This window comes from Micromonospora echinaurantiaca (genome assembly GCF_900090235.1).
GTDB classification, from domain to species: Bacteria; Actinomycetota; Actinomycetes; order Mycobacteriales; family Micromonosporaceae; genus Micromonospora; species Micromonospora echinaurantiaca.
Map to the genome: position 1 here is coordinate 1,538,536 of NZ_LT607750.1, position 55,485 is coordinate 1,594,020.

55 protein-coding genes and 2 pseudogenes (2 of these 57 cut by a window edge) are annotated in these 55,485 nt (G+C 69.7%); 33 read left to right on the forward strand and 24 right to left on the reverse strand.

What is annotated here, in order from left to right:
- Nucleotides 1–683, reverse strand: the 5' portion of a protein-coding gene (locus GA0070609_RS07090) for a TetR/AcrR family transcriptional regulator (RefSeq protein WP_231928561.1). 37 nt of this gene lie to the left of the window's left edge; the window shows 683 of its 720 coding nt (coding positions 1–683); its start codon is at nt 681–683; the stop codon falls past the left edge of the window.
- Between the two features lie 330 nt (nt 684–1,013).
- Nucleotides 1,014–2,075, reverse strand: a complete 1,062-nt coding sequence (locus tag GA0070609_RS07095) for a bifunctional methionine sulfoxide reductase B/A protein (protein ID WP_231928562.1) — start codon at nt 2,073–2,075, stop codon at nt 1,014–1,016.
- A 417-nt stretch (nt 2,076–2,492) separates the two neighbouring features.
- Here GA0070609_RS07095 and GA0070609_RS07100 point away from each other — a divergent pair, with 417 nt between their 5' ends.
- Complete coding sequence (locus tag GA0070609_RS07100; RefSeq protein WP_088993066.1) at nt 2,493–3,410, forward strand: NADP-dependent oxidoreductase; 918 nt, start codon at nt 2,493–2,495, stop codon at nt 3,408–3,410.
- Nucleotides 3,411–4,005: 595 nt separating this feature from the next.
- On the opposite strand, the gene GA0070609_RS07110 is transcribed toward GA0070609_RS07100, so the two are convergent.
- The 5 genes from GA0070609_RS07110 to GA0070609_RS33080 form a co-directional block, all read right to left on the reverse strand.
- Nucleotides 4,006–4,416, reverse strand: a complete 411-nt coding sequence (locus tag GA0070609_RS07110) for a GNAT family N-acetyltransferase (protein WP_088993068.1) — start codon at nt 4,414–4,416, stop codon at nt 4,006–4,008.
- 155 nt (nt 4,417–4,571) lie between these two features.
- Complete coding sequence (locus tag GA0070609_RS07115) at nt 4,572–4,865, reverse strand: DUF6510 family protein (protein WP_088993069.1); 294 nt, start codon at nt 4,863–4,865, stop codon at nt 4,572–4,574.
- A 2-nt stretch (nt 4,866–4,867) separates the two neighbouring features.
- Entirely contained in the window at nt 4,868–5,608 is a 741-nt protein-coding gene (locus GA0070609_RS07120; RefSeq protein WP_088993070.1) for an FAD-binding oxidoreductase, read from the reverse strand.
- The gene (locus GA0070609_RS07125; RefSeq protein WP_088997549.1) at nt 5,578–6,174 is read right to left on the reverse strand and encodes a sulfite oxidase-like oxidoreductase; all 597 of its coding nucleotides are present in this window, start codon (nt 6,172–6,174) and stop codon (nt 5,578–5,580) included. Before GA0070609_RS07125 ends, GA0070609_RS07120 begins: the two co-directional genes overlap by 31 nt.
- 474 nt (nt 6,175–6,648) lie before the next feature.
- Nucleotides 6,649–6,789, reverse strand: a complete 141-nt coding sequence (locus tag GA0070609_RS33080; protein ID WP_157748072.1) for a hypothetical protein — start codon at nt 6,787–6,789, stop codon at nt 6,649–6,651.
- Nucleotides 6,790–7,100: 311 nt separating this feature from the next.
- On the opposite strand from GA0070609_RS33080, the gene GA0070609_RS07130 reads away from it, so the two are divergent.
- Nucleotides 7,101–7,658: a DUF4303 domain-containing protein gene (locus tag GA0070609_RS07130; RefSeq protein ID WP_088993071.1), complete on the forward strand. Its 558-nt coding sequence runs from the start codon at nt 7,101–7,103 to the stop codon at nt 7,656–7,658.
- A 583-nt stretch (nt 7,659–8,241) separates the two neighbouring features.
- On the opposite strand, the gene GA0070609_RS07135 is transcribed toward GA0070609_RS07130, so the two are convergent.
- From GA0070609_RS07135 to GA0070609_RS07155, 5 genes and pseudogenes are all read right to left on the reverse strand, one after another.
- Nucleotides 8,242–8,955 (reverse strand): hypothetical protein, encoded by a 714-nt coding sequence (locus GA0070609_RS07135; protein WP_088993072.1) that lies wholly within the window; start codon nt 8,953–8,955, stop codon nt 8,242–8,244.
- Nucleotides 8,956–8,968: 13 nt separating this feature from the next.
- Nucleotides 8,969–9,754, reverse strand: a complete 786-nt coding sequence (locus GA0070609_RS07140) for an ABC transporter permease (RefSeq protein ID WP_088993073.1) — start codon at nt 9,752–9,754, stop codon at nt 8,969–8,971.
- Nucleotides 9,751–10,419, reverse strand: a complete 669-nt coding sequence (locus GA0070609_RS07145; RefSeq protein WP_088993074.1) for an ABC transporter ATP-binding protein — start codon at nt 10,417–10,419, stop codon at nt 9,751–9,753. Before GA0070609_RS07145 ends, GA0070609_RS07140 begins: the two co-directional genes overlap by 4 nt.
- A 136-nt stretch (nt 10,420–10,555) precedes the next feature.
- A pseudogene (locus GA0070609_RS34140) lies at nt 10,556–10,924 on the reverse strand (histidine kinase); the annotation flags it as partial.
- A gap of 63 nt (nt 10,925–10,987) precedes the next feature.
- Complete coding sequence (locus GA0070609_RS07155; RefSeq protein ID WP_088993076.1) at nt 10,988–11,257, reverse strand: hypothetical protein; 270 nt, start codon at nt 11,255–11,257, stop codon at nt 10,988–10,990.
- 210 nt (nt 11,258–11,467) lie between these two features.
- On the opposite strand from GA0070609_RS07155, the gene GA0070609_RS07160 reads away from it, so the two are divergent.
- The 4 genes from GA0070609_RS07160 to GA0070609_RS07175 all read left to right on the forward strand — a co-directional run bounded on the left by GA0070609_RS07160 (nt 11,468) and on the right by GA0070609_RS07175 (nt 13,312).
- Complete coding sequence (locus tag GA0070609_RS07160) at nt 11,468–11,830, forward strand: metalloregulator ArsR/SmtB family transcription factor (protein WP_088993077.1); 363 nt, start codon at nt 11,468–11,470, stop codon at nt 11,828–11,830.
- Nucleotides 11,827–12,336 carry an SRPBCC family protein gene (locus tag GA0070609_RS07165; protein ID WP_088993078.1) on the forward strand — a complete coding sequence of 170 codons (510 nt, stop codon included), beginning with the start codon at nt 11,827–11,829 and terminating at the stop codon, nt 12,334–12,336. The genes GA0070609_RS07160 and GA0070609_RS07165 overlap by 4 nt, the downstream gene beginning before the upstream one ends.
- 179 nt (nt 12,337–12,515) lie before the next feature.
- The gene (locus GA0070609_RS07170; protein WP_088993079.1) at nt 12,516–12,905 is read left to right on the forward strand and encodes a DoxX family protein; all 390 of its coding nucleotides are present in this window, start codon (nt 12,516–12,518) and stop codon (nt 12,903–12,905) included.
- A complete protein-coding gene (locus GA0070609_RS07175; protein WP_088993080.1) occupies nt 12,902–13,312 on the forward strand; it encodes a DUF1579 family protein in 411 nt (136 codons plus the stop codon). The genes GA0070609_RS07170 and GA0070609_RS07175 overlap by 4 nt, the downstream gene beginning before the upstream one ends.
- Here the strand turns inward: GA0070609_RS07175 and GA0070609_RS07180 are convergent.
- The gene (locus GA0070609_RS07180; RefSeq protein ID WP_088993081.1) at nt 13,302–16,040 is read right to left on the reverse strand and encodes an ATP-binding protein; all 2,739 of its coding nucleotides are present in this window, start codon (nt 16,038–16,040) and stop codon (nt 13,302–13,304) included. The genes GA0070609_RS07175 and GA0070609_RS07180 overlap by 11 nt on opposite strands.
- 170 nt (nt 16,041–16,210) lie before the next feature.
- On the opposite strand from GA0070609_RS07180, the pseudogene GA0070609_RS33560 reads away from it, so the two are divergent.
- The 8 genes and pseudogenes from GA0070609_RS33560 to GA0070609_RS07215 all read left to right on the forward strand — a co-directional run.
- A pseudogene (locus tag GA0070609_RS33560) lies at nt 16,211–16,302 on the forward strand (IS5/IS1182 family transposase); the annotation flags it as partial.
- A 64-nt stretch (nt 16,303–16,366) separates the two neighbouring features.
- Entirely contained in the window at nt 16,367–17,578 is a 1,212-nt protein-coding gene (locus tag GA0070609_RS07185) for a cation:proton antiporter domain-containing protein (RefSeq protein WP_088993082.1), read from the forward strand.
- A gap of 230 nt (nt 17,579–17,808) precedes the next feature.
- Nucleotides 17,809–18,912 (forward strand): DUF2254 domain-containing protein, encoded by a 1,104-nt coding sequence (locus GA0070609_RS07190; protein WP_231928849.1) that lies wholly within the window; start codon nt 17,809–17,811, stop codon nt 18,910–18,912.
- Between the two features lie 302 nt (nt 18,913–19,214).
- Entirely contained in the window at nt 19,215–21,470 is a 2,256-nt protein-coding gene (locus GA0070609_RS07195) for a hypothetical protein (RefSeq protein WP_088993084.1), read from the forward strand.
- 308 nt (nt 21,471–21,778) lie between these two features.
- A complete protein-coding gene (locus GA0070609_RS07200; protein ID WP_088993085.1) occupies nt 21,779–22,714 on the forward strand; it encodes a mechanosensitive ion channel family protein in 936 nt (311 codons plus the stop codon).
- A 226-nt stretch (nt 22,715–22,940) separates the two neighbouring features.
- Nucleotides 22,941–23,774 (forward strand): cytochrome bc1 complex diheme cytochrome c subunit, encoded by an 834-nt coding sequence (gene qcrC, locus GA0070609_RS07205; protein ID WP_408630636.1) that lies wholly within the window; start codon nt 22,941–22,943, stop codon nt 23,772–23,774.
- Entirely contained in the window at nt 23,771–24,859 is a 1,089-nt protein-coding gene (qcrA, locus tag GA0070609_RS07210) for a cytochrome bc1 complex Rieske iron-sulfur subunit (protein WP_088993086.1), read from the forward strand. The genes qcrC and qcrA overlap by 4 nt, the downstream gene beginning before the upstream one ends.
- 455 nt (nt 24,860–25,314) lie before the next feature.
- Nucleotides 25,315–25,812 (forward strand): hemerythrin domain-containing protein, encoded by a 498-nt coding sequence (locus tag GA0070609_RS07215; protein WP_088993087.1) that lies wholly within the window; start codon nt 25,315–25,317, stop codon nt 25,810–25,812.
- 134 nt (nt 25,813–25,946) lie between these two features.
- Here GA0070609_RS07215 and GA0070609_RS07220 read toward each other — a convergent pair whose 3' ends face one another.
- On the reverse strand, nt 25,947–26,621 hold the full coding sequence (locus tag GA0070609_RS07220; protein WP_088993088.1) for a nucleoside/nucleotide kinase family protein: 675 nt from the start codon (nt 26,619–26,621) through the stop codon (nt 25,947–25,949).
- Between the two features lie 513 nt (nt 26,622–27,134).
- Between GA0070609_RS07220 and GA0070609_RS07225 the strand changes: the two genes are divergently transcribed.
- Entirely contained in the window at nt 27,135–27,935 is an 801-nt protein-coding gene (locus GA0070609_RS07225; RefSeq protein ID WP_088993089.1) for an SDR family oxidoreductase, read from the forward strand.
- 133 nt (nt 27,936–28,068) lie between these two features.
- Here GA0070609_RS07225 and GA0070609_RS07230 read toward each other — a convergent pair whose 3' ends face one another.
- Nucleotides 28,069–28,545: a MarR family winged helix-turn-helix transcriptional regulator gene (locus GA0070609_RS07230; protein ID WP_197700223.1), complete on the reverse strand. Its 477-nt coding sequence runs from the start codon at nt 28,543–28,545 to the stop codon at nt 28,069–28,071.
- Between the two features lie 67 nt (nt 28,546–28,612).
- On the opposite strand from GA0070609_RS07230, the gene GA0070609_RS07235 reads away from it, so the two are divergent.
- Both GA0070609_RS07235 and GA0070609_RS07240 read left to right on the forward strand, forming a co-directional pair.
- Complete coding sequence (locus tag GA0070609_RS07235) at nt 28,613–29,149, forward strand: hypothetical protein (protein WP_088993090.1); 537 nt, start codon at nt 28,613–28,615, stop codon at nt 29,147–29,149.
- A 194-nt stretch (nt 29,150–29,343) separates the two neighbouring features.
- Nucleotides 29,344–29,874 (forward strand): hypothetical protein, encoded by a 531-nt coding sequence (locus tag GA0070609_RS07240; RefSeq protein WP_088993091.1) that lies wholly within the window; start codon nt 29,344–29,346, stop codon nt 29,872–29,874.
- 6 nt (nt 29,875–29,880) lie between these two features.
- Here the strand turns inward: GA0070609_RS07240 and GA0070609_RS07245 are convergent, their stop codons facing one another.
- A complete protein-coding gene (locus tag GA0070609_RS07245) occupies nt 29,881–31,200 on the reverse strand; it encodes an MFS transporter (protein ID WP_197700224.1) in 1,320 nt (439 codons plus the stop codon).
- A 3-nt stretch (nt 31,201–31,203) separates the two neighbouring features.
- Here GA0070609_RS07245 and GA0070609_RS07250 point away from each other — a divergent pair, with 3 nt between their 5' ends.
- Together GA0070609_RS07250 and GA0070609_RS07255 are read left to right on the forward strand one after the other, a co-directional pair.
- On the forward strand, nt 31,204–31,947 hold the full coding sequence (locus GA0070609_RS07250) for an AraC family transcriptional regulator (protein ID WP_088993093.1): 744 nt from the start codon (nt 31,204–31,206) through the stop codon (nt 31,945–31,947).
- 133 nt (nt 31,948–32,080) lie between these two features.
- Nucleotides 32,081–32,659, forward strand: a complete 579-nt coding sequence (locus tag GA0070609_RS07255; protein WP_088993094.1) for a dihydrofolate reductase family protein — start codon at nt 32,081–32,083, stop codon at nt 32,657–32,659.
- Here GA0070609_RS07255 and GA0070609_RS07260 read toward each other — a convergent pair.
- Nucleotides 32,641–33,351 (reverse strand): helix-turn-helix domain-containing protein, encoded by a 711-nt coding sequence (locus GA0070609_RS07260; RefSeq protein ID WP_088993095.1) that lies wholly within the window; start codon nt 33,349–33,351, stop codon nt 32,641–32,643. The genes GA0070609_RS07255 and GA0070609_RS07260 overlap by 19 nt on opposite strands.
- 309 nt (nt 33,352–33,660) lie before the next feature.
- Entirely contained in the window at nt 33,661–34,251 is a 591-nt protein-coding gene (locus tag GA0070609_RS07265) for a TIGR03086 family metal-binding protein (RefSeq protein WP_088993096.1), read from the reverse strand.
- A 182-nt stretch (nt 34,252–34,433) separates the two neighbouring features.
- Here GA0070609_RS07265 and GA0070609_RS07270 point away from each other — a divergent pair, with 182 nt between their 5' ends.
- The gene (locus GA0070609_RS07270) at nt 34,434–34,997 is read left to right on the forward strand and encodes a hypothetical protein (protein ID WP_088993097.1); all 564 of its coding nucleotides are present in this window, start codon (nt 34,434–34,436) and stop codon (nt 34,995–34,997) included.
- Between the two features lie 188 nt (nt 34,998–35,185).
- On the opposite strand, the gene GA0070609_RS07275 is transcribed toward GA0070609_RS07270, so the two are convergent.
- The 4 genes from GA0070609_RS07275 to GA0070609_RS07290 all read right to left on the reverse strand — a co-directional run bounded on the left by GA0070609_RS07275 (nt 35,186) and on the right by GA0070609_RS07290 (nt 40,116).
- Complete coding sequence (locus tag GA0070609_RS07275) at nt 35,186–37,282, reverse strand: MMPL family transporter (RefSeq protein WP_197700225.1); 2,097 nt, start codon at nt 37,280–37,282, stop codon at nt 35,186–35,188.
- Nucleotides 37,283–37,362: 80 nt separating this feature from the next.
- A complete protein-coding gene (locus GA0070609_RS07280; protein WP_088993099.1) occupies nt 37,363–37,725 on the reverse strand; it encodes a hypothetical protein in 363 nt (120 codons plus the stop codon).
- Entirely contained in the window at nt 37,715–39,697 is a 1,983-nt protein-coding gene (locus GA0070609_RS07285) for a multicopper oxidase domain-containing protein (RefSeq protein ID WP_088993100.1), read from the reverse strand. The genes GA0070609_RS07280 and GA0070609_RS07285 overlap by 11 nt, the downstream gene beginning before the upstream one ends.
- A complete protein-coding gene (locus GA0070609_RS07290; protein WP_088993101.1) occupies nt 39,694–40,116 on the reverse strand; it encodes a DUF6220 domain-containing protein in 423 nt (140 codons plus the stop codon). Before GA0070609_RS07290 ends, GA0070609_RS07285 begins: the two co-directional genes overlap by 4 nt.
- Before the next feature lie 202 nt (nt 40,117–40,318).
- Between GA0070609_RS07290 and GA0070609_RS07295 the strand changes: the two genes are divergently transcribed.
- Together GA0070609_RS07295 and GA0070609_RS07300 are read left to right on the forward strand one after the other, a co-directional pair.
- A complete protein-coding gene (locus GA0070609_RS07295; RefSeq protein WP_088993102.1) occupies nt 40,319–41,563 on the forward strand; it encodes a sensor histidine kinase in 1,245 nt (414 codons plus the stop codon).
- 35 nt (nt 41,564–41,598) lie between these two features.
- On the forward strand, nt 41,599–42,261 hold the full coding sequence (locus GA0070609_RS07300) for a response regulator (RefSeq protein ID WP_231928850.1): 663 nt from the start codon (nt 41,599–41,601) through the stop codon (nt 42,259–42,261).
- Between the two features lie 928 nt (nt 42,262–43,189).
- On the opposite strand, the gene GA0070609_RS07305 is transcribed toward GA0070609_RS07300, so the two are convergent.
- Nucleotides 43,190–43,771, reverse strand: a complete 582-nt coding sequence (locus tag GA0070609_RS07305; RefSeq protein ID WP_088993104.1) for a hypothetical protein — start codon at nt 43,769–43,771, stop codon at nt 43,190–43,192.
- A gap of 481 nt (nt 43,772–44,252) precedes the next feature.
- Here GA0070609_RS07305 and GA0070609_RS07310 point away from each other — a divergent pair, with 481 nt between their 5' ends.
- The 3 genes from GA0070609_RS07310 (at nt 44,253) to GA0070609_RS07320 (ending at nt 46,199) form a co-directional block, all read left to right on the forward strand.
- Nucleotides 44,253–44,933, forward strand: a complete 681-nt coding sequence (locus GA0070609_RS07310; protein WP_088993105.1) for a lytic polysaccharide monooxygenase auxiliary activity family 9 protein — start codon at nt 44,253–44,255, stop codon at nt 44,931–44,933.
- A gap of 432 nt (nt 44,934–45,365) precedes the next feature.
- On the forward strand, nt 45,366–45,764 hold the full coding sequence (locus GA0070609_RS07315; protein ID WP_231928851.1) for a DUF1622 domain-containing protein: 399 nt from the start codon (nt 45,366–45,368) through the stop codon (nt 45,762–45,764).
- Between the two features lie 174 nt (nt 45,765–45,938).
- Nucleotides 45,939–46,199, forward strand: coding sequence for a YrhK family protein (locus GA0070609_RS07320; protein ID WP_197700226.1), 261 nt, complete (start codon nt 45,939–45,941; stop codon nt 46,197–46,199).
- 19 nt (nt 46,200–46,218) lie between these two features.
- On the opposite strand, the gene GA0070609_RS07325 is transcribed toward GA0070609_RS07320, so the two are convergent.
- The gene (locus GA0070609_RS07325) at nt 46,219–47,529 is read right to left on the reverse strand and encodes a phospholipase D-like domain-containing protein (RefSeq protein WP_231928566.1); all 1,311 of its coding nucleotides are present in this window, start codon (nt 47,527–47,529) and stop codon (nt 46,219–46,221) included.
- 135 nt (nt 47,530–47,664) lie between these two features.
- On the opposite strand from GA0070609_RS07325, the gene GA0070609_RS07330 reads away from it, so the two are divergent.
- From GA0070609_RS07330 to yjfF, 8 genes are all read left to right on the forward strand, one after another.
- Nucleotides 47,665–48,060 carry a WYL domain-containing protein gene (locus tag GA0070609_RS07330; protein WP_231928567.1) on the forward strand — a complete coding sequence of 132 codons (396 nt, stop codon included), beginning with the start codon at nt 47,665–47,667 and terminating at the stop codon, nt 48,058–48,060.
- Nucleotides 48,061–48,158: 98 nt separating this feature from the next.
- Nucleotides 48,159–48,707 (forward strand): hypothetical protein, encoded by a 549-nt coding sequence (locus tag GA0070609_RS07335; RefSeq protein ID WP_088993108.1) that lies wholly within the window; start codon nt 48,159–48,161, stop codon nt 48,705–48,707.
- 215 nt (nt 48,708–48,922) lie between these two features.
- The gene (araB, locus tag GA0070609_RS07340) at nt 48,923–50,608 is read left to right on the forward strand and encodes a ribulokinase (protein WP_088993109.1); all 1,686 of its coding nucleotides are present in this window, start codon (nt 48,923–48,925) and stop codon (nt 50,606–50,608) included.
- A complete protein-coding gene (locus tag GA0070609_RS07345) occupies nt 50,605–51,288 on the forward strand; it encodes an L-ribulose-5-phosphate 4-epimerase (protein WP_172899300.1) in 684 nt (227 codons plus the stop codon). Before araB ends, GA0070609_RS07345 begins: the two co-directional genes overlap by 4 nt.
- Before the next feature lie 124 nt (nt 51,289–51,412).
- Complete coding sequence (locus GA0070609_RS07350; RefSeq protein ID WP_088993110.1) at nt 51,413–52,405, forward strand: ABC transporter substrate-binding protein; 993 nt, start codon at nt 51,413–51,415, stop codon at nt 52,403–52,405.
- Nucleotides 52,406–52,495: 90 nt separating this feature from the next.
- On the forward strand, nt 52,496–54,034 hold the full coding sequence (locus GA0070609_RS07355; protein WP_088993111.1) for a sugar ABC transporter ATP-binding protein: 1,539 nt from the start codon (nt 52,496–52,498) through the stop codon (nt 54,032–54,034).
- Entirely contained in the window at nt 54,031–55,101 is a 1,071-nt protein-coding gene (locus tag GA0070609_RS07360; RefSeq protein WP_088993112.1) for an ABC transporter permease, read from the forward strand. Before GA0070609_RS07355 ends, GA0070609_RS07360 begins: the two co-directional genes overlap by 4 nt.
- Nucleotides 55,098–55,485, forward strand: partial view of a galactofuranose ABC transporter, permease protein YjfF gene (gene yjfF, locus GA0070609_RS07365; RefSeq protein ID WP_088993113.1) — the beginning only. 605 nt of this gene lie beyond the right edge of the window; the window shows 388 of its 993 coding nt (coding positions 1–388); its start codon is at nt 55,098–55,100; the stop codon falls past the right edge of the window. Before GA0070609_RS07360 ends, yjfF begins: the two co-directional genes overlap by 4 nt.

A 55,485-nucleotide genomic window follows, 5' to 3' on the forward strand; every position in this document is an offset into this window, starting at 1 on the left:
GTCTGATCACGACTAAGGGGCCCAATTACCGGGGTCGGCTCACCGGACGGCTCCACGAGGAACGATTTGACGTGTTCCAGCGCCATGTCCAGAGCAACTTCCATGGGTGCGACGTTGTGCGCGGCGTTCGCCAGCAAGTAGCCGCCTTGCAAAGCCGCCATCAATCCCGTGGCCAACTTCTCCGGGTCGGCGTCCTGGCGCAGTGCACCGCTGTCCCGCATCCGGTGCAGGCCATCACTGATCAGCTTCTCCCATGCCGCAAACGTCTCCGACAGAGACGATCGAGCCTGCTCATCTTGATCGGACAGCTCGAGAGCCATCGACCCGAGGCCGCACCCGTACTTGCCGTTGTTCAGCGAGTTGGCCTGAACCAGGGCGTCACGCCACCGGACCAGCCCTGAGAACGACCTCAGTCGTTCGAGCCCTGCACGCTCACGCTGAAGCACAAGCGCGCCTCGATATTTGACCAACGCGCGCACGAGCTCCTGCTTGTCGGCGAAGTGGTGGTAGAGCTGAGACTTGCTCGTCTGGCTTGCCTTGCGGACGTCGTCAAGGGTCGTCGCGTTCACTCCGCGCACGAACATCAGCCGGTTCGCTGCCTCGAGGATCCGCTCTCGCGTCGCGATGCCCCGCTTACTGATCCTCCGCTGATTCGGAGGCGCAGCCACCTGCTCGTCGCTCATCTGTCAAGTGTATCCAGCGCACCAGATATCCCAGGAAGAATGGGACTTCAGAGTCCATCCGGCGCCATGTCGCGTTCGCGCGACGGTGAAGGACGAACGCATCCGCCGCCGGCTTAGCGAGCTGTGCCACCACCGCTAGATCATCGATCGGACGAGCCTTTGCGGGACTATCCGGTCCTAGCTGAAACGAGTGCTGGTCAGGAGTTGCTCGGCCACCTGTCGTGAGCGGTCCGCCGGAGAGAGCCGCACCCATCCGGCCGACTCCTCGTCCGGGCCGACCACCTCGGCCCCGGGCCGGCGCGCGGACCCGGGGTCCGCGCGCCGGAGGTGTCAGGCAGTCGCCCGCTTCGGAAGCTTCCACCCAGGGCGAGGGAAGTGGCAGGTGTAGCCGTTGGGGTAGGTCTGCAGGTAGTTCTGGTGCTCGGGCTCGGCCTCCCAGAAGTCGCCCGCCGCGGTGACCTCGGTGACGACCTTGCCGGGCCACAGCCCCGAGGCGTCGACGTCCGCGATCGTGTCCTCGGCGACCCGCTTCTGCTCGTCGTTGGTGTAGAAGATCGCCGAGCGGTAGCTGGTGCCGATGTCGTTGCCCTGACGGTTCTTCGTCGAGGGGTCGTGGATCTGGAAGAAGAACTCGAGCAATGCGCGGAAGTCGGTCTTCTCGGTGTCGTAAACGACCTCGATGGACTCCGCGTGGGTGCCGTGGTTACGGTAGGTGGCGTTCGGGACGTCGCCGCCGCTGTAGCCGACGCGCGTCGACACGACGCCGGGCTGGCGGCGGAACAACTCCTCCATGCCCCAGAAACAGCCGCCGGCGAGGATCGCCTTTTCGGTGGTCAAGTCGTCTCCTAGCTTGTCGTCGGTGCCGGAGTTGGTGTCACTCGTGAACAGGGTGCGGTACTCGCCGTACCCCGCGTTCTCCAGGTCGTCGAGGTGGATGAACCGCAACGACGCGGAGTTGATGCAGTAGCGCAGTCCACCCTTGTCGGGAGGACCGTCGTCGAAGACATGGCCGAGGTGACTGTCCCCGTGCAGCGAGCGGGCCTCGATCCGGATCATCCCGTGGCTGGAGTCTTCGCGCTCGACCACGTTCGCCTCGGCGATCGGCTTCGTGAAGCTCGGCCAGCCGGAGTTGCTGTCGTACTTGTCGACCGATGCGAACAGCGGCTCGCCGGACACGACGTCGACGTAGATGCCGGGCTCGTGGTTGTCCCAGTAGGCGTTGGCGAACGGACGCTCGGTGCCGTCCTGCTGGGTCACGCGGTACTGCTCCGGGTCGAGCCGCGAAACGGCTTCCTGGTTCTTGCGGTACTGGGTCTGCTCAGACACAGCTCTCCCTTCACGGCCTTTCGACGCGAAGCTGCGGAACCAGGCGAAGCGCGCCTGGACGCGCACATACAGGCGTCCTCCGGGTCGGTAGTATTCCCGCAGCCTCACCTTGGACGGACTATACAGTCCAGATGGGTTGGCCCGAAATGTCGGACGATTGCCCTCCTTTCCTGGCTTCAACTGTGGATACGTACGGCAACAGTAGCGCCCGCTTGATCCAATAGTGGACTTGACAGACCAGTTTTGTCGCGACTAGGTTCGGGGCGTGCCGCCGACTGGGTGCCTCGGCTAGGGAGGAGCTGTCCGACTTGCCCGCCGGCGCCGAGGTCGACGGACGTCTCGCCACTCCCGGCGACACCCTCGCGCCCCAACCGCCACCGATCAACGGGGTGAGGCGCCGAGGCCTGGGGCGCAAATGCTAGGGAAACGGAAATTTGCTCCTCGTGACAGCGCAGGCGAGGACCGGATACAAGGAGGTGCCGGATGAAGGCGATTGTGGTGACAGACGAGGCCGCGGGAACGGCCGGGATGGCGCTGGTGGAGCGGCCTGAGCCGGAACCGGCGATCAACGACGTCGTCGTTCAGGTCCACGCGTCGGGATTCGTCCCGACTGAGACGGCGTGGCCCTCGACCTGGACCGATCGCCTCGGCCGTGACCGGACGCCGTCGATTCCCGGGCACGAGCTGGCCGGAGTGGTCACCGCTCTCGGATATGGCACGACGGGACTGTCGGTGGGGCAGCGGGTGTTCGGCCTCACGGACTGGACCCGCGACGGCACCCTGGCGGAGTATGTGGCCGTCGAGGCGCGCAACCTCGCGCCGCTGCCCGGCGACGTCGACTTCACGGTGGGCGCGAGCCTGCCGATCTCCGGCCTGACCGCCTGGCAGGGACTGTTCGAGCACGGCCGCCTTCAGGCGGGGCAGAGCGTCCTCGTGCACGGAGCGGCCGGCGCAGTCGGTTCGACGGTGACGCAGCTCGCACGTGAGTTCGGCGCCTACGTCGTCGGCACCGGGCGCGCTGCCGACCGTCAGAAGGCGCTCGACTTCGGCGCGCAGGAGTTCGTCGACCTCGACAACGACGTCCTCGAAGCCGTCGGTGGAGTCGACCTGGTCTTCGATGTCATCGGCGGCGACATCGGGAAGCGATCCGCGGGCCTGATTCGAGCCGGAGGAACCCTGGTGTCCGTCGTCGGGCCGCCCGAGGCGCGGCCCGCGGGCGGCCTGGCGATCGATTTCGTCGTGACGCCCGATCGCGCCCAACTGAATGAAATCGTCCGGCGGGTGCGGGACGGGCGACTGCGGACGAACATCGGCAACGTCGCGACCCTCGACGACGCCGTCGCCGCTCTCAATCCGACCGAGCGGATCACCGGGAAGACGATCATCCGCGCTCGTCCGTAAGGAATCGGGGACAGCGAACGGGGTGCCCTTCCTGCCGTCGGGCAAGTCGAGCTGGATGACCGGCGCCATCGCCGACGCCATGGCCGGCGGCAACTGACCCTCGGGGACGGAGCACCGGGGTCACTGCGGCGGGGCTGCGGACGCACCCGTACGCGTCCGCAGCCCGCAGCCCGCAGCCACCGGGGAACCACCCGCAACCGCGGCGAGACCGTGGCTCGGCCGGCCCGAGAGCCCGGCGGACACGTACTCTGGCAGCATCCGCAGGTCGGTCACCTCGAGGAGCTCGTCGCCCGCGGCATCGGCGGCTCGGTCCATCGGCCAAGTTCACCCTCCCGGCGACCAGTGCGGCCCGTTCGGCGCGTCCTCGACGACGCCCCCGGCCGCCGCCAGCCCGTTCAGCAGAGAGTCGACCGTCGCGTGGTCCTTGCGCCCTGGCCAACTGGCGCTGCTCCAGCGTGACGTCGACGAGCTTGCCGAGCGCATCCCGGGCCTCGTCGCCTGCGCCCACCTAGCCTTCACACGATGTCCCCCGGCCGTTGGGGACGCCTGAACCCTTCCTCAGCGATCGGCGCGTGTTCAGACGCGACGCGCGTGTTCAATGCTCATGCCCGGCTGCGCGCGACGGAGGGAATGCCGGGTCTAGAACGTCGGCATATTCCGGATGAGCATCGACGAATGCTGTCGCGAACGGACACGTCACGGTAGCGGTCTTCCCTTGCAGGCGCAGCTCGTCGAGGACGCCGCCGATGAGCCTGGCGGCGACTCCCTTCCCCCGGAACTCGGGGAGCACGGATGTCGCCAACAGGATGACGCGGCTGCCGACCTCGTTGTAGACGAGCCCAGCGGCTGTCCGGTCCCCAATCGTGGCCTCGTAGATGCCGCGCGCGCTGTTGTTGGTGATGACGAGGTCTTCCGCGTCGGGCGCGGTGGCTCCCGACAGGTTCGAGCCACCCGAATCCTGTTCGGCACTGGTCAACGTGATCATGTCCTCGGCGGTGTTCGCCATGTTGTCTCCTGAATCTCGCGTCGGGTCAGCGACCTGGGGTGTGCCCAGTCAGGTCGGATGAAGTGGCAGGAGGATCCCGCCTCGGGCTATCGGTTGGTCGACGTCGGAGACGTTGGCATCATCTGGTTCGCCCCCATTTGCCGGAATCTCGGTGTTCACGCGTTGGGCACCGGAAGGCTGACGACGAGCGATCCACGCAGGTCGACCAGGGCCCGGCCGGTCGTGCGCACCAGGCGCATGACGACGTCCTCGCAGCCGGGACATCGGGCGACGAGGCCGGGCGCTCGGTCGAACACGCGCATCGCGGCCAGCGGACGGGTCATCCGGCAGCCGGCGCAGGTGAGCTCGGCAACGGTGAGGTCGGTCCCGATGATCTCGCCGAGCGGTCCGGCAAGGGCGTTACCGTCCACCCAGGGTGCGTCGTCTGCTCCGATGTTGGTGGTCGACATGGTCATCCTCCGGTGGGTCCGAAGCGTTCGGTGCGGATGTTCGCGGGGTCGTGGCCGATGTCGACGAGAAGGTCGGCCACGGTCTCGACGAATCCGGTGGGCCCGCAGACGAACGCCACAGTGTCGGCATCACGGGGCCAGGCGACGCGGGCGAGGGCGTCCGCGTCCAGTCGTCGGGGTGGGACCGGCCAGCCGTGGGGCGCGACCCTGGTATAGACGTGAGTGACGGTGACGCGACCATCGCCTGCGGCCGCCACAGCTGCAAGATCCGCCGTGAACAGCGCATCCGACGGGGATCGGGTCGAGTAGAGCAGTCTGGTGGGATTCGTCGCCGCACGCACCATCGACATCAGAGGCGCCACGCCGGACCCGCCGCCGATCAGCAACGCCGGGCGCGGATCGGCGGTTCGGCGTACGAACCAGCCGCCGAGCGGCCCACGGATCTCGAGCTGGTCACCCAGCTCGGCAACGTCGACGAGGTACGGCGAGACCTCACCGTCGGTCACCGCCTGGACAGTCACCTCGAGCCGGTCGGGCCTCGGGGCGGACGAGATCGAGTAGCTGCGGTACGCCGTGTAGCCGTCGGGAGCCGTCAATCGGACGTCGACGTGCTGGCCCGGCACGTGGCCCGTCCAGCCGTCGACGTCGAGGACCAAGGTCCGCGCCGTCGCAGTCTCCGCCCGGGTGGCCGCGACGGTCGCCGGCTGCCAGGTCAGTCTGCCTGGTACCGCTGCTCGCGCCATGGGTCGCCGTAGTTGTGGTAGCCGGCCGTCTCCCAGAACCCAGGCTCGTCGTCGAGACGCAGTTCCAGAGCGCGCAGCCATTTCGCGCTCTTCCAGAAGTACAGGTGAGGAACGAGGAGACGAGCTGGCCCGCCGTGCACCGGAACCAGTGGCTCGCCGTCGAACTCGTACGCCACCCAGGCCTGACCGTCGAGAAGGTCCTCAAGCGGGATGTTGGTGGTGTAGCCGCCATAGGAGTGGGCGACGACGTACTCGGCCGCAGTCTCGGCGTCGGCCAGCAACGTGTCTACGGAGACCCCTCGCCAGCGCGTGCCGAACTTCGACCAGTGCGTGACGCAATGGATGTCAACGGTCGGCTCGTCGGCAGGAAGGGCGGTGAACTCCGCCCATGACCACGTGCTCCGCTCGCCGGTCTCGGTGACCACCGCGAGCTCCCACTGGTCGAGCCCGATGCGCGGTGTCGGTCCCGCCGACAGCACCGGGAAGTCGTCCGTGCGGTACTGGCCGGGTGGGAGATCGGTGTCGTCGCGTCTGCGGCCGCCGAAACCGCGTGTGATCACTGCCATGTGCCCCTCCCCAAGTAGCGGCCGGACGGCCGCGATCCCGCTGCCATCCGTGCTTCCACTCGGCCCGTGGATGTCGATCTGGTACCCGCCCATGGCGTCATCGTCAGCGAGCGCCCCGGTGATGAGATTCTCCTCGGTGGGGACGTGGTCGCCCGCACTCCGGCGTAAGTTAACTGGACCATCGAGTCCAGAATAAGCTGGCGTGGCGCCTGACGGCAAACCTCGCTGGCCGTCGGTGGTGTGGATCAGCAGCAGCGCGCCCGGCGGTCGTGGCGGTGCGTCCTTATCTGGCGGACGCCTCCACGGTGGGAACCCATGGACGGCATCGTCCATACATTCCCCGGCCAACCCAGGTGACGCTGCACCAGACCGCATCCACAACTGCCGTTGCAGTAGCAAGCCGGTTGATCAGACAAACCCTGCGGTACAGGTGCTGTTGGCGTCTTGCTGTACGTGCCAAGGCCGCCAGTTCGATCAAAGTCTCGGCCAGGTCGTCCCGGCGGTGGGCGGAGTGTTGGCTGCGCCAGCCGCGATGTGCTCTCCGGCCTCATACAGCGCGACGTACAGATCTTCGGCGGGTGCGCGGTCGATCCGCAGAACGATGTCATCCCGCATGCGCAGACCCTAATCGCACCCTGGCGCGGCACCGGCCGGTCCAGGTCGGGATGCGCGGATCCGCCGCCGAGGGGGCGTCAGGGGCCGCACCTGCGAGACCGACGAGTCAGCCCGCCGCTCGTGCCGATGTGCGGACGTGCTCACGGTGCCCTGACTACTTGCGGTGATCACCAAGTCGGGTGTCGAGGCGAGCACTGGCGCGTGGAAGGAGCCAGCACACCGTCGCCCGGTCGGGGTGGCGTCTACTCACGCCCGGGGGCCGGGGGCCGGGGGCCGGGGGCCGGGGGCCGGGGGCGCGGTAGCGTGCGCCGGTGGATTGGGACTCCTTCGAGGCGGCATGGCACGACAGCGGATGCCAGACCCTGGCCGACATCGCCGCAGCGCATCCGGACGAGCAGCTGTACGCCGCAGCCTTCCACCTCTTCTACAGTGATGGCATCCAGATCCTTCCACCGGCCCTTGCCGCTAACACCGAGGCGGCGGTGCACCAGACCGACGGGCAATCGACGCGGTTTGCCGCACCGGAATGGCGGTGGGATGTCCTGGAGGCCGCGAGCGACGCGATGCGGCCGTGGTACCACCGCCTCAGCGAGGAGTTCCTCGCGCCCGCCACCACTGATGCCGAACGGGACGCGGCGTTGGACGCGCTGGATACGGCACACGACGGCGCGATGGCCAGGGTCTGCAAGGCGATGACCGAGACTGCTCGTCGGGGCGGCATCCACGACTCGCTTCCGACCAATTTCGTCGTCGTCATCCTCGAGGGTCAACGGGGGGACGAGGAGGCCGACCTGATCCGCGCGAGCGTCGACCCACAGGTCCTCGTGACCGTCCCGGAACTGGCCGATTACCTGCGAGAGTTCCAGTAGGCGTGACCTCCAGCAGGCTTGACTGATTCGTCCACTCAATGCACTCTTCTGCCGCTGGTCGACCGCCACTGCCGCTACCGATGCGGACGTAGCCGCCGCATGAGGACCACGTACTGAAGCCCGAGGGCACGCGTTGACCAACGGACAGGTGATTGACGTGGCCGGACGAGCCGATTCAGGCGCGCCGTCGTTGGTCGATCGTGCATCACCCCGATGCCTGGCCGGTCACGATGGCCGGGAACTCGTCACCGGCGTTGAGTCTGGTCACGAGGTGCAGGACGGCTTGGGGTCCGCCGTTCGCCTCGATCCACCGGTCTACCGCGCAGGCGGCTCGGGCGGAGGTCCGCCCGTCGGCGTTGGCGGTGGCGAGCCATTGGGGGAGCGTCTGGGGCAGGGCGCCGCCCGGCTCAGCCCTCCGTGGGACAGGCCAGAATGCGCGGCGAGCTTTCGCGCCCGCCGTAGAAGGTACGGATGCGCTGATCCGCCGCGGCCACCATGTCGACAACCTGCTGCCGCTGTAGTGCTGCCAACCTTGCCGTGCCGGGTGGGGCGCCAAGTCTTTCTCATCAGGTCATTCCTGCTTTCAGGCATCGCGCCGGATGAACATCACTGCCGCCAGGGCAAGGGTGAGCGCGACGCAGGGCGTCATCAGAACTCCCCCTTGTAGTGCCGTCAGTGTGGCGTCGTACGAGGAGGCGGTCTGGTACATCTGCCTTCCGGCCCGGTCCGGCAGATATCCGGCCACCGTGGTGACCCTGGTCAGGAGGGGCGAGGCGACGTAGACCAGGCCAAGCATGATCACCAGCGCGGCCAGGACGTCCCGGGTCAACAGGGCGACGGCATAGGCGAGCACGCTGATCAGCAGCAGGTACGCCACCGCTCCGAGCAGCGCGCCGAAGGACGGCCTCCGTTCACTCACGATGGCCAGCGCGGCGACGGCGAGCACGGCCGTCACCGCGGCGGTCATCAGATGCGCGACGGTCTTTCCAACCGCCAGTAGTGGCCGGTCGGGCACACTCGTCAGGGTGGTGTGGATCTGACGCCCGCTGCACTCCGTCGCCGCCGCGAGCACGCCGAGAAGGATCAAACCAACCTGTCCGTACTCGATGGCCTGGATCCCCACGTCGGTGGCGGCGGAAGCCGCGGCATCGCCCGGCGGCTCGGGTGCGGCCGCGTGAAGGACGAGGGCCAGCCCCGGCACGCCGAGTAGTGTTGCGCCGACGGTGGCGGCGACGTCCGGAAGAGTGCGCAGTTTGATCAGCTCAGCGGCGGCGACGTCGGTGAACCTGCTGTCCATCGCTGTCCTCCGCTCAGGCGTCGCGTCGAGCGAACACAACAGTCGCGACGACCAGCATCACGACGGTCCAGGCGGCCATGACAAGACGCCCGGCGATCGGGCCGAGCATGTCCTCCGCCGGATAGTTGGCGCTGACCATCTGCGCTCCCGCGACATCGGGCAGGTACCTGGCCAGCCCTGTGACGCGGGTCAGCAGCAGCGAGACGGAGACGAGGGAGGCGTTGGCGATGAGGAGAGCCAGCGGAATGACGCCGCTCCGGGTGAGGACGGTGACGGCGCAGGCGAGCAGCGCAGTGAGCACCAGGTAGACGACGGATCCGACGGCCCGCCAACCGATCCTGTCGACGAGGTCACCCAGCGGGTGCCCGTATTCGCCGAGCAGCGTGTGAGACACCATGATCGCCCCGGGCACGGTGAAAGCGGCGAGCGCGCCGGTCGTCACCGTCACCACGGTGACCTTCGCGGCGAGCAGGGCCGAGCGCCGGGGCGTACTTGTCAAGGTGGTGGATATCTGTCGGCCACCGCCGGCGTCGTCGCGGTTGGACGTGTACTCACTGCTGATGATGACGACGCCGAGCACGATCGCACCCACGGCCCCCACCGGAAGCAGATCGAGCCCCGCGCCGGCCGTGGTCTGGTCGGTGAACCTCGCGGTGTCGCCGCGCTTCAGCGCGGCCCGCATCGAGATGGCCGATAGGGCCGCGAAACCGAGCGTACCCAGCACGCTGATGGCAATGGCGACGAGCGCCGCCGGCAGCCCGAGCAACTTTCTGAACTCGGCGGTGACCATGTCGCTCACGCTCTGCCCCCGTCCCTCGGGTAGTCGACGGGGCGCCCGCCGGTGGGATCGGTGAGGGCGAAGAACGCGTCCTCCGAGGAGTACCCGGCGGTGACCGCGGCAAGCGGTCCGTGGCTGACAACCCGTCCGCCGCTGATCACAACGAGGTCGTCGGCGATGTCGGCCATCTCGGCCATGAGGTGACTTGAGAGCAGCACGGTGCGTCCCGTGGCGGCGAACTCGGTGAGGAGCCGGCGGATGCCGCCCGGGTCGAGACCGTTGACCGGTTCATCGAGGATCAGCAGTTCGGGGTCGCCGAGCAATGCCGTCGCCAGGCCCAGGCGCCGCCCCATGCCGAGCGAGTACCTCCCGACGCGTCTGCCGGCGGCGTCACTCAGCCCGACGATCTCCAGTACCTCATCTACCCGGTCCTTCCGGATGCCGTTGCTTCGCGCCACCCAGCGGAGGTGAGCGTGGGCGGTCCTGGACGGGTGCGCGCCAGTACCGTCGAGCAGGGATCCGACGGTACGCAACGGATGGCGCAGCGTACGGTAGGGCACACCTGCGATGAGCGCCGAGCCGGCGTCGGCCGAGTCCAAGCCGAGCAGCACCCGCAGGGTCGAGGACTTCCCGGCGCCGTTCGGACCGAGGAACCCGGTTATCCGGCCTCGCGGCCAGCCCGGCACCCGGCGGAACCCGGTCGCAGCCGCTCACCGTCAGGGTCACCGCGATCCCGGCATGCTCGACGCGTTCGACAAGTCCCGGCAGGTCGTTGATGCCCGGCTGCGGGCCGCGCGCCGCGCCTTCACCGGGGTCGCGGACTGCCGCCAACGCCGCACGCAGCTCATCCAGCGCCTCGCGGCTCGTCGTCTCGATCTGCGCGAGCTTCGCCCTGAGCCGTCCGGCGTCGTCGCCGCCGAGCTGACGCGCGACACCGGAGACGACCGAGATCGTGCCCAACGAGTGCGACACGATGTCGTGCACCTCCCGAGCGACCCGAAGCCGCTCCGCCGTGACCGCGCGCTCCTGCTCGGCCCGCAACGCGTGCTCGGCTTCCCGTCGTTGCCGCCTCATCGCGCTGCCCAACGTCCACGTCCCGGCCAGCACCAGCAGACTCACCATCACATACCGGACGGCCTCCTCAGCCCCGGCCGGTCCGCCAACCGCGACCAGGGCGATCAGCAGCCCCATCGTCACCGAGATGGCCGGGAGCAGCCTGGTACTGCCCCGCGAAACCGCGACCGGAAACAGGGTCTACGCGGCGGCCACGGACGGATCATGGGTCATGCCCAACACGGCGCCGGCGAGAGTCACTCCAGCGACGAGGCAGAACGCCACGACGGACCAGCGCGACCGGAGCAGCATCCCCACGATCAACAGGACGATGGCCCACACATGCGCGGAGCGCGACCAGCCGGGACGGCCGACCAGCGGCAGCCAGAAAACCAGAACGCAGAGCAGCGCGGCACCCAGGCCCAGACCGATCGACTCCAACAACGACAGGACCTGACGCGGCCGAGCCATGTCTGAACAGTACCCGGAGGGCCTCCGTCGCAGGTATCGGCGACGGGATGGCCAGGCCGAAGGGGCCGCCTGCGTTCGAGTCGCGGGTGGCGTCCCGCACCCGGTCTCGCGGAGCCCCGGGTCGGGCAGCAGCCACACCGTCAACCATCGTCGGCGAGTGGCTCGGGCGACCGCTTGCCGGACGCGTAACACAGTGGTTACGCTTTCCCGGTGGACGAGGTGGCGGCGGCGATAGCCGACCCGGTGCGGCGAGACATCCTGGTGATGCTGCGCGAGCAGCGGCTCCCCGCGGGGGAGATCGCCGACCGGTTCACCATCAGCCGGCCTGCCGTCAGCCGACACCTGCGGGTGCTCCGGGAGAGCGGCCTGGTCCGCGACACGCTCGTCGGCCGCCAACGCTTCTACGAGCTGGACGCGTCGCGGTTCGCCGACTTGATCGAGTGGCTCGACCAGTTCGCCCGGTCCGCCGGCTGGGAGCGTCGCCTCGACGCGCTGGAGACCGAGGTCTATCGCACCCGTCGCGAACGCCGCCGGCGCGGCACGACGGATCAACGACAGGAGAAAACGGCATGAGCAATCCGCCCACCGGCCGCCTCTTCCCGATGGCCGACGGCCACGATCTCGTCCTCAACCGCACGTTCCGGGCACCCATCGAGGACGTGTGGGCCAGCGTGACCGAATCCGACCGCACCGCCCGATGGTTCGGAGCGTGGGAAGGCGACGCCGCCCCCGGTCGCACGATCAAGATGCAGATGGCCTACGAGGATCAGGCGCCGTGGTTCGACGTGCGGATCGACGCATGCGACCCGCCGCGGCGACTGGCCCTGTCGACGACCGACGAGTCCGGCAACTGGCGGATCGAGCTACTGCTGTCGCACACCGATGGTCAGACCGAGCTCCGGCTCGTGCACCACCTCGACACCATCGACGAGATCGGCGAGATGGGCCCCGGCTGGGAGTACTACCTGGACATGCTGGTGGCAGCGCGGGACGGCTTGTCCACGCCCAGGTTCGACGATTACTACCCGGCGATGAAGCCTTACTACGAGTCGCTGCCCAACCGGACCGACCCGACGTGACCTGCAGGGCTGCCTGGAAATCTTCCACAGCCGACCGTGCGTGCGGGTTGGTCAGCGCGCCAGTCCGTGGCCGCGCGGCTGACCTGTCGCGGTCAGGTATGGCGACGGATGCGGTTACTGATAGCCCCGGTCATACGGTCCTCGTGACGATCGATGAACCGTCGCAGAGGAGATCCGTCATGAGCAACAGTCGCACCGTCGTCCTGCCGGCCAGCCGCCGGTCGGTCGCCGTCGCCCTCTGGGTGGCGCAGGCCGTTCTCGCGCTCCAGCTTGCCGCCGGCGGGGTTCTGAAGCTGATCGGCGACGCCGCCATGGTCGACCTGTTCGACGAGATCGGCGCCGGTCAGTGGTTCCGCTACGCGGTCGGCCTGGTCGAGCTGGCCGGCGCGGTCGGCCTGCTGATTCCTCGGTTGTGCGGGCTCGCCGCGCTCGGCGTGGCCGCGCTGCTGGTCGGCGCGACCGTCACCAACGTCGCGATCGGCGTCGCGCCCTGGCTGCCGCTCGTCCTGCTGCTGGTGGCGGCCACCGTCGCGTACGTACGCCGGTCCGAGATCCGGGGGCGGCGATGAGCGCCGATCGGGACCAGGCCCTCGGCAGTCTGGCTGTCCTGGTCGGCACCTGGCGGGTGTCCGGAACGGACGGCGGGGAACAGGGCAGCGTCACCTACCGGTGGATGGAGGGCGGCCGCTTCCTGATCCAGGAGGTCGACCTCGCCGCCGAGGGCGACGGCGCCAAAGGTGTCGAGTACATCGGCTTCGACACCGACACCGGCACGTTGCGGTCGCACTTCTTCGGTCAGTCCGGCGAGATCCTCCAGTACACATACGAGGTGGCCGGCGACACGCTCACGATCTGGTTCGGCGACCGCGGCTCGCCGGCCAAGTTCGAAGGCAGGTTCAACGCCGACTTCACGGCCAACACCGGCCGCTGGGTCTGGCCGGGCGGCGGGTACGCGTCGACGATGGTCAAGGTGTAGCGCGCGCAGCCAGGTCCGCCAGCTCGGTGCGCTTGGTGACGCCGAGCTTCGGGTAGGCGCGGTAGAGGTGGTAGCCGATGGTGCGCGGGCTGAGGAACAGCCGGGCGGCGATGTCCCGGTTGCTCAGGCCGGCCGCGGCCAGCAGCACCACCTGGCGTTCCTGCGGGGTCAGCCGGGCCAGCGGATCGCGGTCGTGCGGCCGGGCCACCGGTCGGTCGCCGAGCGCGGTCAGTTCGGAGCGTGCCCGGGCCGCCCACACCTGCGCACCCAGCGACTCGAAGCCGGACAGGGCGCCGGCCAGGTGGGTGTGCGCTTCGGTCCGGCGGCGCTGCCGGCGCAGCCACTCGCCGAAGAGCAGCGCGGTGCGCGCATGGTCGTACGGCCGCCCGGCGTCGGACAACAGCGCGAGTGCGGCCTCGTAGTGGGCCTCGGCCTCGCCGCCGACCGCGCGCAGGGCATCGCAGCGCCGCACCAGCGCGGCCGCGTGCGGCTGACCGACGTGCTCGGCCCAGTCGCGCAGCCCAGGCAGGAAGCGGGCCGCGCGTGCGGAATCCCCGCCGCGTACAGCCGCCTCGACCTGGTCCGGGACCGCCCGCAGCGGAAAGTCGTGTCGGGCCGGACCGGCGCACACCGCGTCGAGCTGCCGGGATGCCGCGTCGAGGCGGCCACGACCGAGGTCGAGCAGCCCCAGCGCCCAGGTGGCGAGGGCGGCGTTGGTGGGATGCCGGGACGCGGCGCGCAGCGTCCGGCCCGCCATCGCCTCGCACGCGACCGCGTCCCCGGCGATCGCGGCCAACCAGGCCGGGATGGCGGTGAGGATGGTGGTCTGCGTGTCCTGGCCAAGGTCGGTCGACACGTCGAGCGCCTCGGCCACGACAGTCTCGGCGTCGCGGAACCGGCCGCGCAGCAGCAGCGATACCGCCAACGGCTCCTGGGCGTACGGTAGCCAGCCCAACGCGCCCTGCCGGCGCGTGTCGGCGGCGAGGGCCTCCAACTCCTCGGTCGCGGCCTCGTCGTCCCCGACGATCAGTGCCAGGTACCCGGCGAGCACCCGTTCCACGAACCCGGTGACCTGACCGCACCGCACGGCGGTCACCATGGCGCGCATCCCGGCGACGGCTTCCTTCGTGCTGCCGTCGAGGAGATTCCGGAGTCCGATCATCCCGGCGACCACCGGCCGCAGCGGGGAGCCGGTCTCCAGCGCCACGGTGCCCAGCAGGTCCGCCGACTCGCGGATCACGTCGGGCGCGCAGGCATCCTTGGCGCACCCGACGGCGTCCGTGAGGATCGACACCGCCTGCTCCGGGTGGGAGGCGACGATGGGCGCGGCGCCCCGCACCATCAGCGCCGCCGCTGCAGTGGGGGAGTCGCGCTCGTAGGCGACCTGAGCCTGGATCCAGGCCGCCTCCGCGCGGGTCGACCGGTCGGTAGCGAGGTCGACGCCGGCCGCCGAGAATACGGCCGCCCGGTCTAGCCAGCCGGCGTCGTACGCCGCGCGGGCCGCGCCGACCAGCCGCCGGGCCTTGCGGCCCGGGTCGCTGCTGAGGGTGGCCGCGCGGTCCAGCGCGGCCGCCACGGCCGCCGATCCGCCCCGCTGGGCGGCCCGCCGCGCCACGCCTTCGAGTTCGGCGGCCACCGCCTCGTCGGGCCCGGTGGTCGCGGCGGCCCGGTGCCAGGCGCGGCGGTCGGCGGACGCGTCACCGTCCAGCGTCTCGGCCAGGGCCCGGTGCGCGGCGACGAGCCAGCCGCGGGCCGCGCCCCGGTAGGCCGCGGACCGGATGAGCGGATGCCGGAAGCTGATCGACTCAGCGGTCAACTGGACCAGCCGGGCCGACTCGGCCGGCTCGAGGTCGGCCGCGGACAGGCCGAGCCGTTCGCCCGCCCGCACCGCCACGGCGAGCTCGGCCGTGTCGTCCGCGGCCGCCAGCACCAGCAGCCGCTGCGTCGCCTCCGGGAGATCGCCGATGCGGGACCGGAACGCCTCCTGCACCTGTTCGGTCACCGGCAACGGTTCGACCGGCGTCGACCACGGACGCCCGCTGGCCCTCCGGTCGGTGAGGGCGGCCGCGAACTCGAGGATCGCCAGCGGGTTGCCGCCCGCCTCGGCCACGATGCGGGCCCGCGTCGCCGGGGCCAGTACCTTCGCCCGCTGGTCGAGAAGCGAACCGGCGCTGGCCCGGTCCAGCGCCGACAATGCCAGCACCTCGAGGCTCGGGGCCGTGAAGCGCCCGGCCTCGTCGCGTACCGCAAAGAACATGGCCACGGGCTCGCGCCGCAGCCGCCGGGCCGCGAACAGCAACGCATCCGCGGACGCCCGATCGAACCATTGCGCGTCGTCGACGATGCATACCAGCGGCCGATCCCCGGCCAGCTCGGACAGCAGTGACAGCGTGGCCGCACCAACCAGGAACCGCTCGCCGGCACCGGCCGCGGTCAGGCCGAAAGCGGTCCGCAGCGCCGCCGCCTGCGGCCCGGGAAGCGCCTCGACGCGGTCGACGTACGGGTGGAACAACAGGTGCAGACCCGCGAACGGCACCTCGATCTCCGACTCGATGCCCACACCACGTAGCACCAACATGTCCGTCGCCGACGCGGCGATCCGGTCAAGGAGCGCCGACTTGCCGATCCCGGCCTCGCCGCGGATGACCAGGGCGCCGCCGCCACCAGCGCGGGCGTCGGCCAGCAGCCGGTCCAGCCGGGCCAGTTCCTCCGTCCGCCCGAGGATCACCCGTGCACAGTAGCAACGGGCATCAATTGGGGCGGAAAACCGCCACCAGCACGCCGGCGCCGAGCAGCATCACCGTCATCGCCACCCCGGCCACCGTCGATCGGAGGACGCTGACGAACGCGTCCCGGGCCACCGCCCGACGGGCACTGGATGCTCCCTGACAGCTCGTACGTCCGCGCCCGGTGCTGATCGCCGACGAGGGCTACGCCCACGACTCCACCCGGCGAGCCCTACGCTCCGAGGAATCAGACACGTCAGGCCGAAGCCCGGAGGGCTGCGCAGGCGGGGACCGGTGTACGACGTCGGGGGACGGGTAGCGGGACGGGATGGATCTGCTGCACCTCGGGTATGCCCTGGTTGGTGTCCTCGCGGTGCTGCTGGCCTTCTGGTCCGAGGCCATCCGCCGGGTACCGATGAGCGAACCGCTGCTCGCCCTTTCCCTCGGCGTTCTTGCCGGGCCCGTCCTCGGACTGATCGACCTGCGGAACCACGATGCGTCCGGGCTGATGCTGGAGGCCAGTCGGATTCTCCTGGCGATCTCGTTGATGGCGGTCGCGCTGCGGTTCCAGTTGTCGCAGTACCGGGCAGTGATCCGTCCGGTGGCTGTGCTGTTGGCCGGGGGCATGGCAGGCATGGCGGTGGTCAGCGCCGGCCTGGCGTGGTTGGTCCTCGGCCTGCCGTTGGCCCTGGCGCTGCTGCTCGGAGCGTGCCTGACGCCCACCGACCCGGTGCTGGCCTCCAGCGTCGTGTCCGGCGGCCCGGCCGAGCGGCAGCTGCCTGCTCGGCTACGGCAGTTCATCAGTGCCGAGTCCGGCGCCAACGACGGACTCGCGTTCGTCTTCGTCGTCTTCGCGTTGATCGCCGCAGCGCACCGCCCGGCCGGCGGTCAGATTCGGGAAGCGGTGTGGGGAGTTCTCGGTGCCGTGCTGGTAGGCGTGATCATCGGCTACGCGGCGGGCCGGGCCGTCACGTCGGCCGAGGCGCGCGAGGACGTCGACCAGGGCTCCTTGTTGATCTTCGCTGTCGTGCTTGGTGTCGCGGCTCTAGGCGTGGCGCGATTGCTGCATACCGATGCCTTGCTTGCCGTGTTCGTCACCGGGCTGGCCTATAACGGGGTGATCGGAAACGAATCACGGGCCTCGGAGCAGAAGCTTGACGACGCGCTCACCCGATACCTGGTGCTGCCGCTCTTCTTTCTCCTGGGCGTCGAGGTGCCCTGGCGCGACTGGCTGGACCTGGGCTGGCTGGCGGGCGTCTTCGCGGTCGCGGTGCTGCTGCTGCGCCGGCTGCCGGTGCTGGTGGCGTTCAAGCCGGCCCTGGGTCTGCCGTGGCGGGACGTGCTGTTCCTGGGCTGGTTCGGTCCCATAGGTGTGTCCGCGTTGTTCTACCTCACCTACAGCCACGCAAACGGTGCCCGTGACCCGCGGCTCTGGGCGGCCGGCAGCCTGGTCGTTGCGTTGAGCACCCTCGTACACGGCGTCACGGCAACGCTGGGTCGCCGCTGGTACGCCGCACGGTCGCAGGCCTCCCGGGTCTGACTGTCGCGGCGGCTCTACGGCAATGCCAGGTGTCGCTGACCCCGGCGCTCCGGTGCCGGTTCGCTCGGCCATGTCGTCAGATGGCGAGCGCGACAGTGCGGGGTGCGCCACGATCGAGGTGTGAGGCCGAGAACGCGGTCGCCATGAGCCGACCCCGCACGCCCTCGTCCCGAATCGCTCAGATACGGGACAGCTTCTGGCTGGTGCCGGCGGCCGTCGCCTCGGGCGCGATGCTGGCGGCCACCGGGCTGTCCGTGCTGGAGTTGCGCCTGGGCCTCCCGGTTGAGGGAATCCTGCCCAGCGGGCCCGCCGGTGCCCGGTCACTGTTGTCGTCGATCATCACGGCAATGATCTCGTTCACCGCGCTGGTCTTCTCCATCACGGTCGTCGCGCTGCAGCTGGCCAGCAGCCAGTACTCCCCGCGGGTGCTGCGTACCTTCCTGCAGGACCGCGTCATCCAGGCGACCCTCGGCACGTTCGTCGCGACCTTCCTGTTCGCGATGGTGGTACTGGCCGCGCTGCCAGCCGACGACAACGAACAACTACCGGAACTCTCCCTCGCCGTGTCGATGGCACTCGTCCTCGCCAGCACCGGCGTCTTCATCTACTACCTGCACCACATCACCACGATCATGCGGGTATCCCACATCATCGCCGCGATCGGCGCACAGACCCGCCGCACGATCGACCGGCACGTGCCCGAACGCGACGAGCCGGCCCCAGTGATCGTCGGCGAGGTCGTACAGGTCGTGCCGGCTCCGGGGCCGGGGTTCGTCACCGACGTCGACCTCGCTCTGCTCGCCCGGTTGGCCCGCGAGTACCACTGCGTCTTGGCGGTCGTACCCAGCCCCGGCGACTTCGTGGTCGCCGGCGCACCGTTGCTGAACGTTCACCCGGCTCCCAGCCGCACGCCCCGCCCATTGCCGGCCGAGCGCGCCGTCCGAGGTGTGACCATCGGCACCGAGCGGACACCAGGTCAGGACATCGGGTTCGGGTTCCGGCAACTGACCGACATCGCCGAGCGAGCTCTTTCGCCCGCATTGAACGACATCACCACGGCGGTGCGGGCGGTGCAGGAGGCGCACGAGCTGCTCCGCCGGCTCGCGATGCGCCCCGATCCGGCCCGGGTCGTTCGCGACGCCGACGGCACCGTACGGGTCCGGGCGAACCACCTGGCGTACGACACCTACCTTGCGATGATCGTTGACGAAGTACGCGCAACCAGTACCCAGCCCCGGATCGCCCGGTTGCTGGAGGCCGTGGTCACCGACCTGGACACGGTCGCGCTGCCCGCTCACCGGCCCGCGATCCGGCGCCGGCTGCCGGCACCGTGACCGTTCGCGGTACGGTCCGGCGCTCGCACCTCACCCCGACGCGGTGTCGTGACCGGTGACGACATCGATCGGCGGGTGGCCGCCGCGGAATCTCCCGCAGGTGGTCGGATCTGGCCTCGGGCCCGGCGGCGACGGTGCGGCGCCGTGCCCGAGACTTGTTCGAACGGTGTGCCGGCGACGCGGCACAGTACCTGCGGTAAGCCGGTCCAAGGGCACCCCTGAGCAGCCGCGCGTGGCCGCGGCCACACGGGGTATAGCCGGGGGGGATTCCGGCTCTGACTGGTAGAGGGAAGCAGCGGTGGATGGCAGCCGACGTGACCGAGTTGCGGGTGCATGGCGTCTCCGGCATGCGGGCGGCGACGTTGCTCGACCGGCCTCTGGTGGTGCGCGTGGCCGGCGACCGGGACGCCGGGTTTTACCGTCCCCGTCCCGGTTACGGTGAAGCGACCGGCCCGGGCGGCGCGACGCTGGAGGCCTATCACTGGAGCAACTTGACCGCGCGCAATGCCGCGCGCAATCTGATCCAGCTGCTCTTGCTGCCGTTCATGCTCAGCAACCTGGCGACCTGGTCTCGCCCCCCTGGCTCCGGCGCGGTCGTGAAGGCGCTGTGCCGCCTGCTCGGTGCCACCTTGACCGGGATGTTCGTGTTGGCGCTCGCCAGCGTCTCACTCGACCTCGTGGCGTGGCAGTGCGCGTCCGATGCCGCCTGCACGACCGGCCGGCCTGCATTGTCGTGGCTGGCTTCGCTGCCGCTGGGGCCGCGACTCGCGCTGCTCGCCATGGTGCCGATCACCGCGATCTTGGCTGTGTCGTGGTTCAGCGCGCGGGCGGGACGGCGGTACGAGGGGTTCTCCGCGACGACGGGGTCCGGCGGTGACCGCCTCGACGCCCCGGATTTCTGGCACACGGCGGCGCTGGTGGCTCGGCTCCGGTTGATCCACGTCGCGATCGCGTTCGGCACACTAGACGCCACTCTGCTCGTCGTCCTCGCGCCCCGTGGCCCCCGCGTGGTCGGTGTTGGCCTGCTCGTAGCGGCCATCACGCTGGTGCTCGTGGCCTCGGTGCTGCTGTGTGTGCCCGGACTGGCCAACACGGGGACCGTCCGCGGATGGGCCGCGGCCGCCGTCCGCGGACTCGGCCCCGCCGCGGGCGTTCTTACGGCGCTGACTCTGGCCTACGCCGTGTTTCTCGGCCCAGTTCCGCCAGAACCGGGACCGGTTCGCCTGCCTGGGCACGCGCGGATGGTCGATGGAATCGTCGCCGTGCAGGCCGTATTGCTGGTCGTGCTCGCCGCGGTGGCGGTGCGCCGCCAGCGCCGCGCCGACGAATCGCCCCAAGCCTTGCGCGGGCTTGGCGCTCCCTTGCTGGCTTCGGCAGCCATCGGGTTGGGCGCGGCGCTGTCCGCCGCGCTGGTCTACCGGGCCGCAGATGTGTTGGATCGTGGCGCGGTGCCGACAACGATGCGAGCGCTAGCCAACGCTCCGCTGCAGCCACCGGCGACGTTTCGATGGGCCGCACTGGGCACCATCGCCGCGGTCCTGACGATTCTCCTCGGGGCGTTCGCCGGCAGTCGATTGACGAGGTCCCGGCGCCGCCAGGAGGCAGCAAGGACCATGGACCAGGATTTCCCGCACGTCCCACCCGATACGCAGCCACAGCTGCGCAAGGTGCGTGACATCATCGTCCGCGCTCGCCTCGCGGAGCGCCTGAGTCCGCTACTCCGCGCTTACCTGGTGCTTTCCTCGCTCAGCCTGGTCGTCGCCGGCCTCGATCTGGCCGGATTCGGGCCGATCCAGCTCGCCGCCCGGCTCAGCGGCAAGGCCAGCGCGGTGGCGCGGGCCATGTTCTATCTGACTGACGTGGGGACGTACCTCGTCGAGTTGTTCGCGCTCGGCATTCTCGTCATCGGCGTGCTCGCCTACCGATCAGCGGACCTCCGCGGGATCGTCACGGTGCTGTGGGACCTGGGCAGCTTCTGGCCGAGAACTGCGCACCCCTTCGCCCCGCCGTGCTACGCCGAGCGCGCGCTGCCGGAGATGGCCAAGCGGACGCAGGCGCTGGCCGGTAAGGGTGGAGTGCTGCTCTCCGGGCACAGTCACGGTTCGGTGATGGCCGCGGCGACCATCCTCCAACTGCCGCCCCAGACGCTGCGCCGGGTGGCGCTGCTCACCTACGGGTCACCGTTGGGCCGGTTGTACGCACGGCTCTTCCCGGCTTACCTCGGCGATGAGGTGCTCCGCGACGTGGGCGATCGGGTGGGGTGGCGCTGGGTGAACCTGTGGCGCCACACCGATCCGACCGGCGGCTGGATCTTCTCCCCACACTCGCCGGGCGAGCCGCCGCTAACGGACGATGCATCCGGCGGGGTCGACTGCCGACTACGCGACCCCCGCAGTGTGTCGGTGGATCCGATGGACACCGTCCCACCTCCGATTGAAGGACACTGGCCCTACTACACCGACGACCGCTACGCCGCAGCTGTGGCCGACCTCGCCGGACGGCTCGACCCGCCGACCAAGACTCCGGGTGTTGTCAGCCGCCCTCTGCCAGACGAGTAGAAGCCGGTGGAGGACCCGCGGGGACAGACGAAGAACACCACCAACGCGACGGCGAGGTGAGGGTCTTCCACCCGGCGGGAGGCTGCAGGCGGTGCGAGGACCGGTCGGGCGTAGCTGTCCGTCGTCCGGTTCGATGACGCGGCAATCCGCCCCGACGTGACACCGCTTCCGCCGACGACTCGGCTCGCTCGCACGCCATCGGGTCACTCCTGCGGCTGACCGCTGGCTGTTTCCCGATCCGCCCGGGCCTGACCGCTTTAGGATTCGGACCGGCGAACCACCGGCAGTCGTGACGGGGCGGCAGACAAGTGGAGACGTTCCTCGACGCGGTGTGGGACACCAGCAGTGTGACCGGCCGGCTGGTGACCACCGCCGTCATGATCGCGGTGGCGGTCCTGTTCGGGATCGTCGCCGGCCGGCTGGCCGCCCGTAAGTCGGCCGACACCCACACGCGCTACTACCTACGCAAGGCGGCGCACTACGTCACCGTCGTGGTCCTGCTGATTTCTCTCGCCGTGCTGTGGCGTCCGTTCGCCGGCCGGATAGGCATCGTCGTCGGTCTGGTCGCCGCCGGCCTGGCCCTGGCCATGCAGGAGGTCATCGGGGCGTTCGCCGGCTGGATAAGCATCCTGACCGGCCGCCAGTACCGCGTCGGCGACCGGATCCAGATGTGCGGGGTGCGCGGCGACGTCCTGGACATCACCCCGCTGCGGACCCGGATCTTGGAGAGCGGATCGTCGACCGACCCGGAATCCTGGATCCGCGGGAGGCAGTACACCGGCCGGGTGGTGTCACTGTCCAACCGGTTCGTCTTCACCGCTCCCGTCTACAACAGCAGCACCGTGCTGGACCATCTGTGGGAGGAACTCACTCTGCCGATCCCGTACGACGCCGACTGGCAGTTGGCCGAACGCATCCTGCACGAGGAAGCGGAGTCGATCTCATCCACCGCGGAGGCGCGGCAGGCCATCGCTCAGATGCGACACCGCTACCCGGTCGCCGAAGCGGAGGTCGACCCCCGCGTGTTCATCCGTGCCACGCCCAACTGGGTGGAACTCACCGCCCGCTTCGTCGTGCCCGTCCGGGCCGCCCGGCAGGTCAAGGACCAGGTCACCCGACGAGTCCTGGGCCGCCTCTCCGAGCATGGCCTCCGTGTCGCTTCCATCACCCAGGACATCACCGTCCGCACCCGAGCACCGGCGACGAGTGCGCCCGCAGACGAACCCGACGACCGCCACACCTGAGGCGACGGCACCGCTGCGGTCTGCCTACCGGTGGCAGGGGAGAGGGCTCGGACGCGCCGGCTGGCGGAGCCGTCGGCGTCTCCGCTGGCGACGGCTCGGCGGACGGCGGCGTCATGGGCGGGACCCGTCGACGGCAATGACCCTGCAGCCCTCCCGAATACCCTATATCGTGGCAAATCGGTAAGTCTCCGCCGTAGATCCAACCGCCCACGAGACAGGGGACACCGTGGCGAACTACCCGTTTCGCAGCGTCGCCCAGCCGCTCAGCAGCCAACGCCCTCGCCCAGGCCGCACCCGTCGGCGAGCCGGTGCAGCCGTGCGGATGCTGGCGGCGCTGGTCCTGGCCGGTGGCGCGTACACGGTGTTCGCGCCGCAGGCGCGGGCGCAGGAGGAGCCGGGGATGAGTGCCGCCGCCCGGGAGGGCGAGGAGTTGTTCGAGGTCGGCTGCATCACGTGCCACGGGCGTAGCGCCGGCGGTGTGGAGGGGCGGGGGCCGAGTCTGATCAACGTCGGTGGCGCGTCGGTGGAGTTCCAGGTCGGCACTGGCCGGATGCCGCTGGCCCGGCAGGAGGCGCAGGCGCAGCGCAAGCCGCAGCTGTATACAGACGAGCAGGTGCGGCAGCTGGCGGCGTACATCGACTCGCTGGGGGTCGGCCCGGTCGTGCCGGACGACGTCGACGCGCTGGTCGAGCAGGCCGACCTGGCCCGTGGCGGGGAGCTGTTCCGGATCAACTGTTCGCAGTGCCACGCGTTCGGTGGTGGTGGCGGCGCCCTGTCATCCGGCAAGTACGCGCCGAGCCTCTACCCGGCCACCGACCGGATCATCTACGCCGCGATGCTGAGCGGCCCGCAGAACATGCCGGTGTTCGGTGACAGCACGCTGACCCCGGAGCAGAAGGCCGACATCATCGCCTACATCCAGCAGGTCATCCAGACGGACACCGACCCTGGCGGCTTCGATCTCGGGCGGTACGGCCCTTCCACCGAGGGTCTGACTGCCTTCCTGGTCGGCATCGTCGCGCTGGTCTTTGCCAGCCTGTGGATCGCGGGCAAGTCGTGAGCGAGCACGGCGCGCAGCAGAGTCGCGGGCCGGTCGACGTCAACGACCCCTCGCTGTCCCGATTCGACGTCGTCCGAGAGGGCGCACGCCGCGACGACATCGAGATCGTCCACTACGAACCGCAGGTCGTCTCCGGCTCGCGGGCCGAGCGGCGGCTGGTGCGTACGGTCAACGCGCTGTTCTTGATCGCCGGCGTGGCCGCAACCGCCTTCCTGGCGGTCTACGTCTGGTGGCCGTGGCGGTACCGGCTGCTCGCCGACATCGAGGAGTACTACACGCCGCTGCTCGGGGTGACCATGGGCGTCGCGTTGCTGGGCATCGGATTCGGCATTCTGGTCTGGGGCAAGAAGTTACTACCCAAGGAAGTATCCATTCAGGATCGTCACGAGGGCGCCGTTTCCCCCGACGAGCAACGCATCACCGGGCAGACCATGCTCTACATGGCCGACGAACTCGGCGTCAAACGCCGCCCCCTGCTCGGGGTTTCCCTGCTCGCCGGCCTCGTCCCGGTCAGCGCGGTCGTCGCCGCACCGCTGGTCGGCGGTCTGATCCGCGACCCGCACACCGACCGGGAATTCTTCCGGACCGGCTTCGCGCCCGCCGACGACCAAGGCGCCGTCACCCGCATCCGGTTGGTACGCGAGGACGGGCGTCCGGTCCGGCCCGCCGATTTGCTGCCTGGGGGCCAGGTGACGGTCTTCCCCGGCATCCCGCACGGAATCAGCAACCGGTACGCCGACTCGGTCACCCTGCTCATCCATCTGCGGACCGCCGACGCCCTCGCCGCCCGGCAGAACAACCGAGACGCCGGCAAGACCGACTGGATGTGGGGCAACTACATCGCGTACTCCAAGATCTGCACCCACGCCGGCTGCCCCGCCAGCCTCTTCGAGCAGCAGACCAACCGGCTGCTCTGCCCCTGCCACCAGTCCCAGTTCCTCATCAACAACAACGCCGAACCCATCTTCGGGCCGGCCAACCGGCGCCTGCCCCAACTCCCCATCGAGGTCGACGACGAGGGCTTCTTCGTCGCATCCTCCGACTACCAGGAACCGATCGGCCCCGACTTCTGGGAACGCCCCTGACACCTGGACAAGGCCCGAGCCGGCAGCCGCAGCATCATCAAACGGCCGCCAGCCGCTGAGGCCAGCCCGCCCACCCCACAGTGCAGCTGCTGAGGGCGGCCGACACCGACTACAGGCAGCCCGACTCGCACGTGGCAGAGGTGCGGACTCGCATCGAACGGCAGGGCACCCGCTGCAGCTGATAGTTACGCGAAGGACGTAACAGTTCGCCCGCTGCCAGCGCAGGTACGACGGATGCACGGTGCGAGCGTCCCCGCGGCAGGGGCGGGACACCCGGCCCCTCAACCCCCGGAGGGTGGCTCCCGTCCCTGCCGTCCCTCACGCGCGGAGCCCAGGTACCGGTCAAGCTGAACGTAAAGAGGAACTGCTTGTATGCAGCGGCGTCGATACGTCGGCGTGACGGGTTTGGCCTGTCCTAGGCTCTGAGGTGCCGCCGCAGTCATCCGAGGAGCCACATGCCGACCGACGCCATCGACCTGCTCGTCGAGGACCACCGCAAGATCCGCGGGCTGTTCCAGGAATTCCAGGACGCGACTTCGGACACCCGTAAGCGGGGCCAAGTGGTCAGCCAGATCATCGAAGCGCTGACGGTGCACACCTATGTCGAGAATGAGTGCATGTACCCGGAGGCGCGCAGGCTCCTGCCCGACCTCAACGAAACGGTACTGGAATCGTATGAGGAGCATCATGTCGCCGATGTGCTCAGCTTTGAGCTCGCCATGATGAGTCCCGATGATGAGCATTTCGAGGCCAAGACGATGGTCCTCATCGAGGTGGTCAGCCACCACATCGAGGAGGAGGAACAGAAGTGGTTCCCCAAGCTGCGTGCAGGCGTCAGCCCTGAGCAGTTGCAGGATCTCGGCGTCCGTCTGGCCGAGATGATGAAGAAGGCGCCCCGCAAGCCGACCGCTCCCCGCGCACTGAAGAAGGCCATTGACGCGGTGCGGGCCTGAGCGATCCAACTGGTCGGCAGCCGGATGGCGACGTGATCGGCAACGACGGGATGCCCTGCCGGCTCTGCCAGTAGCATCCTCCACCCGACCGGGTCAGGCTCTGTCGGCATCCGGATCGGCCGAATTGAGTGCGGTCAGTGGGTTTGGGTTTCCCAGGCCGGCTGCTGGGGTTCGTCGTTGTGCACGATGATGTTGGCGTGCCGGGTTGGGCGGACCGTGGCGAGGTAGAGCCGTTGGGAGGGGATGTAACGCTCGCGCCAGCGCCGTTCGACGTCGGCCCGAGATGACACCCGGTGCTCTCGGATCACTGCACGATCCACGGTCTTCTCGAGCGTGGTCGACACGAAGATGCGCAAGTCCCACCGATCGATCAGTTCCGGGCGCATGAGGAAGACGCCGTCGAAGACCAGCACGGCGTCGGCGGGGGCAGTCGTGACCGGCGGGGACAACGGGGTATCCGTGGTGCGGTCGTAGACCGCGGGTTGGAAGCGTCGATCTCCGCGCGGGCCGAGCGGGTCGAGCAGAACCCGGTTCAGCGCGTCGTAGTTGTGGGCGTCGTAGTAGCAGCCTTCGGCCGAGTACTCGCCGCGCGGGTAGCGCTGCGCCCGCGGGAAGAGGAAATCGTCGATCGTCGCGCGGATGACGTCGCGGCCCTGTTCACGCAAGACGACGGCCAGCTCGTCGGCGAGGGTGGTCTTGCCGGCGGCGGGCGGTCCGTCGATGGCAACCCGCGTCGGGTGTGTGACTGTGATGGACCGGACTGCCGAAGCCAGGCGGCCGAGCATCTCGTCGCGGGTGCCTTGGCCCATATCCTGCCCCGTCCTAGTCTCGCGAAGGTCGCCAGGTCGGGCTGACCTTAAGCGCGCCAGCCTGAACGGGGGAAGCGATTACGCGAGTGTGGCCGACTGGCGATTGTCGATTTCCGTCAACCGGGTGGGCTGAACCCATAACATGACGGGAAGGCCTGCCTGCGGCTGCTCTCTCTGGAGCAGCCGCCCGGAACTACCGCTCAGCGTGCAGGTCACCGCTGCAGTCCGGGGGTGAGTCGCTGCTTTCGACTACCCACCTGAAGGCTTGCGCGGATGGGCGGTGCGTTCCTGGGTCCGATCGACGTGGCGATGAAGAAGGCGAAGAGCACCGTCCTGTTTGAGTCTCCGAGCGGGGCGCTCTCGGATTCGTCAAGGCGGGCGGGACATCGGCGGGGCGCGAACTCACCAACGAGGTCCTTGTGACTTCCCGGCGGCCTGTGACGCGCGGCGCCATCGGTGGTTCCGGGGCCAGGTTTCCCAAGATCTTGAGATCACGGGAGGTAGCGGGAAAGCATGGCCAAGACCATTCTGATCACTGGCGCCGGCTCTGGCTTCGGCGAGGGTGCCGCCATCGGTCTGGCCCGCGCGGGCCACAGCGTCATTGCGACCGCTCAAGTCGCACCGCAGGTCAGCCAGCTGCGTCGGAGGGCCCAGGATCTCGGCGTCCAGCTGCGGGTCGAGAAGCTGGATCTGCACGATCACTACGATCTGGCCTACGCCCATACCTGGGACATCGACATCCTGGTCAACAACGCGGCCATCGGTGAGTGCGGGCCCATCTCGGAAATTCCGCTGGATCTGGTCCGGCGCACCTTCGAGACGAACATGTTCAAACCCCTCCTGCTGACGCAGGGCTTCGTCAAGCGCTGGGTCGCCGAGAAGAAGGCCGGGAAGATCGTCTTCATCTCCTCCATGGGCGGCTTGTTCACCCCTCCCGGCTACGCGGCCTACACCGCGGCGAAGCACGCCATTGAAGGGATGGCGGAGTCACTGCGCCAGGAACTGACCCCGTTCGGTATCAAGGTCCAGACCATCAACCCCGGCGCCTACTTCACCGGCTTCAACGAGACGATGGCCGACACGCCGTTCCGCTGGCTCGACGACTCCAAGAACTTCACCAAGCGGGCGGACCTGCGGGCGCTGTTCGACAGCCTGCTCGAAACGCCGTCGGGCAAGCTCGACCCGGCGGAACTCATCGACGCGATGGTCAAGATCATCCCATCCGGTGAGGGCAAGTACCGCAACGTGATCCCGCAGTTCGTCGAGGACGAGGTGAAGAAGGACCAGGCCGAGAAGTGGGAGGCGCGCATCTGACCGGCGAGACCCGATCGACAGCCGGCTGCACGCGTACCACGACGCCGATATCGGTGGGCGCTCGTGATGGAGTTCCGGCACGCTCTGAACCCACGTGTCGGGTCCGCAGACTTTGGGTGACGCTACGGTTCCGTCAGGTGGGTGAACGGTGCGAGATCGCCTGAGCCTGCTCGCGTAGCACCGCCGTCGTGCGCTCGACCCAGTCCGCGACGACGAGCAGCTGCTCGGTCGTGAAGTGGCTGGTCACCTCCGCCATGCCGGCCACCATGCGCCCGATGGCCTCGCTCACGGCGGCATCTGCCGGCTGCGTCGCCTCGATGACGACGCGGCGCCGGTCACCCGGGTCGGGCGTCCGCTGTGCAAGCCCCGCTACGACCAAACGGTTCACCAGGCCGGTCACCGCGCCCGCCGTGAGCCCGGTCCGCTGGGCCAGCTCGCGTGCCGACATGGGTCCTTCCCGGCGCACGATCCCGAGCGCCTTGTGGTCTGCCGCCGACAAGCCCATGAGCGAGCCCAGCGCCTCGTGAAACAGCACGACGGCATCGCTCAGGTCCGTGCCGAGCCGGGCTCCTACCGCCGCCGCCTCTGACGCTCGCTCATCCATCGCCATGGACACATCCTTCACCAACAGATATGGTTTAGTGCACTGAATAGTTTAACAAGCTAAAGGAGTTGCCATGACCACTGGGTGGATCGAGGCCCGAACCGTGCTCGTAGCTGCCCTGCGGTTCTTCGTCCGCCACTACCCGGTGGTCTTCGCGTTCGGCGTGTCGGCCTCGGCGCAGCGCTTCCTCGCCGTGGGCGGTGGTGAAGGCTGGGCGTGGACCGGCGGCATCACCGGCGAGCTGTTCACCAACGGGATCCGCCTGCTGTTCTTCGTCTGGGTCGCGCGGAACATGCTCCGCACGCTGCGCCCCAACTGGTCCGACGTCCGGCAGAGCACCGACTACCTCGCCGACCATCGGGCCGCAATGCTCTGGAACGTGGTCGTGCTCGTCGCGCTCACGCTCGTCTTCAAGGTGGGAATCGACACGTGGATCGCCGGCCTGGCCGAACCACGGATGGCGCTGGCTTGGACGTTGGCCGTCAAGAACGTGACCATCATCCCGTTCATGATCGTGTGGTCCGTGGCTGTCGTCCGTGCGGCACTCGAGGAGCGCGCGGGTGGGGGACCTGACGCAGCGGTTCCTCAGGCTCCGGTAGCGGGGACGTGAGTAACGGGTCAGTGGGACCAGCTGGACAGATCCGTCGCGGCGAGGCGCCGCTCGTCCGGCGCCGCGCCGACGCTGGCACCGCGCTGACCGCCCAGGAGCTGCAGGTCGTACGGCTGGCCGCGACGGGCGAGTGCCCTGCGGAACGTGCAGGCGCCCGGCGGTGGCGGTTGCCGGGACCCCGTACCGTCGGGCGCATGGAGCTGTTCGCCCCGTTCACCGGCACGCTCTTCCTGCCCGACAAGGAGTTCCTCCGGGGCGGCACGCCCGTGCTGCTGCCGGACGGGCGGCCGGTCGCCGGCATCCGGTGGCACACCTGGACGCAGCGCTTCGAAATCACCGACCCGGCCGGGTCGGTCGTCGCGGAGTGCCGTACCGAGGGCATCGTCCGGCGGCGCTTCCGCGTCGCCACGCCGGACCGGCGTCCGGTGCTCGACCTGTTGCCCGGGGTGTGGCGGCCGTTCAACAGCGCCGAGGTCACCGTCGGCGGCGCCCGCCCGCTGACGATCCGGCAGCTGAGCATCTGGTCCGACCGTCAGTTCGAGTTCCTGGCACCGGATGGCCTGCCCGTCGGGCGCATCCTCCCGACGACCGGCACGTTCACCATGCGCCCCGACTCGTACGCCTTCGAGATCACCCGCCCGTACCTGTCGGCGCTGGAAGCGATCGCGGTGGCGCAGACGCTGCGACTCGTCGCCCGGACGCAGCGGGCCGCCGCCAGCGCCTGACTCCGCTCATCGCGACAACCATGAACGGCCGGATCCGCCTTTGTGGTCGCTCGCTGTGAACCCGGCGGCGGGGGGCGTCATGACCAGGCCCAGTTCAACCGTCGCGAGGGAGGTCGTACCTGTCTCCGGACTGCTTGGTGTCGACTCGGGGTCGCGCAGGGTTCGGAACATCAGCCAACTCAGTAACGGCATGACGATCAGCGGTGTCAATCCGATCTGTAGCGAGGTGGCGTCGGCCAGGCGACCGAGGATGGGGCTGGCGATGCCTCCGACGCTGACGGTCAGGCCCAGGGTGATCCCACTTGCGGTGCCGACCTTCGTGGGCAGGTAGTCCTGCGCGAGGGTCACCTGCAGGGAGAAGGGGATGTAGAGGCCGACCGATGTCAACGCCACGAACAGATAGATGGCGGGTCCGGGCACCAGTACCACCCCGGCGATCGCGATCGCGGTGATCGCGTAGGACCGGCGGGACACGGCCACCCGGCCCCATCGATGTGCCGCGGAACCACCCAGGACCGAGCCGACGACGCCACCGAGGTAGAGCACGAACAATGCCGCTGTGCCGGCCGCCGCACTGCCGTTCATGCGCTGCTGGGCGTAGAGGGACACGAACGTGCTGAGGCCGATGAAGGCGATCGACCGGAACACCACGGCCAGCGCAAGCCGCGTGAACGAGGATCTGTCGTCGCGTCCGATCGTCGCCGGCTTTCCGCGCTCGGTGCTCTGGCGCTTGGCAAGAGCGTGAAGCACGGGCAACGCCACCGCGGTGCCGGCGAGGGCCGGCACGACCATCAGCGGCGTCCAGCTCAGGCCTCCGATAGCCGTGACCGCGGCGACCATGAGCGGGGCCAGTGCGAAGCCGACGTTGCCGCCGGTGGCGAAGTAGGCCATGGCGGTGTGACTGCCTGCGCTGGCCGCACGGGCGATGCGCGCGGACTCGGGATGGTAGGCGGCCACGCCGATGCCGGAGAGCGCCACAAACAGCAGGGTGAGGGTGTAGTTGCTGCTCAGTCCGCTCAGCGCGATGCCGACCCCGCCCAGCAGGGTGCTGACGGGCAGCAACCACGGCAGCGCCCAGCGGTCGGTGAGCGCGCCGAAGGCAGGCTGCGCGACTGAGGACAGCAGGGACGCGGACAGCACGATCCCGGATGCCGCCGCGTAGGTGTAGGCGCGCTCCGCGACGAACAGCGGCACCAGAGCGGCGACGGCGCCCTGATAGATATCGACGCAGGCATGGCCGATCGCTAGCAGAGTGATCGAGGTTCTCCTTCGCACCCCTTCGATGGTGCCGACACGCGCCCTGTCTGACTTCCGATAAGCTGCCATCCAATGACGGAAATACGCCACGATCCGGTGGCCCCCACCCGCACCCAGCGGCTCGCGTCCGGCGGCGAGATCGACGCTCACCGGCACGATGACCACCAGATCGTCTATGCCGGTCGTGGGGTGCTGGCCGTGACGACCAGCGAGGGATCGTGGATCGCGCCGGCCACGCGCGCGATCTGGGTGCCGTCGGGAATGGTGCATGCCCACCGCGCCTACGGCGACCTCGACCTGCACCTGGTCGGATTTCCTGCCGACGACAACCCGCTCGGCTTGGACACCCCGACGGTGCTGTCCGTCGGGCCGCTGCTGCGCGAACTGATCGTCGCCTACAGCCACGGCGCGGACGACGACAGCCCCGAACGAGCCCGTATGCGCGCGGTGCTGCGCGACCAGCTGAGGGCTTCTCCCCAGCAACGGCTACACGTGCCAGCACCTACCACGCCGCTGTTACAGACCCTGTGCGCGATGTTGCAGGCGGACCCGGGCGACACCCGCACCCTCGCCGAGTTCGGCCGCGCGGTCGGCGCCAGCGACCGCACCCTGTCCCGGCTGTTCCGCAGCGACCTCGGGATGACCTTTCCGCAATGGCGCACCCAGCTGCGCCTGCATCACGCTCTCGTCCTCCTGGCGGGCAACACACCGGTGACCGCCGTGGCACATCGGTGTGGCTGGTCGTCGGCCAGCGCGTTCATCGACGTGTTCCGCCGCACCTTCGGGCACACCCCCGGCACCCATCCCGCCGGCTAGCTGTGTCAGCCGGCGTCGCAGGGCGGCGACTGCTGCGGCCACCGCCAACGGTGACCGTCGTTTCTGTACAAGACGGCCGCGACGCTCGCTCCCTATCCTGGGCGCTGGTGTTCCGACGATGAGGAGAAGACGCATGCGTGAGGTGGTCTACACCGGGTTCATGTCACTCGATGGCGTGGTGGACTCGCCCGGCGGTGGGCCGGGCGAGGAGCACCGCAGCGGTGGCTGGGTGTTCAAGGACGTCGAGGTCCTGCCCGAGGCCTTCGCCCTCAAGGGAGAGGAACTCGCCGAGACCACCGCGCTGCTGTTCGGCCGCCGCAGCTACGAGGCGTTCGCGCCGGTATGGCGTGACTCGGAGGACCACGCCGCCTACAAGGACCTGCCCAAGTATGTCGTGTCCAGCACGCTGCCCGAGAGCGCACTCGTCGAGGGCTGGGGCCCGACGACGATCCTGCGCTCCAACGACGACGTTGTCGAACTCAAGAAGAGCGAGGGCGGTGCGATCTTCATCCACGGCAGCGCCGAGCTGGCCCGGCGCCTGTCGGACGCGCGCCTGATCGACCGCTATCACCTGCTCGTCTTCCCCACGCTGCTCGGCGCCGGGAAGAGCCTGTTCAGCAGTGCGGACAACGAGAAGCAGGTGCTGCGCCTGCGGGACTCCGCCGCCTACCCGAACGGTGTGCTGAAGCTGATCTACGACGTCGCCGGCTGAACCAGATCCAGGGCGATGGCGCCGCCGGCACCCTCCCGTAGTTGCCGCGCCGTGCGTCCCACGTACCGTTGCAACGCTCGGGCGAGGTGCGGCTCGTCGTAGTACGCGAGCCGTCCGACGACGTCGGGGGCCGCGAGGCCGCCGGCTAGCAGCATCGCGGCCTCGCGGGCCCGTTCGATCTGTCGTACGGCGCCCTGGGTGAGCCCCGTCGCGGCGCGGAACCGGCGTTCGACGGTGCGTGCCGACACTGCGGGACGGCCGCCGACGCGCACCTCGGTGACCAGCGGATCCCGGACCACGGCCCCGGCGCGAACGAGGCGGCCGACCAGGGCCTCGGCGTCGTCGGGACCGGGTGTCGCCCAGCACGTACCGTCCAACCGGAACGTCCGGCGGGTCGCGTCGGGCAGTTCGGCGCCCGCGTCGACAAGGGCCGGCGTGGGTACGGACCGCAGCGACGTGCCCAGCGAGAACTCGATGCCGACGAACGTCGCGCCCGGCGGCACGGGCGCGACGCTGGCGCCGGTCTCGGGGCCGGAGACAGCCGCGTACGCTCTGCCCTCCTGCGTCCAGAACACCAGGCCCCAGTTCACCGTCGCGACGGAGGTCATCTGCGTCACCTGCTCGCTCGTGCAGGTCCACACGGTGTCGATCCACGGTGAGTCGGACGTGCGCGTCGTGAACCGCAGTCTCACGGGAGCAGGGTAACGGCTGCGGCCGCCGGCGTCAGCGATCGCCAGCGGACGCTGAGGGACTGTCCCACGCCATGGCGCTCGCCGACACGGGACGTGCACCTGGTCGGTGTCGGACCAGACCTGACTCTTCCGGGGTGGCCCGCCCCAGCCTGGCCGGTTCACGTTGACGACCCCGTCCACGTCCAGCAGCCACACCGGGCGGCCGCAGGGCAGATCCGCCTCTGCGTCGTCAGCACCAGAGTCGGCCATGACCGCACAGTAGGGGAACGGCGGGCAGCGGCCGAAGCGGATTTGGTCGCGCGTCGGAAGCTACGACTTCCATCCCGGGTCGCGGCCGGTGAGCCCGAGGACGCGGTCGAGCAGGGATGCGCCGGCGGGCGGGGTGATCGACGGCCCGAACAGCCCAGGGGTGCCGTCACTGCTCGCCTGCTGGGACACCAGGCGGTGGACCGTCTCGACTGTCTGGTCATCAACGTCGTAGGGCTGTCCGGTCGTGCTGGCGAGGTCCCATCCGTGGACGACCAGCTCGTTCAACGCGACGATGCCCATGATCTCGGCGGGCAGCACCACCCCGCCGGCTGCGGTCTCGCCCGTCCAGGCGGCCGGCGCGCGCCATGCGGCAACCAATTCATCGAGCTGCACCGGCAGTCGGCTGCGCCACTGTGGATCGAGGTTGGCAACCGAGGGATCGCCCGGGCCAGCCGGCGCCGCGTCGGGTCCCTTCTCGGCGGCCACCCGGAATGCGACCGTCAGCCCCAGGAGGTGGTCGAGCAGGTCGCCGACCGTCCACCTCTCACACGGGGTGGGACTGGCGAGCTGGTCGTCGGTCACCCCGTGCAGCAGCGCCTTCAACGCGCGGGCCGCGGGCGCGAGATCGGGGCTGTCGTCACTGTCGGTCATCTGGCTTCTCCTCTGTCGGGAACAGTGCTGGACGTTACGCGTCCGGACCGACAAGACAGGTCACTCGAGCATGATCAAGCTGATGACGACGGACCACACCTCGGGGCCCGCCGCCGTCGGCCCGATCGGTCATCCGCGACCGGCGACCGATGATTGCGCCACCGTGGGGCTACGCTGCGGGCATGCCGACGGAGGACCAGGTGTTTGATGCGGTGGTCCGACGGATCGCCACCGGCGAGTACCTCGACGGGCTCCCCGGGAGCCGGTCAGCGGCCCTTCGACCGGCGTCGCCTGCCGCGGTCGCCGAGGCCGAGGAACTGGCCGGCAGGTCACTGCCTTCGCTCTTGCGTCGGCTCTACCTGGAGGTCGGCAACGGCGGGTTCGGGCCCGGCTACGGTCTCCTCGGTCTGCGGGGCGGGCATCGGATGGGTGGCCTCGACGCGTTGGTCGGGCTCAAGGGCGGCGTCCTCGTCCTTTGCGACTGGGGTTGTGGTATCACCAGCGAGCTCGACCTTGCCACCGGCCAGGTCTGGGGCTGCGATCCGAACCCGGCGCCGGAGGGAGTGTCGGGTGCTTTCCCGCAGCACATGACAATCGTCGACTGGTTCGCCAAGTGGGTGGCGGGCACGCTGTACCAGCCGTGGCTGGTGCAGGACCCGACCACCGGCGAATGGCGTGGCGCGACCGACACCGAGTGCGCGGAGATGCTTCAGGAGGCGTTCGGTCCCGACGGTCCGGAGGACTGATCGTCAAACCGACGGCACCCACGCGCCGGTGCACCGGAGCCGAAAGACGCGCCTCAAGCCGAACGTGCGCCCATACGCGAGCGGCCGCACCACGGTGAGCACGACTGTCAGCCGGCAGCGCCAGCGGGCCAGCGGGTCGAGTGCGGGCGATCCGCCCGAGGGCTCCCGCACTCGACCCGAGCAGGCCGTCAGACTCTGGCCTCCCGCTCGACCGTGGCCGGTGCAGCCGGGATCGTCGTGGCTGTCCGGCGTCCCGGCATCCACCAGTTGGCCTTGCCGCACAGCTCCATCACCGCGGGGACGAGGATCATCCGGACGATCGTGGCGTCGATGAGCACGGCGACGGCCATGCCGAGGCCACCCTGCTTGACCGCGATGTCGGGGCCGAGCAGGGAGGTGGTGAAGACGGCGATCATGATGGCGGCCGCGGCGGTGATGACCTTGGCGGTCCGCGCCAGCCCCTGGGCGACGGCGGTGCGGGTGTCGCCGGTCCGCTCGTACTCCTCACGGACCCGTGAGGTGAGGAAGACCTGGTAGTCCATGGACAGGCCGAACAGGACCGGGAACATCATCATCGGCACCCAGGTCGTGACCGGCATGGCGGTGGGGAACCCGAGGGCCGGGCCGAGCCACCCCCACTGTACGACCGCGACGATCACGCCGTAGGCGGCGCCGATCGACAGCAGGTTCATCACGGCGGCCTGCAGCGCGATCGTGACCGACCGGACCAGCGCGATCAGCAGCACCATGGAGATCGCGATGACGACCGCGATCATCAGGGGCAGGCGCGCTCCGGACTCCTCGGCGACGTCGATGGTGCTGGCGTTCGGTCCGCCGACGTACACCCGTTGCCCGCCGGCCGCTGCGGGCAGCACGTCGTCGCGGAGCTCGTGCACCAGGTCCGCGGTCGCCTCCTCCTGGAATCCGGTCGTGGGGAAGGCGGTGAAGGTGACGGCCCGCCCGTCCATGCTGACTCGAGGTGGCGTGGCGTACGCGATGCCCTCGGCCTCGCTGACGGCCTCGACCACGGGACGCAGATCGCCACCCCTGGAGTCCACCTGCGTGGCGAAGATCAGGGGTGCCCCGTAGCCGGGACCGAAGCCCTCGGAGAGGATCTCGTACGAGACGTAGCTGCTCCGGTCGCGGGGCTGGACGCTGGCGTCGGGCTGGCTCAGCCGCATCGACAGCGTGGGGGCGGCCAGCACCAACAGGCTCACGCCAGCGAGGAGTGCGGCGGTCAGCGGCCTGCGCTGCACCACGCCGGCCCACCGCTCGGCGAGCGTACGGCGGGCCTGGGCGGTGGTACTGACGGGCTGGGGCCGGCGGGCCGCGCGACGAGGCAGGCGCAGCGAGTTGATCCGGTATCCGGTAAAGCCCAGGAACGCGGGCAGCAGCGTCACCGCGGCGATCATCGTCACCAGCACGATCACCGACGTGGCGACGGCCACCCCGGTCATCAGCCGCTGCCCCATGACGACCAGACCCAGCAACGCGATCACGACGGTCGTGCCGGCGAACAGTACGGCGCGACCGGCGGTGGTGACGGCCTTGACCGTGGCGCTCTCGGGTTCATCGCCGTCCCGGAGGCTGTCCTTGTAGCGGGTCACGATGAACAGTGCGTAGTCGATGCCGACGCCGAGCCCGATCATCGCGCCGAAGGCCAGAGTGAAATCCGGCGCGGGGACCAGGTGCCCGACCAGCTTCGTCAGCGCCAGGCCGCTCGCAATTGCCAGGAGGGCGGTCACGATCGGCAGGCCCATGGCCACCAGTGAACCGAAGGCGATGAACAGGATCACTGCTGCTGCCGCGATGCCCACGCTCTCGGCCGGACCCTGCGGGGGTGTCTCGGCCTTCTCCGCCATGTATCCGCCCAGCCCGAGCGTGACGCTGTCGTCGGAGGCGGCCTTGACCATGTCCACCAAGGGTTTGACCTCGGTCTTGGTCACGTCCTTGTCGCTCAGCGGGATGGTCATCCGGGCGATCCGACGATCCTCCGTCACCTGGTTCTCGCCCTGGTAGGGGGAGGTCACCGGTCCGGTGATGGGTGAGGCGTCCAGATCGGCGACCACCTTCTCGATCTTCTGGCGGGCGGCAGGGTCGTCGATTCCCTTCCCTGCCTTGATCGCGAGGGTCAGCCTGTCCCCCTGCTGTTCGGGGAAGTGCTTCTCGATCAGAGCCTGCGCCCTGGCGGATTCGGAGTCTCCACCGGTGAAGTCGTTGTCGGGGGCGGCGCCATACCCGAAGCCGACCGTCGCCACGGCGATCACGCCGACGATCCAGGTCAACAGGACCAGGCGACGGCGCCGGTAACAGAACCGGGCCAGTCCCGCCAGAGCTCCATCCGTACGGGGAGCTTCGGATGTCATCATCTTCTCCTCGAGTGGCCGAGCATTGCGCTCGATCGTGCGGCTGGTGTCTTCCCTACCGTTCGCCGCGAACTGTCCAGGTCGTTGTCATCGGTACCGAAAATGCGCGTCAGCAGGGGCGCCTTGTCGGGTGGTGCGTTCTTCAGGGGAACCAGAACCGCCGCCTCGGTGAGGTCTTCCAGCACGCTGGTGATGACGGCCAGGTCGGCGGGGGAGAGGGACGGGGCTCGACGGGCCAGCCGATGCAGTTCGGCGTCGATGACGGCCCGGGCGTGCCGGTGGACCAGGGCAAGGAAATCCGAGGTGCGATCGTCCGCGCACCCAGCGGATTGGTGGGTGGCGCGGGCCAGCTCAGTGGCCATGGCCCGGGCTTCCGCCGGGCGAGCCGGCGAATGGCGTGGTCACGCCGTCGTAGTGGAGTCGCAGCATCATGCCCTGATGCGCGTGGGGAAGGTTGTGGCAGTGGTTCATCCAGATTCCGGGGTTCGTAGCCCGGAACGCGACCTCCCACGTTTCGCCTGGCCGGACATCGAAGGTGTCCACCCACAGCGGACTGCCGGTGGACGGCGTCCCGTCCCTGGACAGGATCAGCACCGGATGGCCGTGCAGGTGCCAGGGGTGCGTTTCCAGGCTTCGGTTGACGACGGTGAACCGGACGATGTCGCCTTCGGCGACGAGCTGGTCCGGGATGGCGGGGTGGCCCCGGCCGTTGACGGTCTGCGCGTACGCCGGTCGGCCGTCGACCATGGCCACGCCTCGGTCGAGGACCATGGTGAAGCGCCGGTCGGCGTTGCGGAGGTCGAAGGGCACGGCCGCCGGAGCGCCGTACCGCAACAGGTCGAGCTCCGGCAGGCCGGACGTGTCCTCGATCCGGGCCGCACCCGCGGCGTCGCCATCCGGGCGCAGGCGCAGTCCGCCGTCACGATCGTCGTCGACGACGAGTGCCACGGACCTGCCCGGCATGAGGAACACCAGGTCGTATCGCCCGCCCGCGGGCAGACGCAGCCCCACGTCGCTGACCTCGCCGGGCTGGTTGAGGTCCCGGCCGTCGACGGCCGCCACCCGGAACGTGGTCCCGGCGAGGACGATCCGGTGCGGATCCGAGTCGGTGTTGATCAACCGCAACCGCACGGGCGTACCGGGTGGCGCCGGGTGTTCGGTCCTGCCGTCCCTACCGGCGATCATGACGGTGCCGTCGAAGGTGTGCACGGGCAGGGTCAGGTCCACCTGCCCAGCCGCCGTGGACTCGTCGGCGCGCTGTCCATCGCGCGGGTGCACGACGAGAGCGCCGTACAGGCCCTTGCGTACGCTGACATGGGATGCGTGGTGGGTGTGGTACCAGTAGGTGCCCACCTGTTCGGCCCGGAACCGGTAGACGAAGTCCGCACCGGGTGCCACGGGCAACTGGGTCACCCCCGGCACGCCGTCCTCGCCGCACGGTACGTCGTAGCCGTGCCAGTGCACGGTCACGCCGTCGGAGATGTCGGCGTTGCGCAGCCGCACCTCGATCAGGTCACCCTGGGTCGCGGTGATCGTCGGACCCGGTACCTCGCCGTTGTAGGTCCACGCGTCGATCTCGCGGCCGGACGGCAGCCGTACGCTGGCCTTCTTCGCGGTGAGCACGTGCCGCCGCACGGCGCCGCCCGGTGCCGGCGAGCCGGCACCGCGTAGGTCAGCCACCGACACCGCCGCCCGGGACGAACGCCCGCGGCCCTCTCCCAAGGTCACCGATCCGGCGGGGAGGAACGACAGCCCGGCGCCGGCGCCGGCGGCGGTCACCACGACCGCGCCACCGGCCCAGCCGATGAACCGGCGGCGCGAGATCGGCGCCTGGGTGACGCCGGCATCAGCGGTGCTCCCGGCGGGAGCCGTGACCACTCGCGTGGTCAGCAATGCGCCAGCGCCCACGAACGAGATCGTGATCAAGGCCGTGCTCCAGGTGAGCGGGTATCCGGCCAGGAAGGTCACCACAAGACCGGCCAGCGCCGCGTACGCCGCGGTGAGCACCGCGACCACCCCGCCCGCCGACCTGCCGTCGCCCCGCCCCCGCCTCGCCGCGAGCAGGTGCCGGCCGGCGAGCAGCACGGCGACGGTCCCGGCGGCCCCCAGCATCGGCAGCCCGAGCAGCACCTTCTCCTGGACGAACCACCAGCCCCGGCTGGCCAGCACCGCCACGGTGCCCACCCGGACCAGCGTCACCAGCACCGCCGCGATCAGGACGGCGAGCGCCAGCCGGGTGCGCCGGAGCGCCAGGGTGACGCCGGCCGCGAACCACGCGGCGACGCTCAGCAGCGCGACGAGGTGGTCGAGGATGATCCACAGTCCGGTGGTCATGGCACTTGTCGCGTCGGTGCGGCCGGCCTGGACAGCTGCCTGGCCTGGCGGACGATCCTCCCGGCCACGGCCAGGATGGCGAGACCGTTGACCGCGTGCAGACCGAAGACCAGCTGGCCGGCGGTCGTGCTGCCGCCGGTGCCGTCGAACGCCGCGGCGATCGCCCGGATCACGAACTGGACGACTGCGAGTCCGGCGACCAGGCCGCTCATCCCGATGAGCCCCCCGGGCATCCGGGCAACCGCGGCGACGGCGGTCGCCAGGACCGCGATCAGGACGACTCCGCCACCCAGCGCCCGGTGCGGCTGGAAGGCCTCATCGTTGGGTGCCGTGTCGAAGGCGCCGCTCGCAGCCAGGAAGAACTGTGCGACAACGGCCAACATCAGCAGGGCCGCCAGGCCAGCGAACGCTCTACGCATGGCGCGCTCCTCGAAGTGGGTGAAGGTGATCGCTCATGGCGGTGATCGTCGCGCCGGGCCGGCCGCCGTGGCCTCTGCCAGCGGATGGCGGCAGCTACGCAATCGGGCGTAGGCCGCCTCGTGTCCCGCTCCGCCCGTCGGCGTAGCACGTCGCGCGTCTCTGCCGAGCGTCGTCCGCGGGCGACAACCGTAGGATCACGGCATGCAACGCCCTACCGTGTCGCTTCCCCCGCGTGTGGTGGCGCAAGACGTGGCGCTCGCGCTCTTCGTCACCGTGATGCAGGTGCAGGGCACGGTCGCCAAGGTTGCCATCGAGGGGGCACCGCGCCCGCTCACCGACTTCGGAAACCTCGGATATGTGCTGCTGGCGGTGAGTGGCCTCGCCCTGGCCGTCCGCCGCCGGTGGCCGGTGCCGGTGTTCGTCACCGCCGCGCTCGCCAGCCTCGCGTACTACAGCGTCGACTTCCCGGACGGGCCCGGCTGGCTCGGGCTCTTCGTCGCCCTGTACACCCTCACCGCGTACGGCGACGGGCGTCGGTCAGTGGTGATCGCCGGTGCGGGTATCGCGGTGCTTGCCACCGGGTGGCTGGTCTCCGCTGCCGACATCGAGCCACGCGCTGCCATCGGCTGGGTGTTTTTCCGGATCGGTGCGTCGGTGATGAGCGCAGCCCTCGGCGAATCCGTGCGGTCCCGGCGGGTCATCGCCGCCGAAGCTCAGGAGCGTGCTGAGCTGGCTGAACGAACTCGCGAGGAGGAAGCGCGGGCGCGGGTCGACGCCGAACGGCTCCGGATCGCCCGCGAGGTCCACGACACCGTCGCGCACGCCATCGCGATCATCAACGTTCAATCCGGTGTCACCGCGCACGTGCTCGACAAGAGGCCGGAAGTGGCCCGCGAGGCGCTGCAGACCATCGAACAGACCAGTTCCCGGGCACTGCGCGAGATGCGGGCCATCCTCGGGGTGCTCCGGGACGACCACGACGGACGCCTGCCGTACCCCGGGCTCGAGCAGATCGACGAACTCACCGCCAAGGCCCGCGACGCCGGGCTCGACATCAAGCTCGAGCAGAGCCCGCCCGCGGCACCGCTGCCGAGCGCGGTGGGCAGCGCCGCCTACCGGATCCTGCAGGAATCGATCACCAACGTGATCCGCCACGTCGGCCCGACCCGGGTGACGGTAGCGCTGAATCCAGGGATCGACGCCCTGGAGATCCGGGTGACCGATGAGGGCCGCCGTGCCGTCCCCGGTGATGACCCCGCGAGTCCACGCCTACCGCCGCAGCCTCGGACCATCACCGGAGGCCCGGCCGAGCACGGCCGCGGGATCCTCGGAATGCGCGAGCGCTGTCGACTGCTGGGCGGAGAACTCGACGCCAGACCGACCCCGGCCGGAGGGTTCGAGGTCACGGCCCGGCTGCCGCTCGCGCCGACCGGGGCACGCCTGTGAACGCCGCCGCCGCGTCACCGTCAACCACCGCTCCCATCACGGTGCTGCTGGCCGACGACGAGGGTCTCGTGCGGTCCGGATTCAAGGTCCTGCTCGACCTCGAGGACGACATCACGGTGGTGGGAGAAGCCACCAACGGCGCCGAAGCCGTCGAGCGGGCGCGCGCCACCCGCCCCGACGTCGTCCTCATGGACATCCGCATGCCGAGGCTGGACGGAATTCAAGCCACCACTCAGATCACGGCGACGCACGGGTTGGAGCAGGTCCGAGTCCTCATCCTCACCACCTACGACACCGACGAGTACGTCTTCGAGGCACTCCAAGCCGGCGCCAGCGGCTTCCTGCTCAAAGACGCCGGACCGGCCGAACTGCTGCATGCCATCCGGGTGGTCGCTGCCGGAGATGCGCTGCTCGCGCCGCGGATCACCCGACGACTCATCGGCCAGTTCACCGCGCAACGAACAGCCACCCGGGCCGCGGAGGACCGGCTCGCGGTGCTGACCCAGCGCGAGCGCGAGGTGCTGGCCCTGGTGGGGCAGGGCCTGAGCAACCACGAGATCGGTGCCGAGTTGTTCCTCAGCCCGGCCACCGCGCGCACCCACGTCAGCCACGCGATGGCGAAACTGGGTGCGCGTGACCGCGCACAGCTGGTCGTCATCGCCTACCAGACCGGACTGGTCATCCCCGACAAGGCTTGAACACGTAGCGCAGGACGGTAGCGGCGCCCGATCAGGGCCGCGTCGGCTCGTGCGACGACTCGAGTATCTGCTTGGCCGCCTGCCGTTGATTCCACGACACGAGGCCGAGAACGAGAGGTACGAAACCGCCTACCCCGCACCACCACCCAAGGAAAAGGCTCCCGGAGGCCCATCCGCCGGCCATCAGCAAGACGCTCAGCAGCGGTAACACGAAGGGTGGGATCCGGTTCCACCAGGCGGGCCGGAGAACCGTCCGTGCCCATCGTTCGGCTGCTGCAGCAACCAGCGGATCCGGGTGGGAGCGTCTCTTGTTGGAATACCGGATGACGTCGCGACGCACAGCCGCAGGCACCTGCCGGTAGGCGCGAACGGCTGCCCGCCGCTCCGCTCGGCCCGGTCCTGCGTGATCAAGCATCTCAGCTGGTCTACCGACTCCGCAGGCACGTGTCAACCATGCACTCGTGCCAGCCCCAGCACCCGACCGCCACCTCCGTCCTCGCCACCGGCCGCGGCCTGATCCGCCGGGCCATCTGTTGGCATCGATTTCGCCACCCGGGTCGGCGCGGCTGCCGACAATGAAAAGATGAGAGCGCAGAGGTTCCTGCAGAAGGGGCGCGAGGCCGCGGCTCGTCGTCGTACTCCGAAGCGGCAACCAGCCGCGACGCGTCGCCCTCGGTGGCCGCTGATGGCGGCGCTGCTCGCGGCGGGAGCGGCCGGAGCCGCGGCGGCTCGGCGCCGCAAGGGTGCCGGGCGCACCGGACCCAGCGGTGCCGGAGCGACAGGTGAGGTGGGCCAGCCCGGTCATGCCGGCGGTACGGTCCGGCCCGTCAGCAGCGCCGAAGGAGCCACCCAGGGCTGGCGCCAGGGACGGTGAAGCCGGCTGTCCTCCGGCGGTCGAGCTAATCGCTGTGCCTGAGCGCCGGCATGGTCAGAGCCCCGCCGCGGCGTCGTACCGGCGGCGCAGGTCGGCCATCTCCGACTCGGCCAGCGCTTCCTTGAGCGCCAGCTCCGCGTACCTCTCGGGGAACATCTCCCGCAGCCGGTCGACGAACATGACGTCGGCGGTCGCCTCGACCACCTGAATCCCTGGCGGCTGGCTGGACATGTCCATGATCACCGGCCCGGCCAGCTTGACCGCCCAGTCCCACGGGCGCTTCTGCTCGGCGACCCCGCAGAGGTGGAAGCCGTAGACCGTCCGTACGTCGGCGAGGGTGGTGACCTCGGCCGGCTCGTAGCCGTAGACGCGGACTCCGCAGATCACCGTCGGCTTCGCCGCCGCCGTCGTGGCGGCCTGCTGGGTGTTGTGCCCGGCGTGGTTGTGCTGCCCCGGGTCGGCCTGTTCGAGCGTTGTCCGCATCCGGGTCATGATCTGCGCTCGCAGATCCGCCGGCTCCGCCTCCGAGCCGGCCGAGTTCGTCAGTACGACCGCGCCGGCCGTCACCGCCAGGATCGCCGCCACCCACACGAAGCGGTTCCGGTACCACCCCGCGAAACCCTCCCGGGAATTCATGCTGCTTCTCACCTCGTCGCCGGTTGTGCCGCGTTGGCAGACCGCATGGGACACCTCCGGCGTGTCGGACGAGCGCGTCAGCCGTCGCGGTGACACGTACCGGAGTTACGCACGGCGGGGACATCTGCCCGGAGATGTGTGCCCGTCGTCGTCGTGAGGATGGCCCGGCGATGCGGCGCGCGAGCGTCTGCCAGAGCGGCGCGCTACCGGCACTGCGATGCTCCCGTGCTGGCCGTGCTCAGCGCGGTTGCCCCCGCGCTGCGGCGATGTGAGCCATTCCAGCACGCCTGCCCCCGCTCCGGCAACATCGACGGTCCTCAGCGTGGATCCGGCCCCCCAGGCTGGCGGCGCCGGTGCGGGGACCGTCGTCCCGAGTCTCGGCAAATTCATCGAGAAACGTTGATATCCGGACCGGTAGCTGCAAAGCTCGGTGGTGGAAGCGCTCCCATGGCGGACCTAGCCGAAGAACGGAGGATGTGCCATGCGTTCACGCAGGCCCGATCAACCCGCCGGGCGATCCCGTCCGGCCGTCCGCAAGCCCCTTCGAGCGGTCGTCCTGCTGCTCACCATGATGGTCGGCTTGCTGCCCTGGAGCGGGGCGGCCCAGGCCCACGGCACCATCATCAACCCGGCGTCCCGCGCCTACCAGTGCTGGAAGACCTGGGGAAGCAACCACACGAACCCGGCCATGCAGCAGCAGGACCCCATGTGCTGGCGGGCGTTCCAGGCCAACCCCGACACCATGTGGAACTGGATGAGCGCGCTGCGGGACGGCCTCGGCGGGAACTTCCAGGGCCGTACCCCCGACGGACAGCTGTGCAGCAACGGTCTCTCCAGGAACGACAGCTTGAACCAGCCCGGAGCGTGGAAGGCGACCAACGTCAGCCGCAACTTCACGGTCCACCTGTACGACCAGGCAAGCCACGGTGCCGACTTCCTTCGGGTCTACGTCAGCAAGAACGGGTTCAACCCGGCCACCCAGCGCCTCGGCTGGGGGAACCTCGACTTCATCACGCAGACCGGGAGGTACGCGCCGTCGCAGAACATCTCGTTCAACGTCTCGACCTCCGGCTACACCGGACGCCACATCGTGTTCGTCATCTGGCAGGCATCGCACATGGACCAGACGTACATGTGGTGCAGTGACGTGAACTTCGTCTGATCAGCCCGACCGCAACCGCAGGTCTGCTCCGGGCCGGGGCGATGCCCTGGCCCGGAGTAGCGCCTCTTCGCTGGAAGTGCCGGGGCGGCCTGTCTCCAGGGACGGGCGCTCGGCGTCGGTCGTGTGCATCGCCTCGCCGGACAGGTTCGATCAGGCCGCCGCGGACAGCCGAGGTCGGTGCCAGAAAGGCCAGGGAGGTGAGTCGATTCCGGCCCGAGGTCGTTGATGAACGTGCGACGGCCGGGTGAGTGGCGGGGTCGGAGGCCTCCACCCGGTCGCGCGGTCACCATGCGCGACGGGCGCCGCGTGGAGGCCGGCGGCACCGGTCTCCTCGCCTGGCTGCCGAGTACGGACCGCGCCGTGACGGTCCAGGCAACCTCTGCCGTCATCGCCTTGGTTTGTCAGCGACGGAAGGAGGATCGGCAGTTGTCCATGAAGGAGATCGCCGAGCGGGTCGGCGAGTTGTTGGATCTCGTTGGCGTGCTGATAATCGCGGTCGGCGTCGTCATCGCGACCGTCGTCTTCGTCTACCGCTACGTGCGCGTCCGGGAGCTGATCGTTGTCTACCCCCAGTTTCGGCAGGGGGTCGGCCGGGCGATCCTGCTGGGGCTGGAGTTCCTGGTGGCCGGCGACATCATCCGTACGGTGGCCGTCTCGCCCACGTTCCAGAGCGTCGGTGTCCTGGCGCTGATCGTCGCGGTGCGTACCTTCCTGAGCATCTCGCTGGAGGTCGAGTTGGAGGGGCGGTGGCCCTGGCAGGCCCGGGCGCGGACGGCTACGGGCAGAGCGCCGGCCGCCGGCTCCGGGCGTGCCCAGCCCGCCGCCGAGTGACCTGCTCGCGGCCGCCCGTTTGACCGATCCGACGTCCGGGTACCGCCGCATCTTGACCTTGCACGCGTGCATCCCGTGTATCCGCCGGGAGTGCACCTGAAGAGAGCAGGACAGTATCCCCAGGTGTCGAGAATGTCCCCGCCGAACCTGACACCCGGGCGTCGTCGGGGACTCGTGGCGTTCATCCGTCGGTATCCGCTGGTCCACCTGGCCATCGGCCTGGTCGGCAATGTCTTCTTCCTCGTCGGCAGCGTGCTGTTCGTGATGGACATCGCGCACACCGCGAGGTACTTCTTTCTGTCCGGCAGCTTCGCCATGGTTCTCGGGGCACTGGGCGAGGTGGTCCGGGCTCTCGGCCGGCGGATCCTCCGGGACCACGGTGTCGACCCGTCGACCGCCGAAGTGTCGAGTCAGCCCAGCGAGGTCACGAACTGAAGTTGCCCCTTCCGGACGCTCAGCGGATCGCTCCGCCGCGGGCTCGGCAGGTGTCCCGGACGTGCCAGAAGTCGCGCAGGTAGTCGTCGTGCATGCCGCGCCCCATGATCCGTAACAGGGTCTCGTCGGCCTGCCGCAGCGCCGAGACGGCGTAGTTGTGACTGCCGGTGAAGACCCGGGGCACGATGTCGTCGTCGTACGCGCCGTCGATCAGCATGTACTTGTTGTGGGTCCGGACGTCCAGCCCCGGGCCGACGTTGAAGTTGCACCTGGTGAGCTGGATGTTGCTGCCCAGCGCGTTGAGCACCGCGGTGTTGGCCTCGGTGTAGACGACGTCGACCCAGCACCCGGCGTTGCGCAGCGCGGTGAGCCGCTTGGCCACCTCGGGTCGGGTGAACGAGTACATGTTGACCCGGACGTCGGTCTGCCGGCGGGTGCCCGCGTCGTCGTAGCTGCACGAGGTCACCGCGTTCAGGATGCTGACCACGGTGTCGGTGGCCGGGTCGGAGACCGGCTGGCCGGACCGTTCCCGGCGCGGGAAGAAGTGCGCCTTGTAGGTGCTGCCGGTGGGTGTCAGCCAGTAGTAGTCGTTGTCGCCGGTCGAGCTGTACCGGTGCGAGCGCAGGTCCGCGAAGTACGTCCGGTAGGCGTTGTACGTGGTGGCGTCGCTGAACGTGACCCCGTTGTTGTACGCCTCGTTCGCGTCCCACCAGGTCAGGTTCGCCGAGCCCTGGAACACCACGTTGGACACGATCGCCCCGGTGTCGAGCACGACCTTCGAGGCGGTCAGGAACTTGTTGTGGTTGTACGCGGTGACCGTCGAGTCGGTGTAGTGGATCGCCCGGGTGCCGATGCAGCCGCGGTCCTGGCTGGGAAACCGGTCCGCGCAGTGCACGATGTACGAGCCGGCGGTGTCGGTCGAGCCGAGGGCCGGTTGCAGGCGTTGGAACGGGCGCCCGGTGGCCGAGGACTGGTCGAGGATGATCTTCACCCGGACGCCCCGTTGGTGTGCCCGGATCAGGCGGCCGGGGATGTCCGGGGTGGTGGCCGAATCCGTCACGTCCGAGAACGAGAAGTGGAACCACGACATCTGGATCTCTTCGCCCGCCGGCACCCGGTCGATGATCCGGGCCAGCTGCATGAAGATCGCATTCTGCTCGCCGGCCGAGCCGAGCGGCCGGCTGAACACCGGTCTGTTCAGCACCGGGTCGGGCTCGGCGGCGCTGGCCGGCGCGGGGAGCAGGGCGGGGACGCCGGCGGCGGCGAGGACGGTCATGAAGACCAGTGCCGACCGGGTCGCGAGTCGTGGCAGAAATTTACGAATCGACATGTGCCGATGATGGCACCGGCGTGGACGCCGCACTAGCCCTCGACCTGCCGGGCTGGGAAGGTCACGGCCGGGTCGGCGTCGCGACGATGGTGGGGGTCGCGGACGTCGTGACCCTGCGGATCGCGGGTGCGGCCGTTGCCCGTAGCTCGCGGATCAGGGCGCGAAGGGCGGCCGTCTGGCCCAGTTCGGCTGTGGTGGCGTAACCGATGGTGCGGGTCGGGCGGCCTGGACCGAGGTCGGCGACCTCGCATCACCCTGCACGTCAGCGCGGAGACCGCGGCGGAGCGGATCGCGCCCACCACGGGGGCACTGGAGCCGATCGACGAGCACAGCTGCACCCTGCGGGCCGGGTCCAACTCGCTGGACGAGCTGGCCATCTACGTGGCGACGAAGGGGTTCGACTTCCAGGTGCACGAACCCCCGGAGCTCGTCGAGCACGTCAGGACGCTGGCGGCCCGGCTAACCAGCGCGGCCGAGCAGGTGTCCGCTGCGGACAGCGGGGGAACGGCGGCCGGCTCCGGGTCGCGGTGACCCGGGGCCGACCTGCGGGGCGGTCTGGGCGCTCCGACTGACCCGGCCTCCCGGTGCCCTGCCGGCGGCGACGGCCGGCGCGCGGTTACCCTGCGGCGGTGGTGGTCGGTGCGGACGGGGAGCGCTTGGCGGCGTCGCTGGGGGACCGGCTCGATGCTGTCACCTTCACCGACCTGACCACCGACCAGGTCACCGCCCGGCTGATCGAGGCGGTGGTGGGCTGGGCGACGGAGCAGGGCTGGCGGGTCTACCGGCGGGCACCCAGCGTGCTGCCGCTGCCGCCGCCGATGTCCGCACAGCGGTCGGTGCTCGACGTGGCCTGTGCGCGCCCGGACGGGCCACCGGTCGTCATCGAGATCGATCACGGTACGCGCCGCCGGACCTGGGAGAAGCTGCTCGCCGAAGCCGACGCGGGGCGGATCCCGCTCTGGGTGCGCTGGGGCGCCGGCCGGTTCACCGCGCCACCGGCGCCGATCCGGATGGTGACCTGCCAGGTGGACGGGCGGCCGGACCCGACCGGCCGGGGGCGGCTGCACAGCCGCTCATCGCGAGCGGAGAAGCTGCCGCCGGCGCACTCGACGATGCGGGTCGAGGAGGCCGTCGAGTTGCCGCTGCCGCCGTCCGCGCCGCCGGCTGCCGAAGCCTGAGCGGAGCCACGCCAATCGCTCGCTGTTTTCGTTAACACATCACCGACCGGACCCAGGTGCCACCGGCTGTCGGTCCAGGTGATCCGCCATCCGCGCATAACCGTCTAATTCGTACGGAGCGTCACCGCCGTACGTTACGGAGCTGTTGCCGATGAGTATCTTGACGAGCCTGGATGTGAGCGTTAACACTGAGCCGTGACGGTTCGGAGGTGGTCATGAGCAGTGCCGACGGGGCTGGCGAGCGGTACGTGGTCGGAGTCGACTACGGCACGCTCTCCGGGCGGGCCCTGGTGGTCCGGGTACGCGACGGCGCCGAGGTCGGCACCGCTGTGCACGAGTACCGCCACGGCGTGATCGAGTCCGCGCTCCCCGTCGGAGGGCCGGCGCTGCCCCCCGACTGGGCGCTGCAGGACCCGGAGGACTACCGGGACGTCCTGCGCCACGCCGTCCCCGCCGCGCTGTCCGCCGCCGGCGTACACCCCGACCAGGTCATCGGGATCGGTACGGACTTCACCGCCTGCACGGTCCTGCCGACCCTCGCCGACGGCACCCCGCTGTGCGAGATCCCGGAGCTGCGCCACCGGCCGCACGCCTGGGTCAAGCTGTGGAAGCACCACGCCGCCCAGCCGCACGCCGACCGGATCAACGCGCTGGCCCACGAGCGGCGCGAGCCGTGGATCGGCCGCTACGGCGGCAAGATCTCCGCCGAGTGGCAGTTCGCCAAGGGCCTGCAACTCCTCGTGGAGGACCCGGAGGTCTACCGGCGGGCCGAACGCTTCATCGAGGCGGCCGACTGGATCGTGTGGCAGCTGTGCGGCACCGAGACCCGTAACGCCTGCACCGCCGGTTACAAGGGCATCCGGCAGGACGGCCGGTACCCGTCGAGCGACTACCTGAGCGCCCTCGACCCGGGCTTCGCCGACTTCGTGACCAAGCTGGACGGTCCGCTGCTGCCACTGGGCGCCCGCGCCGGCACCCTCACCGCCCGGGCGGCGGCCTGGACCGGGCTGCCGGAGGGCATCGCGGTCGCGGTCGGCAACGTCGACGCGCACGTCACCGCCGCCGCCGCCCGGGCCCTGACGCCCGGCCGGCTGGTGGCCATCATGGGTACGTCCACCTGCCACGTCCTCAACGGCGACCGGCCCGCCGAGGTGCCCGGCATGTGCGGCGTCGTCGACGGCGGCATCAGCCCCGCTGCCTGGGGCTACGAAGCCGGGCAGAGCGGCGTCGGCGACATCTTCGGTTGGTTCGTCAAGCACGCCGCTCCGGCCGGCGCGGACTCGCACGAGCGGCTGACCGAACTGGCCGCCGCCCAGCCGGTCGGGGCGCACGGCCTGATGGCGCTCGACTGGTGGAACGGCAACCGCTCGCTGCTGGTCAACCACGACCTGAGCGGCCTGATCGTCGGGCTGACGCTGGCCACCCGGCCGCAGGACGTCTACCGGGCGCTGTTGGAGTCCACCGCGTACGGCACTCGGATGATCATCGAGGCGTTCGTCGCCGCCGGGGTGCCGGTCACCGACCTCGTCGTGGCCGGCGGCCTCACCTCGAACCGGCTGCTGATGCAGATCTACGCCGACGTCACCAACCGCCCGCTGAGCATCATCGGCTCCGCCCAGGGGCCGGCGCTCGGCTCGGCCATCCACGCGGCGGTCGCGGCCGGGGCGTACCCGTCGATCCACGAGGCGTCGGCGGCGATGGGCCGGGTGCACGAGGGCGTCTACCGGCCGGACCCGGACAACGTGCGCGCCTACGACGCCCTCTTCGCCGAGTACCGAGCGCTGCACGACCACTTCGGCCGCGGCGGCAACGACGTCATGCTCCGCCTGCGGGCGATCCGGAACGCGGCCCTCGACGGGTCCGCGCCGCAGGCCGACCCGGTTCTGGAGGTGGCCGGATGAAAACCGACCTGACCCGACAGGTCGCCGCGCTGCGGGAGACCGTCGCCGGCCTGCACCGCGAACTCACCCGGTACGACCTCGTGGCGTGGACCGCCGGAAACGTGTCGGCCCGGGTCCCCGGCCGGGAGCTGATGGTCATCAAGCCCAGCGGCGTCGACTACGACGACCTCACCGCGGAGGCCATGGTCGTCTGTGACCTCAACGGCAACGTCGTCGACGGCGCCGGCGCCCCGTCCAGCGACACCGCCGCCCACGCGTACGTCTACCGCGCGATGCCGGAGGTCGGCGGCGTCGTGCACACCCACAGCGGCTACGCCACCGCCTGGGCGGCCCGGGGCGAGGCGATCCCGTGCTGGCTGACCGCCCAGGCCGACGAGTTCGGCGGAGAGATCCCGGTCGGGCCGTTCGCGCTGATCGGCGGGGACGACATCGGCAAGGGGATCGTCAGCACCCTGTCCGGGCACCGCTCACCCGCGGTGCTCATGCGCAACCACGGGGTCTTCACGATCGGCAGGAACGCCCGCGCGGCGGTGAAGGCCGCGGTGATGTGCGAGGACGTGGCCCGCACCGCGCACCTGGCCCGCGCCCTCGGGCAGCCGCTGCCGATCGCGCAGGCCGACATCGACTCGCTCCACGACCGCTACCAGAACGTCTACGGCCAACGCCCGGCGACGGGCTGAGCGGCCCCCGCACCTCCGGGCCGGCGCCGCTCATCCGCCGCTCCGGTCGCACGCACCTCCACCACAGCCGGGCCGCACACCGTCGAGGCCGCGATCCGGATGACCCAACCCCCGAGGAGAACCGATGAGAACCACGGGAACAGCACGCGCCATCATCGCGACCGTCGCCACGGTGCTGCTCGCGGGCAGCCTGGCGGCCTGCGGCAACAGTGACACCGGCGGCGGTTCCGGCGCCGGCGACAAGATCGTTCTGGGCTTCTCCCAGGTCGGCGCGGAAAGTGGCTGGCGGACGGCGAACACCACCTCGATCAAGGAGGCCGCCGCCGCGGCCGGGATCGAGCTGAAGTTCGACGACGCCCAGCAGAAGCAGGAGAACCAGATCAAGGCGATCCGGAACTTCATCCAGCAGAAGGTCGACGTGATCGCCTTCTCGCCGGTGGTGGAGTCCGGCTGGGACACCGTCCTCAAGGAGGCCAAGGACGCGGGGATCCCGGTCATCCTGACCGACCGCGCCGTCGACTCGCCCGACAAGACGCTCTACAAGTCGTTCCTCGGCTCCGACTTCGTCAAGGAGGGCCGCCTCGCCGGCGAGTGGCTGGTCGAGCAGACCAAGAGCGCGACCGGGCCGGTGAACATCGTCGAACTCCAGGGCACGACCGGCTCGGCGCCGGCCAACGACCGCAAGGAAGGCTTCGCGAACGCGATCGCCGCGAACCCCAACCTGAAGATCATCGCCTCCCAGTCGGGTGACTTCAAGCGCGCCGACGGCAAGCAGGTCATGGAACAGTTCCTCAAGGCCAACCCGAAGATCGACGTGCTCTTCGCGCACAACGACGACATGGGCCTGGGTGCCCTTGAGGCGATCACCGCGGCGGGCAAGACGCCCGGCAAGGACATCGTCATCATCACCGTCGACGCGGTGAAGGACGGCATGCAGGCCCTCGCGGACGGCAAGTTCAACTTCATCGCGGAGTGCAGCCCGCTGCTCGGCCCGCAGCTCATGGAACTCGTGAAGAAGGTCCACGCCGGCGAGGAGATCCCCGCCCGTATCGAGACCGAGGAGACCACCTTCACCCAGGAGCAGGCCAAGGAGGCCCTGCCCAACCGCAAGTACTGATACGACGCCGGGGCCGCCGTCCGCGTACGGCGGCCCCGGCCCGTCGTGCCGCTCCTTCCTACCGACACCATCCAGAAGAGGTCTGATGGGATGACAGGTAGCCAGCCGATCCTGACCATGACCGGGATACGCAAGACCTTCCCCGGGGTCCGCGCCCTCCAGGACGTCGACTTCCGGCTGTTTCCCGGCGAGGTCCACGCCCTCATGGGTGAGAACGGCGCCGGCAAGTCGACCCTGATCAAGGTGTTGACCGGCGTCTACGACACCGACGACGGCGTGATCACCCTCGCCGGCGAGCAGGTCGCCTTCACCGGCCCGATGCAGGCGGCCGCCGCCGGCGTCAGCACCGTCTACCAGGAGGTCAATCTCTGCACCAACCTGTCGGTGGCGGAGAACATCTTCATCGGCCGGGAGCCGCGTCGCCTGGGCGCCGTCCGGTGGGGGGAGATGCGCCGGCGGGCGCGGGAACTCCTGGCCCGGCTCGACCTCGACCTCGACGTCACCGCGCAGCTCGGCACGTACTCGTTGGCCGTGCAGCAGATGGTCGCCATCGCCCGGGCGATCGACGTGCGGGCCCGGGTGCTGATCCTCGACGAGCCGACCTCCAGCCTGGACGCCGGCGAGGTGGCACAGCTGTTCCGGATCATGCGCCAGCTGCGTGACCAGGGCATCGCGATCCTGTTCGTCACGCACTTCCTCGACCAGGTGTACGCGGTCGCCGACCGGATCACGGTGCTGCGCAACGGCGCCCTGGTGGGGGAGTACCGGACCGGCGAGCTGCCGCAGTTCAGCCTCGTCGAGAAGATGATCGGCAAGGAACTCGACGTCCTGGAGCGCCTCGACGAGCAGCAGAAGCGCACCGCCGTCCGGCCCGACGAGACCCCGCTGGTCGACGCCACGCAGCTCGGCCGCAAGGGCGCCGTCGCCCCGTTCAGCCTGCGTATCCACGCCGGTGAGGTGGTCGGCCTGGCCGGACTGCTCGGCTCCGGCCGCACCGAGGTGGCTCGATTGCTCTTCGGTGCCGACCGGGCCGACCACGGCCAGGTCGCGGTGCGGGGCAGCAAGGCGTCGCTGCGCAACCCGGTGCAGGCCATCGACCACGGCGTCGGATTCTGCTCGGAAGACCGCCGGGCGGAGGGCATCGTCCCCGAGCTGTCGGTCCGCGAGAACATGATCCTCGCCATGCAGGCGGCCCGTGGCTGGCTGCGGCCGATCCCCCGGCGGCGGCAGGACGAGCTCGTCGAGAGGTACGTCAAGGCGCTCAGCATCCGACCGGCGAACCCCGACCTGCCGGTGCGCAACCTGTCCGGTGGCAACCAGCAGAAGGTGCTCCTGGCCCGCTGGCTCATCACCGAACCACGTCTGCTGATCCTCGACGAACCCACCCGCGGCATCGACATCGGCGCGAAGGCCGAGATCCAGAAGCTGGTGGTGGAGCTTTCCGACGGGGGAGTGGCAGTTCTGTTCATCTCCGCCGAGCTGGAAGAGGTGCTGCGGTTGAGCCACCGGGTCGCCGTCATGCGCGACCGGACGATGGTGGCCCAGCTCGACAACGACGACAGCCTCGACGCCGACCGTGTCATGCAGACCATCGCCAGCGGAACCAGCAACGAGGAGGTGCAACGATGAGCGCCGTCGCCGAGCGCCTCCGTCCGCTGACCGGCCACCGCCTGTTCTGGCCCGCGCTCGTGTTGGTGATCATGATCCTGGCCAACACCATCTACCGGCCCGGCTTCCTGTCCATCGAGGTCAAGAACGGCAACCTCTACGGCACCCCGGTGGACATCCTCCGTCTGAGCGCACCACTGATGCTGGTGGCGCTGGGCATGACCCTCGTCATCGCCACCGGCGGCATAGACCTGTCCGTCGGGTCGCTCTGCGCCATCAGCGGCGCCATCGCCTGCGTCGTCATCAGTCAGGCGCCCGACCCGAACAGCCTGTCCACTGTCTTCACGGCACTCGCCCTCGCCTTCGGCGCCGCACTCGTGCTCGGCGCCTGGAACGGGGTGCTGGTCGCCGTCATCGGCATCCAGCCCATCATCGCCACCCTGATCCTGATGGTGGCCGGCCGAGGGCTCGCACAACTGCTCACCGAGGGTCAGATCGTCACGATCAACTCCGCCCCGTACCGGGCGATCGGGCTCGGACACTTCCTGACCCTGCCGCTGGCCATCTTCATCGCCCTGGCCGCGGCCCTGCTCGTCGCCGCGCTCACCCGGCGCACCGCCCTCGGCCTGATCGTCGAATCGGTCGGCGGCAACGCCGAGGCCAGCCGGCTCGCCGGCATCCGCTCCAGCCGGATCATCTTCCTGGTGTACGTGGTCAGCGCCGCCTGCGCCGCGATCGCCGGATTCATGATCACCGCCAACGTCTCCAGCGCCGACGGTAACGCCGCCGGTCTGTGGGTGGAGCTCGACGCCATCCTCGCGGTGGTCATCGGCGGCACCTCCCTCGCCGGCGGCCGGTTCTCCCTCAGCGGCACGGTCCTCGGCGCGCTGATCATCCAGACCCTCACCACCACGGTGTACGCCATGGACATCTCGCCGCAGACGTCCCTGTTGTTCAAGGCGGTCGTCGTCATCGCCGTCTGCCTCATCCAGGCGCCGGCGTTCCGGGCGAAGTTCAATCGTCGACGGCGTTCACCTCGGACCAGGCCGGCGGCCGCACCGCGCGAGAAGGAAGAGGTGGCCGCATGAGCAGCACGTCGCTGACCGGCGTCCGCGGCTGGCGGCCCAGTCTGCCCCGCCGGCACGTGCCGGTCCTGGTCACCCTCGCCCTGCTGCTGGTCATGTACGGCATCGGCGTGTCCCAGTACCGGGCGTTCTCCAACATTCAGGTCGTCTTCAACGTCTTCATCGACAACGGCTTCCTGCTGGTCGTCGCGGTCGGCATGACCTTCGTGATCCTCACCGGGGGCATCGACCTCTCGGTCGGCTCCGTCGTCGCGATGACCGCGATGGTGTCGGCGTCGCTGCTGCGCGACGGGCTGCCCGCGGCGCTGGTGCTCGTCATCGCGCTGCTCATCGGCCCCACACTCGGCTTCCTGATGGGCTGCGCGATCCACTTCTTCGAACTCCAAC

Excerpts from the sequence above, each read along its gene's own strand:
- GA0070609_RS07100 (WP_088993066.1), top strand. The coding sequence starts at position 2,493 with ATGAAGGCGATTGTGGTGACAGACGAGGCCGCGGGAACGGCCGGGATG.
- GA0070609_RS07110 (WP_088993068.1), bottom strand. The coding sequence starts at position 4,416 with ATGGCGAACACCGCCGAGGACATGATCACGTTGACCAGTGCCGAACAG.
- GA0070609_RS07115 (WP_088993069.1), bottom strand. The coding sequence starts at position 4,865 with ATGTCGACCACCAACATCGGAGCAGACGACGCACCCTGGGTGGACGGT.
- GA0070609_RS07120 (WP_088993070.1), bottom strand. The coding sequence starts at position 5,608 with ATGGCGCGAGCAGCGGTACCAGGCAGACTGACCTGGCAGCCGGCGACC.
- GA0070609_RS07125 (WP_088997549.1), bottom strand. The coding sequence starts at position 6,174 with ATGGCAGTGATCACACGCGGTTTCGGCGGCCGCAGACGCGACGACACC.
- GA0070609_RS33080 (WP_157748072.1), bottom strand. The coding sequence starts at position 6,789 with ATGCGGGATGACATCGTTCTGCGGATCGACCGCGCACCCGCCGAAGAT.
- GA0070609_RS07135 (WP_088993072.1), bottom strand. The coding sequence starts at position 8,955 with ATGGACAGCAGGTTCACCGACGTCGCCGCCGCTGAGCTGATCAAACTG.
- GA0070609_RS07155 (WP_088993076.1), bottom strand. The coding sequence starts at position 11,257 with ATGGCTCGGCCGCGTCAGGTCCTGTCGTTGTTGGAGTCGATCGGTCTG.
- GA0070609_RS07165 (WP_088993078.1), top strand. The coding sequence starts at position 11,827 with ATGAGCAATCCGCCCACCGGCCGCCTCTTCCCGATGGCCGACGGCCAC.
- GA0070609_RS07170 (WP_088993079.1), top strand. The coding sequence starts at position 12,516 with ATGAGCAACAGTCGCACCGTCGTCCTGCCGGCCAGCCGCCGGTCGGTC.
- GA0070609_RS07175 (WP_088993080.1), top strand. The coding sequence starts at position 12,902 with ATGAGCGCCGATCGGGACCAGGCCCTCGGCAGTCTGGCTGTCCTGGTC.
- GA0070609_RS07185 (WP_088993082.1), top strand. The coding sequence starts at position 16,367 with ATGGATCTGCTGCACCTCGGGTATGCCCTGGTTGGTGTCCTCGCGGTG.
- GA0070609_RS07190 (WP_231928849.1), top strand. The coding sequence starts at position 17,809 with ATGCTGGCGGCCACCGGGCTGTCCGTGCTGGAGTTGCGCCTGGGCCTC.
- GA0070609_RS07195 (WP_088993084.1), top strand. The coding sequence starts at position 19,215 with ATGGCAGCCGACGTGACCGAGTTGCGGGTGCATGGCGTCTCCGGCATG.
- GA0070609_RS07215 (WP_088993087.1), top strand. The coding sequence starts at position 25,315 with ATGCCGACCGACGCCATCGACCTGCTCGTCGAGGACCACCGCAAGATC.
- GA0070609_RS07220 (WP_088993088.1), bottom strand. The coding sequence starts at position 26,621 with ATGGGCCAAGGCACCCGCGACGAGATGCTCGGCCGCCTGGCTTCGGCA.
- GA0070609_RS07225 (WP_088993089.1), top strand. The coding sequence starts at position 27,135 with ATGGCCAAGACCATTCTGATCACTGGCGCCGGCTCTGGCTTCGGCGAG.
- GA0070609_RS07230 (WP_197700223.1), bottom strand. The coding sequence starts at position 28,545 with ATGGCGATGGATGAGCGAGCGTCAGAGGCGGCGGCGGTAGGAGCCCGG.
- GA0070609_RS07235 (WP_088993090.1), top strand. The coding sequence starts at position 28,613 with ATGACCACTGGGTGGATCGAGGCCCGAACCGTGCTCGTAGCTGCCCTG.
- GA0070609_RS07240 (WP_088993091.1), top strand. The coding sequence starts at position 29,344 with ATGGAGCTGTTCGCCCCGTTCACCGGCACGCTCTTCCTGCCCGACAAG.
- GA0070609_RS07245 (WP_197700224.1), bottom strand. The coding sequence starts at position 31,200 with ATGGCAGCTTATCGGAAGTCAGACAGGGCGCGTGTCGGCACCATCGAA.
- GA0070609_RS07250 (WP_088993093.1), top strand. The coding sequence starts at position 31,204 with ATGACGGAAATACGCCACGATCCGGTGGCCCCCACCCGCACCCAGCGG.
- GA0070609_RS07255 (WP_088993094.1), top strand. The coding sequence starts at position 32,081 with ATGCGTGAGGTGGTCTACACCGGGTTCATGTCACTCGATGGCGTGGTG.
- GA0070609_RS07265 (WP_088993096.1), bottom strand. The coding sequence starts at position 34,251 with ATGACCGACAGTGACGACAGCCCCGATCTCGCGCCCGCGGCCCGCGCG.
- GA0070609_RS07270 (WP_088993097.1), top strand. The coding sequence starts at position 34,434 with ATGCCGACGGAGGACCAGGTGTTTGATGCGGTGGTCCGACGGATCGCC.
- GA0070609_RS07280 (WP_088993099.1), bottom strand. The coding sequence starts at position 37,725 with ATGGCCACTGAGCTGGCCCGCGCCACCCACCAATCCGCTGGGTGCGCG.
- GA0070609_RS07285 (WP_088993100.1), bottom strand. The coding sequence starts at position 39,697 with ATGACCACCGGACTGTGGATCATCCTCGACCACCTCGTCGCGCTGCTG.
- GA0070609_RS07290 (WP_088993101.1), bottom strand. The coding sequence starts at position 40,116 with ATGCGTAGAGCGTTCGCTGGCCTGGCGGCCCTGCTGATGTTGGCCGTT.
- GA0070609_RS07295 (WP_088993102.1), top strand. The coding sequence starts at position 40,319 with ATGCAACGCCCTACCGTGTCGCTTCCCCCGCGTGTGGTGGCGCAAGAC.
- GA0070609_RS07305 (WP_088993104.1), bottom strand. The coding sequence starts at position 43,771 with ATGAATTCCCGGGAGGGTTTCGCGGGGTGGTACCGGAACCGCTTCGTG.
- GA0070609_RS07310 (WP_088993105.1), top strand. The coding sequence starts at position 44,253 with ATGCGTTCACGCAGGCCCGATCAACCCGCCGGGCGATCCCGTCCGGCC.
- GA0070609_RS07315 (WP_231928851.1), top strand. The coding sequence starts at position 45,366 with ATGAAGGAGATCGCCGAGCGGGTCGGCGAGTTGTTGGATCTCGTTGGC.
- GA0070609_RS07325 (WP_231928566.1), bottom strand. The coding sequence starts at position 47,529 with ATGTCGATTCGTAAATTTCTGCCACGACTCGCGACCCGGTCGGCACTG.
- araB (WP_088993109.1), top strand. The coding sequence starts at position 48,923 with ATGAGCAGTGCCGACGGGGCTGGCGAGCGGTACGTGGTCGGAGTCGAC.
- GA0070609_RS07345 (WP_172899300.1), top strand. The coding sequence starts at position 50,605 with ATGAAAACCGACCTGACCCGACAGGTCGCCGCGCTGCGGGAGACCGTC.
- GA0070609_RS07350 (WP_088993110.1), top strand. The coding sequence starts at position 51,413 with ATGAGAACCACGGGAACAGCACGCGCCATCATCGCGACCGTCGCCACG.
- GA0070609_RS07355 (WP_088993111.1), top strand. The coding sequence starts at position 52,496 with ATGACAGGTAGCCAGCCGATCCTGACCATGACCGGGATACGCAAGACC.
- GA0070609_RS07360 (WP_088993112.1), top strand. The coding sequence starts at position 54,031 with ATGAGCGCCGTCGCCGAGCGCCTCCGTCCGCTGACCGGCCACCGCCTG.